Here is a 57,671-nt window from a genome sequence, read left to right on the forward strand (position 1 = left end):
AACCGTCTACCTGGGGGTCAAGGGGTCGCAGGTTCAAATCCTGTCAGCCCGACCGAGATGGAACACCCTCCCACCTGCTGGTGGGAGGGTGTTCTGCGTTCTGCACCTCTCCGCGTGCCCAGCCCCTCCAGGCACGGGCTCGTCAACCCTTCACGGGCCCCACCCAGACCTGCTGGGCATTGGTGAACTCGCGGATGCCGTGCGGGCCCAGCTCACGGCCGTAGCCGGAGCGCTTGATCCCGCCGGAGGGCAGCCGCGGATCAGATTTCACGATCCCGTTGACCGAGACCTGACCGGCGTCGATGCGGCGTGCCATCGCGACCCCGCGCTCGGTCTCGGTCCAGATCGCGGCGCCGAGACCGTAGGGGGTGTCGTTGGCCAGAGTGAGGGCGTGCTCCGCGTCCTCCGCCGCCATCACCACAGCGATCGGCCCGAAGGTCTCCTCGGTGCAGGCCGCCATCCCCGGCGCAACACCGGTCAGCAGAGTCACCGGGTAGAAGAAGCCCTCCCCCTCGGGCATCTCTCCGCCGAGCACGAGGATTGCGCCGGCCGCGACGCTCTCGGTGACCTGCCGGTGGAGGTTCTCTCGCAGCTCCTCCCGGGCGATGGGTCCCACCTTCGTCGCCTCGTCCCGGGGATCACCGACCACCAGGTCCCGCAGCTGGGCGGTGAGCAGCTCGACGAACTCGTCGTGCACGGAGCGTTCCACGATCACCCGCTTCGCGGCGATGCAGGACTGGCCGGCGTTGATGATCCGCGAGAGGGCTGAGACCTCTGCCGCCTTGGCGAGGTCCGCATCGGCCAGCACGATGCAGGGATCGGAACCGCCGAGCTCGAGTACTGCGGGCTTGATCTCGCTCGCGGCGATCGACGCGACCTTCGCCCCGGCCCGGTCCGAGCCGGTGAAGGAGACCGCCTGGACGCGGGGATCACGGATCGCCTGCTCGACGTCCTCGGTGGTGGCCAGCAGGGTCTGGAAGACCCCGTCGGGGGCGCCGGCGGCACGGAACACCTCCTCGAGCGCAGCGGCACAGCCCGGCACATGCGGATCGTGCTTCATGATGGCGGTGTTCCCGGCCATCAGCGCCGGGGCGCAGAAGCGGAAGGCCACCCAGAACGGGGCGTTCCAGGGCAGGATCCCGAGCACTGGGCCGAGCGGCAGGTACTGCACGTAGGAGGAGGTCGCGTCGGACTCCAGGTGCTCTTCGGCCAGGTACTCCGGGCCGAACTCGGCGTAGTGCTCGGCGGCCCACGCCGATTTCGCGACCTCTCCCCTGGCCTCGCCGATCGGCTTGCCCATCTCCTCGGTCATCAGCGGGGCGAGCTCGTCGGTGTGCTCGCGCAGGTAGGTGGCGACTCTCCGCAGCACCTCGGCGCGTTCGGCGAGGGTGGTGTCCTTCCAGGAGGTGTAGGCGGTCTGGGAGCGGTCGATGATCGCGGTGATCTCGGCAGGCGTCGCAGCGGGCACCTCGCGCACCACGGAACCGGTGGTGGGATCGATGGCGGTCAGCATGGTCATGGGTGCTGCTCCTCTCAGAAGCGGGGGGCGAGGACAGCACCGGTCGGGAACGACCGGGCCGAGCTCTCGTGGACGGTGAAGTCCTCGGGCAGGGTGAAGAACGACTCGCAGCCGTCCTCCGTGATGTGGACGGTGTCCGAGATGCCGACGGTCTTGTTCCCGTCCACTCCCCACATCCACGGCAGCAGATGGAAGGTCATTCCCTCCTCGAGCTGCCGCTCATCGCCCTCCAGCAGGGAGACGATGTATCCCTCGTCCCAGGATGGCGGGAAGGCGATCCCGATGGAGTAGCCGGCGCGGGTGACGAGCTGGGCGCCCACGTCGTTGCTCTCGATGCGGGAGCGGGTGAGCACCGCGATCTCGGAGACGGTCACCCCCGGCTTCATCAGTGCCCGCAGCTCCGCCAGGGTCTGCTTCATCAGCTCCTGCGCGGAGTGCATCGAGTCCGAGAGCGCCCCGTTGACCACGGTGCGCATCATCGCCGTGTGGTAGCGGCGGTAGCACCCGCCGACCTCGAGGAAAACGTGCTCGCCGGGACGGATCATGCGGCCCTCCCAGGTGGAGTGGCCGATCATCGAACGGGGTCCGGACGCGACATACGGCATCACCGCCGGGAACTCACCGCCTGCCCGGAACATCGCCGAGGTGATCGCGGCGGCCACATCGTTCTCAGTGGCTCCGGCCATCGCCGCCCCCAGCCCGGCGGCCATCCCCGCCTCCCCGGCATAGGCGGCGAGCTGCATCACGTCGATCTCGGCCTGCGACTTGCGGACCCGTCCCTCCTCGACGATGCCGAAGCAATCCACCAGCCCCTCTCCGAAGGCGTCGTGGAAGCGGTCCTGCTGGTAAGCGGGGAAGTAGTAGCTGTTGCGCTCGTAGCCCACCCGGGAGTCCCCCAGGCGCAGGTCGCGCAGGGTGCTGACGAGTTCGAGGATCGCGTCGCCGTCGTCGGGATAGGGCCGGGAATGCTCCACCCAGGTCCGGGCGATCACGTTGGACTCCTCGAGCGCGCGGGTGATCATCACCGAGTCCGCGCTCAGCGGGACGATCAGGGCCTGGAAGTAGGAGTAGCCGGTGGTCTGATAGTCGGTGAGGTACATGAGGTTCTCGGGGTCGGTGATGATCACCGCGTCCAGCTCCCGCTCCGTCATCCGCCGCCTCAGCTCCCCCAGTCGGCGTTCGTATTCCTCGGGCGCGAAAGTCATATCGGACCGGCGGCGCATCAGCGAGCCTTCGTCGCGGCGTCGATGGCCTGTGCCAGCAGGTCCAGTCCCTCGGTCAGATCGGCTGCGGGGATGGTCAGCGGCGGGATCAGCTTGATCACCCGTCCTCCGCTGCCGCAGGGGCCGATCAGCAGGCCGCGCTCGAAGCATTCCGTCTGGACCTGCTTGGCGAAGGCTCCGTCCCCGGTGTCCAGGGCCTGCATCATGCCCTTGCCGCGCACCTCCCACTCCTTGTCGGGATGGGCCGCGGCGATCGCCTCGAGCGCCTCGCGCATCTGTTCGCCCTTGGCGAGCACGTCGGCGAGGAACGACTCGTCGGTGAAGTAGTCCAGCGCGACGGTCCCCGCGACGAAGGAGAGCCCCTGTCCTCGGAAGGTGCCGGTGTGGGCACCGGGTGACCAGTTGTCGTCGACGGCGGGCTTGTTGAGGTTCATCGCGATCGGGGTGCCGAAGCCGCCGAGCCCTTTGGCGAGCGTGATGATGTCCGGGTCCAGGTCCATTCCGTCGAAGGAGAAGTAGCCTCCGGTGCGGCCCACGCCGGCCTGGATGTCGTCGATGATGAACAGCGCTCCGACCTCGCGGGCGAGGTCCTGGATCTCGTGCAGCCATTCCCTGCTGGCGATGTTGACGCCGCCCTCGGCCTGGACCGGCTCGACGAGGAATGCCGCAGGAGGGGTCAGGCCGCTGGAAGGGTCCCGCAGCGCGGCGGCGTAGTCGGAGACGCCGGTGCGGCCACCGGGCGCGGTCTCGAACTGCAGGCGCACGACGTCGGTGAGCGGAACCCCTGCCCACTGTCGGAATGCCTCATTCGCGGTCGCGGCGAGCGAGCCGAGGGTCATGCCGTGGAAGCCGTGGCTGAAGGCGACGATCTCGCGCCGACCGGTGGTGAGGCGAGCCAGTTTGAGCGCCGCCTCCACCGCATTGGACCCCGTGGGCCCCATGAACTGCATCCGATGGTCCATCCCCCGCGGCGCCAGGACCACCTCATGGAAACGGGCGATGAAGTCACGCTTGGTGGTCGTGTAGGTGTCCAGGCTGTGCGCCACGCCGTCCGCCTGGAGGAACTCGATCATCGCCTCCTTCATCCTCGGGTTGTTGTGCCCGAAGTTCAGGACTCCGGCCCCGGCGAAGAAGTCGATGTAGCTGGTGCCGTCCTCATCGACCTGGCGGGCGTTGGAGGCGGAGGCGAACACCGTCGGATACGCGCGGCAGTACCCGCGGATCTCGGACTCATGCTGCTCGAAGATGGTGGTGTCCATGAGGGACCTCCCGTCGCGATGCGGGGCAACCTCGCTCGTCACGCCCGGCCGCATAGCGAAGTTCGCCCCGTCTGACAAGTGGGTGCCGGTGTGCCGACCATCACTCACCCGGGGCGGTCCCGTCAAGCGGCCCAGCTCGAGAGGCCTGTCGTGACCTCTCTGCACCGGTGCGCCTGCGGGCAGGTCTCGAGTGGGCAGTCCCGCTCCCGGGGGCAGTCAGGCCCTTCAGCTGCCGCGAGCCTCTCCCCAGTCGACACCCTCCAGGGAGAGGTCAGCGGCCATGTCCTCGAGGAAGCGGATGACAAGACGACGTTCGGCGGAGCCGAGCTTCTTCGCTGCGTTGACGCGACGTGCTTGCTGAGCGCCGATCGTTCGCATCGCTGTCGCGCGGGTCGAGGGGTCGACGTGCACGACCAGCGCGCGACGGTCAGTGGGGTGGCGCACCCGCCGGATGTGCCCGGCGTTCTCGAGACGGTCCAAGAGCTTCGTGGTGGATGCGCTCGAGATTCCCAGCGTCCGCGCGATAGCCCCGGGGGTAGCCTCTGAGCCCATGTTCTCGCTCACGATGACGAAGTGCAGGGCTCGCATATCGGTCTCGCTGAGCTCCATGTACCTCAGGGAAGCTTCAGACAGGGCCTTCTCCGCGGCGCGGAGCCGCGAGAGCGCCTCCATCAGGGCGTCTATCTCCTGAACATCCTGCGCAGCCAGGCCGCTGTATTCGATCAGCTCCTCGTGCGGATCGCTTGCGGCCATCGAGAACAATGACGGCGTGGCGGGCTCGATCCCCTGCTGCGCCGCCTGCTCTCCTGACGTGTTCATGCCGACGAGCCTACTCCGCAGAAGGTGACGAAGTAGGTATCTTATCTAACTACTGATCTGTGAGACACTATCCCGGTCACGCAATTTCGAAGGGACGAACATGGCCTCCATCAACGATTCGACGGACGGCTCCGCAAAGCCGACACACCGTCGCAGCACGCGAGGGATCCCCCGAGCCCTGCGCGTTCTGATACCCGCGCTTCTGATCATCGCGTGGCTAGCGGCGGCAGCTGTGGGCGGGCCGTACTTCGGCCGAGTCGAGGAGGTCTCGTCCAATGACCGCACCGCTTATCTCCCCGAGACCGCCGACGCCACACAGGTCTCCCTCCTCTCCTCGAACTTCCTCGGATCGGATTCGCTGCCCGCGATCGTGGTCATCACCTCGAGCGATGAGATCGACGACCAGATGGCTGCCGAGCTCGATGAGACAAGCGCCGATCTCGCGCAGCTGGACGAGATCACCGGCGAGATCTCACCGGTGATCATTGCCGACGACGGCCTCGCCGCACAGCTGTTCATCCCGCTCGACCCGGACGCGGATATGGCAGAGCTGACCGCTGAGATCGATAACACGCTGGCAGCTGATCTGCCCGAAGGCCTCACCCCGTACGTGACCGGCCCAGCGGGATTCTCCGCCGATCTCGGCGCCGCCTTCGCGGGTATCGACGGGCTGCTGCTGGCCGTGGCGCTCGCAGCGGTGTTCGCGATCCTCATCGTCGTCTATCGCTCGGTGATACTTCCCGTGGTCGTCCTCGCCACGAGCGTCTTCGCACTGTGCGCCGCTCTGCTCACCATCTGGTATCTCGCTGCCGCGGATATCCTGCTCCTGTCCGGGCAGACCCAGGGGATCCTCTTCATCCTCGTGATCGGCGCCGCCACTGACTACTCCCTGCTGTACGTGGCCCGATATCGCGACGAGCTCCGCCACACCCGGCTCCGCGGGGCCGCGACGATGAAGGCTCTGCGCGGCACCATCGAACCGGTGCTCGCCTCGGGCGGCACCGTGATCGCCGGCCTCCTCTGCCTGCTGCTGTCGGATCTGAAGTCGAACAGCACGCTCGGCCCGGTGGCGGCCATCGGAATCCTCTTCGCCATGGCCGCGGCACTGACCTTCCTTCCGGCGGCGCTGTACGGCATGGGCCGAGTGGCGTTCTGGCCGCGCCGCCCCCGCTACGAGCCCGACGCCCCCGCCGCCGGGGCCGACCCGGCCGACCATGGCATCTGGGGACGCATCGCGCTCGCCGTCCGGCGCCGCCCCCGGCGCATCTGGATCATCACCGCTGTGGTCCTCGCGGTCGGCTGCCTCGGGGTGACCCAGCTGCGAGCTGACGGCGTTCCGCAATCCGACCTGGTGCTGGCAGAATCCTCCGCCCGCGAGGGTCAGATCGCTCTGGGCGAGCACTTCCCCGGAGGCTCAGGAACCCCCGCCCAGATCCTCGTCGACGACTCCGCCCTCCAGGACGTCACCGACATCCTGCTGGCTGCCGACGGTGTGGATTCCGTGACGGTCACCGCCGAGGACTCCCCCAGCGGCTCCGCTCCCGTCACCGAAGAAGGCGTCCAGCCCTTGGGCCCGCCCGGAACGCCAGCTCCGGAGCCCACCGTCATCGACGGCGACATCCTTCTCCAGGCGACCCTCTCCGACGCACCGGACTCCGCGGCAGCCGAGGACACGGTGCGCGAGCTCCGCACCGAGTTCGCCGCGCAGGACATCTCGGCGCTGGTCGGCGGACCCACCGCCATCTCGATCGACACCAATGACGCATCGGCTCATGACCGCGCGCTGATCATCCCGATAGTTCTCGTCGTGATCCTGCTGATCCTGATGCTCCTGCTCCGCTCGATCCTCGCTCCGATCCTCCTGATCGCCACCACGGTGCTGTCCTTCGGCACGGCGATGGGCGTGGCCGCGTTGGTGTTCAACAACCTGTTCGACTTCCCCGGCGCCGATCCGGCGGTCCCCCTGTACGGGTTCGTCTTCCTGGTCGCTCTCGGCATCGACTACAACATCTTCTTGATGACCCGGGTCCGGGAGGAGTCGCTGAAGCACGGGACCCGCGAGGGCGTGGTGCGCGGCCTCGCCGTCACCGGTGGGGTGATCACCTCGGCGGGCATGGTGCTCGCCGCGACCTTCGCGGCGCTCGGAGTGATCCCGATCCTGTTCCTCGCCCAGCTGGCGTTCATCGTCGCCTTCGGCGTGCTGCTGGACACCTTCGTGGTGCGCACCCTGCTGGTCCCCGCTCTCGCCCTGGACCTGGGCAAGATCATCTGGTGGCCCTCGAAGCTGTGGAGGTCGGGCCGGGCGTGACGTAGCCCGCAGGTTCTGGGGCCCGCGGCCTCAGAACCTGCGCGGCTTCCTAGACTGGCCGCATGAGCATGACCCCCTCCTCCCAGCCCCCGACCGAAGCCTCCACGGCGCTGAACGAGTTCGTCCTCACCGTGGTGTGTGCGGACGCTCCCGGCATCGTCCATGCCGTGACCGGCGCGATCGTGGAGATCGGCGGGAACATCACCGAGAGCCGTCAGTTCGAGAGCGGCACCACCCACCGGTTCTACCTGCGGCTCCAGGTGGTCACTGCGGCCACGCTCGAGCAGCTCGAGGCCGCGCTGTCTCCGGCGGTGGCGCGCTTCGAGCTCGAGCATCGCATCGATGTGGTGGGCCGCCCTCTGCGCACGCTGGTGCTCGGCTCCACCGCGAAGCACTGCGTGAACGATCTGCTCTTCCAGGTCGACTCCGGGAATCTGCCGATCACGATCCCCCTGATCCTCGCCAACCATCCCACCCTCGAGCCGCTAGCCAGCTTCTACGGGGTGCCCTTCGAGCACCTGCCCACCAAGGGCGCCGGCGCGAAGGCGGCCTTCGAGGACCGGGTGCGCGAGGCGATCATCGAGCACGACATCGAGCTGGTGGTGCTGGCACGCTATATGCAGATCCTCTCCCCTGAGCTGTGTGCTGAGCTCGCCGGGCGCTGCATCAACATCCACCACTCGTTCCTGCCCGGCTTCAAGGGCGCGAACCCCTACCGCCAGGCCTATGCGCGCGGGGTGAAGCAGATCGGCGCGACCGCGCACTTCGTCACCAGCGACCTCGACGAGGGGCCGATCATCGAGCAGGACGTGATCCGGGTCGACCACACCCGCTCCCCGCAGGAGCTGATGGCGATCGGGCAGGACGCCGAGGTACGGACGCTCCGCCAGGCCGTCACCTGGTTCGCACAGTCTCGCGTGCTGCTGGATGGACCCCGCACGATCATCTTCCGCTGAGGCGGCCCTCCCGCCTCAGAAGACGGGCCTGCCTCCGGTCACCCCGAGTACGGTGCCGGAGACGTAGCTCGCCTCCGAGGGGCTGGCTAGGAACACGAATGCTCCGGCCACCTCGGACGGCTGCCCGGCTCGACCCAGCGGAGTGTTCGCCCCGAACTCGACGTAGTCGTCGGACACGCGGGTCGCGACGTTGAGCGGGGTCCAGATCGGTCCCGGCGCGACCGCGTTGACCCTGATCCCGCGCGGGCCGAGGTCAGCAGCCAGGTTGACCGTCACGTTGTTGATCGCCGCCTTCGTCGCGGCGTAGTCCATCAGCGGGACTGAGGGGTCGTAGCTCTGGATCGAGGAGCAGTTGATGATGCTCGCCCCATCGCCGAGATGAGGGGCCGCCTCCTGGGTGATCCAGAAAAGAGCTTCCAGGTTCGTGGTGAGGGTGCGGTGCAGTCGCTCGGACGTCATGCCCTCGAGCCCCTTGGGCTCCGCGCGGCCCCATTGGAACGCCGCATTGTTCACCAGAATGTCGAGACGGCCGTGCTCCTCGACGGTGCGGGTCACGAGCGACCGGGCCAGCTGCTCATCGCGGATGTCTCCGGGCAGCAGCAGTGCGCGCCGGCCCGCTTCTTCGATCCAGTGCCGGGTCTGCTCGGCGTCCTCCTGCTCCTCGGGCAGGTACGAGATCGCCACATCAGCGCCTTCGCGCGCGTAGGCGCTCGCGACCGCACGCCCGATCCCGGAGTCCCCTCCGGTGATCAGTGCGGACAGGCCCTGCAGGCGGCCGTGGCCCACGTAGCTGCTCTCGCCGTGATCGGGGATCGGCTGCATGGGGGCAGTGAGCCCGGGCGGCTGCTGATCCTGGGCGGGGAATGAGGGCTCTCCGTCGCGGGTGGACAGGGCGCGGGCTCGTTCCGCGATCTCGGAGGGCAAGGGATCGGTGTGCTCGGTCATCGGTGCTCCTTCGTCGGTGACGGCTGTGTGCTCACGCTAGTGCGCGACGGCAGGGACCGCACCGAACGACCGGTCGGGCGCGTCGTCTGTGGGTCCTGCTGCTGGTACGTCCGGTTCCGGCGGGATGCTCAGCCCTTGACCCCGCCCGCGGCGGCGAAGCCCTGGCCCAGGCTGCGACCGAGGAACAGGTACAACACCACCACCGGCAGCGAGTAGAAGATCGAGAACGCGGCCAGCTGGCCGTAGGCGACCTGGCCGTACTGCGAGGAGAAGGTGTACAGGGTGACCGCGGCGGGAAGGTTCTCGGGGCTCAGCAGCAGCATGAACGGCACGAAGAAGTTGCCCCACATCATCACGAAGGTGAAGATCGTGGCGACCGACAACCCGGAGCGCATCAGCGGCAGCACCACCGACCACAGCGCCCGATAGACGCCCGCGCCCTCGGTCCAGGCGGACTCCTCGATCTCGATCGGCACGCCGTCCATGAACCCCTTGGTCAGGAAGATGGCGTACGGCAGGGAGCTGGCACCGAGGAACAGGATCGCCCCGCCCATCGAGTCGATCAGGTTCACCTGCACGAACAGCGAGTAGACCGGGATCATGATCGCCGTGATCGGCAGCCCGGTCGAGAAGATGATCGTCAGCAGCAGGGGCCGCTTGGCGCGGAAGCGGAACCTCGACATCGGGTAGGCGCACAGCACCGCCGCGACCATCGTCACGATGGTCGCCCCGCCGCACAGCATCAGCGAGTTCGCCAGCGGGCGGAACGTGGTCTCCGTGTTCCAGATCGCCGCGAAGTTGCCCAGCGACCAGCTCTCCGGCCAGGAGACCGACAGGGTTGCCTCGGTGTTGAAGGAGGCCAGCACCACCCACAGCAGGGGCACCAGGAAGGCCGCTCCGATCACGATCATCACGACGGTGCTGGCGATCGTGCTGCTGCGCTCCCTCGACCCGGTGCCGGAGCGGCGGGGGCGTAAGCCGGTCCCGCTCCGTGAGGCGGGGGCAGACTCACGGGTGGCGGTGTCGTCGGTCGTGGTCATCGCTTATCCTCCTCGGGCAGCAGACGCAGGTACGCGAGTGAGGCCAGAGCCCCGATCAGCAGCAGCAGGAGGGCCACGGCGGTGCCGTAGCCGAGCTGCCCGTAGGAGAACGCCTGCTCGTACATGTACAGCGGCAGGGTCTGGCTCTGCCGGGCTGGGCCGCCGCCGGTCATGATGAATATCAGACCGAACACCGACAGGGTCTGCAGCGTGGTCAGCATCAGGTTGGTGGCGATCCCCGGTCGCATCAGCGGCAGCGTCACGGACCGGAAGCGGCGCACCGGGCCGGCGCCGTCCAGCGAGGCCGACTCGTAGACGTCGGCGGGGACAGCGCTCAGCGCCGCGGAGTACACCAGCATCGAGAAAGCGGTGCCGCGCCAGATGTTCGCGAAGGACACCGCGATGATCGGAGCGCTGAACAGCAGGTCCTGCGGCGGCAGACCGATGGCCGAGATGATCACGTTCAGGGAGCCGTCGGGCGCGAAGAAGGTGTAGAGCAGGTAGCCGGCCACGACCTCCGGGAGGATCCAGGCGGCGACCACGACTGCGGTCACCACGAAGGTGACGATCCGGTGGGATCTCTCCATGAGCAGCGCCAGCAGCATGCCGAGCACGTTCTGTCCGATGATCGCAGAGACCACCGTGAAGATCAGCGTCAGCACCACGGAGTTCCAGAAGTCGCCGTCGGTGAATGCATCGGTGAAGTTCTGGAGGCCGACGAAGCTGGTCTCCTCCGCGCCCTCCCCGCGGATCGCGCTGTCGGTGAAGGCGAGGTAGATCGAGTACACGATCGGCCCCAGCATGAAGCCGATCAGCAGCAGGAAGGCCGGGACCATGGGCACTGCACGGGCGGGGGTCAGGCGGTTGCCGAGCCGGCTCGACCTGCGGTGTGGGGGCGGGGTCGGGGACCCGTCGCTCGGCCTCGGGGTCCGCTCGGCGGCGCGGGCATCGGTGGTCATGCGGTGGCCTCCTGCACGTTGTCCTCGCCGACGATGTCGGTGACGGTGGCGTCGTACGCCGCGGCAGCGGCCTCGGGGGTGCTGCCCGTCATCACGGCCTCCATCGCCTCCTGGATGGCGGAGGAGACCTCCGGGTAGGCAGGCAGTGCGGGCCGGTAGTAGGCGGTCTCCAGCAGGTCGGTGAAGTACTCCACGGCCGGGGAGTAGCTGAGGTAGCGCTCGTCGGCGGCGACGTCCTCGCGCACGGTGATGTGGTTGTCGGCGATGGCGTAGTTGATCAGGGTCTCGGTGGACACGAGCTTCTCGAGGAAGCGGAAGGCGATGTCACGGTCGGTGACGTGCTGCGGGATCGACAGCCCCCAGCCGCCGGCCAGGGTCACGGTGCCTGCACCGCCGCCGTCCTGGGTGGGCATGTCCGCCAGGCCCACCACGTCGGGCCATTCGGGCCAGGGACGCGGAGCGGTCTCCGTCCAGTTCTGGGAGATCCAGGAGCCGTCGATGAGCATGCCGAGCTTCTTCTCGGGCAGCAGGCTGGTGTAGATCGACTCGGAGATGTTGGGGTCCAGGTGCTGGCCGAGCGGGAGTGTCAGCTCCTCCTCGAAGAGCGTCTTGAGGAAGGCGAGCGAGTCGATGAACCCCGACGAGCCGATGATCCACTTCTCGCTCTCCTTGTCGTAGAGCCAGCCCTCCTCGGCGGTGCCGTACAGCAGCATCTCGAAGCCCTGCATCGAGGCCTTCTCGCCCTGCGGGGTGCCGGCGAACATGAAGAAGGGCGTCGCCTCGCTCCCGGAGTCACGGATGGTGCGGGCGGCCTCGAGGATGTCCTCCCAGCTGCCCGGCTGCCAGTCCTCCGGGAGCCCGGCCTCGGCGAACACCTCCTTGTGGAACCAGATGGCCCGGGTATCGGTGGTGATCGGGACGCCGTAGATCCTGGCGTCCTCCCCGGTGACGGCCTCCTTCGAGGCCTCGGCGATGTCGTCCCAGTGCGCGAATGTCTCAACCAGGTCGGTGATCGGCTGCAGGTACCCCGCTCCCACGTCGGAGAGCAGGATGAAGGAGTCCTCGTACACCAGGTCGGGGCTGGTGCGGGGGGAGCTCATGAGGAGCTCGTTCTTGGTGAAGTAGTCGTTCTCGGAGGCGACGATCGGGACCAGTTCGACCGTCAGCTCGGGATTTTCGGCGGAGAACTCCTCAGCGGCGGTAGTGATCCACTCCTGCTTGATGGTGCCGGAGCCGAACTGCTGGAAGGCGATGCGGAGGACTTGCGGGTCGCGACCGCCGCCGGTGCATCCGGCGAGGGCGGTCAGCGGGAGCAGCGCGGCCGCTCCCGCGGTGAAGCGCAAGAAGCTGCGACGGTCCGGCACGAGCCGGTGCGGGGGGTCGGGGGCCACGGATGCCTCCTCGTCGAGGGCTACGGACGTTCGACACTAGCCTGTGACGTACGTCTCGCAAAGACCCCGCTCGGCGCGCCGTCGTCCGGGCGGGACGAGCGGCTCAGGCGCGGGGCCGAGCCCGGCCGACGCCCTGAGCGTGTTCGGCGTCGGCGTAGCGCATCCCGGGTGGGACCTGGGCGAGCTCGAACCAGGAAGCGGCCCGCGGCAGCAGCCGCACGTCCTGCCAGGGGACCTCGAAGGCGGGATCACGCCACAGGGTCAACCCGATCTCCTCACGGCGCCCGGCGGCGATCAGCGTGAGCCGACGCAGGCGGGACAGCGGGTGGGGATCTGCCCGGGAGGCCGCGGGGATCGCCACCACGCCACCGAGGTCCAGCGGCCAGACCGTCTCTCCCCAGTGCAGGCTCGCCTGCTCAGGGGAACCGCTGATCACGGCAGGCGGCCGCAGATCCGCGGCTGTCACCGGGGTGGGGGCGAGCGGAGTGCCGCGTTCGAGCACCTCGTGCTGGACCCACGTGCCGGGCAGGAGGGCCGTCCCCCCGACCGAGACGTCCACCAGGATCGATTCGGCGAAGGGCTGCAACGGAACGCTGAGCTGGCCGCCTCGCGTCATGTCACGCCGGGGCACTGCGATGACCCTCACCACGGCAGTGTCGCCGGGTTGGTCGGTCAGCGAGATCCTCACCCGGGTGCCGGGCAGCGGGTCGAGGCGCCTCACCGGCGGAACCGCGCTTCGGGACGGTCCTCGAGCGCCCATCGGAGCTGCTCGGTGAAGCGTGCGTTCATCGGCGGTGCGGCATCCACGGGGAACCAGCGCGCCTCGGTGTTCTCACCATCAGCGGGGTACGGCCTGGAGTCACGGTCGGCCTCGCACAGGAAGCACAGGTCCAGGTACTGGGCCTGGTCGCCATTGCCATAGGTGATGGGTGGCAGGGTGCGCACGTCGAGCAGTCGCCGCGCGGTGGAGGGGATGCCCGCCTCCTCGGCGACCTCGCGCACCGCCGCGCGGGCCGGCTCCTCGCCGGGGTCGATGATCCCGGTGACAGGGGTCCAGGCGCCGTCATCCGCGCGCCGCACGGCGAGCAGCGAGGTCCGTTCACGATCGAGCACCAGGGCGGTGACGCCGGGCATCCACAGCAGCTCGTGCCCGACCCGCTCGCGCAGGGACAGGACGAAGTCCGGGGTCGCGATGGCAGCTCCTCCCAGGAAACTGGCGGCGTCAGCCGCCCATCAGGATCGGCAGCGTGGCCACGCCCATGATGAGCACCATGAACACCACGTACACGATGAAGAACAGGATGATCAGCACCAGCATCACCCAGAACAGGATCCACCCGACCTTGTTCATCTTCTGAGCGGAGTACGGATCACTGTCCATCTGCACCAGGGCGATGATCCCGAAGATCGCCGGAATCGTGCCTCCGCAGAGGAAGCCGACGATGATCAGGATGATCGCGCTGGACTGGATCTTGCTGCGGTCCGGCAACGGGCCCTGGGGGTGGTAACTCATAGCTCGCGGATCCTTGTCGCTCAGGCGTGGGGACGGGCGGGCCGTCCTTCAGCAGGTTCGGTCCAGCAGCTCAGTCCTTCAGCGGGCGACCGTGGGCGTCACGCTCGAAGGTCGGGGACTTCGCGAGCACCATGATGCCCTCGATGAGCCCCCACCAGGCGCCGATGCCGCAGGTGAAGACGGTGACCGCGATCTGGATGATGCCGATCGTGGTGTACCCCAGCAGGAAGCGGTGGACCCCGAATCCGCCGAGGAAGATGCCGAGCAGGCCCACCACCAGGCGGCTCTGAGGCTCACCCTGGGGTGCTGCGCCACCGGCGGCGGGAGCCTGGCCGGCGCTGGGCTGGCCGTAGCCGGCGCCGCCCTGCGCGTAGGGATCGGAGGCGGAGGGGCCGGAGCCCGCCGCCGGCGACCAGTTCTGCTGCGGCTGCCCGTACGGATCGGAGGCGGAGCCGGCAGACGGCTGGGCGTACGGGTCCTGCCCGGCAGCGGGCTGCTGGCCGAACGGGTCCTGCCCCGCAGCAGGCTGCTGGGCGTACGGATCCTGCCCGGCGGCAGGCTGCTGGGCGTACGGGTCCTGCCCGGCGGCAGGCTGCTGGCCATAGGGATCCGAGGCGGAGGGGACCGGCTGGCCGTAGGGGTCCTGCTGTCCGTACTGCTGCGCGCCCGGCGTCTGCTGACCGAAGGAATCCTGCTGGGCTGCAGGCTCCGCAGGCGGCTGCGCCCACGGATCCTGCTGCGGCTGCGCGTAGGGGTCCTGCGGCTGCTGCGCGTAGGGATCCTGCTGCGGCTGGCCATAGGGATCCTGGCCACCCTGCTGCGCATCGAAGTCGTTCCCCTGGGTGTTCCAGGAGCCGTTGTCACCGGGATTGCTCATGGCGGACACGATACGTGGTGCAGCCGTGGTGATGCACCTCGGCTGGACCCGGCTGTCAGCGGCGGCGCTTCTCGCGGATCCGCACGCCGATCACGATCGGTGAGCCCGTGAACTCGAAGTCCTCGCGCAGACGGCGCTCGATGAAGCGGCGATAGCCGTGCTCGAGGAAGCCGCTGGCGAAGATGACGAAGCGCGGCGGCCTGGTTCGTGCCTGCGTCGCGAACAGGATGCGGGACTGCTTGCCGCTGCGCACCGGGTGGGGATGCGCGGCCACCAGCTGGCCCAGGAAGGCGTTGAGCCGGCCGGTGGCGATGCGCCGGTCCCAGGACTCCAGCGCAGCTTCGAGCGCGGGCACCAGGCGGTCGGCGTGGCGGCCCGTCTCGGCGGAGATGTTCACCCGAGGAGCCCAGGAGACGTGTGCGAGATCACGCTCGATCTCCCGCTCCAGCGTCTTGTGACGCTCCTCGTCCAACAGGTCCCACTTGTTGAAGGCGAGCACCAGGGCGCGCCCGGACTCCAGGACCATGTCGATGATCTTCAAGTCCTGAGCAGAGATCGGTTCGGAGGCCTCCAGCAGCACCACCGCGACCTCGGCCCGGTCCAGGGCGGAGCGGGTGCGCAGCGAGGCGTAGTAGTCGGCGCCCTGGGACTGGAGCACCCGGCGCCGAATACCGGCGGTGTCCACGAAGGTCCACTCCTTGCCACCGAGCGTGATCTTCTCGTCCACCGGGTCCCGAGTGGTGCCGGCGACATCGTCGACCACGACGCGCTGCTCCTTGGCGAGCCGGTTCAGCAGCGAGGACTTGCCGACGTTCGGACGACCCACCAGGGCCACCCGGCGGGGACCGCGGTCGGCGGGCGTCCCACGGCCTTCCTCGGGCATCGCGGCGAGCACGGCGTCCAGCAGGTCGCCGGATCCGCGCCCGTGCAGGGCGGAGACCGCATGCGGCTCCCCCAGGCCCAGGTTCCACAGCCCGGCGGCCTCGATCTCGCCGCGCTGGTCATCGACCTTGTTGGCCACCAGCACCAGCGGCACCTTGGCCTTGCGGAGCACCTTGAGCAGCTGCTCATCGGTGGTGGTCACACCGACATTCGCATCGACGATGAACATCACGACGTCGGCGAGGGAGACGGCCACCTCGGCCTGCTCGGCGACCCTGTAGGCGATGCCCTGGACCCGGTCCTCCCAGCCGCCGGTGTCGACCAGCCAGAAGTCCTTGCCCGCCCACTCAGCCTCATAGAAGACCCTGTCGCGGGTCACCCCGGGGCGGTCCTCGACGATCGCCTCGCGGCGGCCGAGGATGCGGTTGACCAGGGTGGACTTGCCCACGTTGGGACGGCCCACCACCGCCACCACCGGAAGGTTCCGCTGGATCTCGGGCATCAGTTCCTCGGACTCGTCCCCCGTCAGCAGGGCCAGGTCCTCGTCATCGAGCTCGTAGTCGGACAGGCCGGCGCGCAGCGCGTTCTCGATGTCCGCATCGGTGGGACCGTCGGCCGACGCGCCCTCCGAGGTGGTCGTCCGACGCCGGACGGGCTCGGGCTTGCCGTGCTCGGCCTCCTCCTGCGCGGTCTCGGCCGCGGCGACGAGCATCAGCACCCGCTCGACGACGTCTGCGATGTCGAGGCCCGTGGTGTCGAGGGTCTCGACCCCCTCGGCGGCGGTGAGGAACTCCGAGACGGTGGAGTCGTCCCGGTCCCGGCGCAGCACCTGATCGGCCATCCGGGCGCGGGTGTCCTCGTTGTCCTCGAGGTCGAGCTCGGCGGCGCGGCGGCGCATCCGCTCTTCGTCGGAGGCGATCAGCAGCACGCGCACCTGGGCGTCGGGGGCGACCACGGTGGTGATGTCGCGGCCCTCGGCGACGCAGAAGCCGCGCTCGTCGGCGGTGGCGTAGAGCAGCTCGCGCTGACGCTGCTGGAGGATCGCGCGCACCAGGGTGTTGGTGGCGACGTCGCTGACGCGCTGGGAGATCCGCTCGCTGCGGATCTCGGCGGTGATGTCGGTGCCTCGCACCACGACGGTCGCGCCCTCGGGATCAGTGCCGAGCTCGAGCTCGAGCTCCTCGGCGGCCTGGGCGACAGCCTCACGATCGGTGAGGTCGATGTCGCGGTCCAGGCAGTCCCAGGCCACGGCGCGGTACATCGCGCCGGTGTCGAGGATGCCGCCCTCGAGCGCATCGGCGACATAGCGGGAGACCGTGGACTTGCCGGAGCCGGCCGGTCCGTCGATCGCGATGGCGATGCCGCGGGCGGGGCCGGTGTTCGCGAGGGAGGAAGGGTCGTGCGGCGCGCTGGTGTGCATCCGGCAAGGATACGGGGCGTTCAGGACTCCGCGACGGTCCAACCGCGTGCGGAGAGCTCTCGGGTGAGCAGCTCCTCACGGGAGGCGTCCACGGAGAGGTGTCCGAGGCCCACCTGGCGCCCGTAGTTGTGCTCGAGGTGGAAGTCCTCGAGGTTGACCCCGATCTCCCCCATCTCGGTGAACAGCCGACCGAGCTCGCCGGGACGGTCCGGCACCAGCACCGTCACGGTCGAGAAGGAGTCGGAGGCTCCGCCGTGCTTGCCGGGGATGCGCCGCACCCCGCGATTCCCGTCGGCGATGAGCTCTGCGAGGGCGCGGCGGGAGCCGACGGCGGGGTCCGGGTCCCCGGTCATCGTGGCGAGGGCGGCCAGGATCTCGTCCAGCCGGCCGCGCACCCCGTCGAGCACCTCGCTGACCGCCTCAGCGTTGGCGCCGAGGATCTCGACCCACAGCCTCGGGTCGGAGTCGGCGATGCGAGTGGAGTCGCGCAGACCCTGCCCGGACAGTCCCAGGGCCGTCTCCCCCGGTTCCAGCAGCGTGGTCGCCAGCAGGCTCGAGAGCACCTGCGGCACATGCGAGACGTGAGCCACTGCGGTGTCGTGCTCGTCGGCGCCCATCACCACCGGCACCGAGCCGATTGCGGTGGCGATGCCCTGGAGGAGGCTGATCGCTTCGGGGCGGGTGCTCGGGTGGGGCACGACCACGAAGGGTCGCCCGCGGAACAGATCGCCACGGGCCGAGATCACGCCGGAGACTTCACGTCCGGCCATCGGATGGGCCCCGATGTATCGGGTGAGCTCCTCGGGCTCGACCGCCTGGGTGATGCCCTCGAGGACGATCCCCTTGACGCTGGCCACATCGGTGACCAGTGCCTGCGGCCAGGTGCGCAGGGCCTGGACGACCAGCTGGGCGGTCGCGTCGGGTGGGGCTGCGATGACCACGAGCCGCGGGTCGGGCCCGGCGGGGTCGGCGACATGCCCCACCCCCAGCTCGACCGCGAGCGCCGTGGTGCCCGGGGAGACGTCCTCGACCTGCACGCTGGCTCCCGCGGCGCCGAGCGCCATGCCCAGCGAGCCGCCGATCAGCCCGGTGCCGATGATCCGGACCGGAGAGGGCACCAGCGACATCACAGCCCGACCTCGGCCATCAGGGTGCCGAGTTCACGGCCCGTCAGCTCCCGGGTGCTGCCCGAGTCGAGATCGCCGAGCAGCACCGGGCCGATCCGGGTGCGGACCAGCGCGGTCAGCTCGAATCCCAGCGCGGCGAACATGCGCCGCACGATGCGGTTGCGCCCCTCATGCAGGGTCACCTCGACCACCGCTTCATGACCGTCCTGGGCGAGCACCCGGGCCCGGTCGGCACGGGCCGGACCGTCCTCGAGCTCGATTCCCTCGCGCAGGGACTTCACCAGGCCCCGGGGAGCGCCGCCCGGTGCCTCGAAGCGGCACACGTAGGTCTTCTCGACCTCGAAGCTGGGGTGGGTCAGGCGGTGGGCGAGCTCGCCGTCATTGGTCAGCAGCAGCAGGCCCTCGGTCTCGTAATCGAGCCGGCCCACGTGATAGAGCCGCTGGGAGTGGCCGGCGGTGAACTCGGCGAGGTTGCGCCGGCCTTCCGGATCGCTCATCGCGGAGACCACGTGGCGCGGCTTGTTCAGCACCAGCGTCAGCTTCGTCTGGTCCAGCTGGAGCCGGCGACCGTCGACATGCACCACCTGGGTGGTGGGATCGATCCGCACTCCCTGTTCCTGGACGATGACCCCGTCGATCCGCACGCGACCGGTGGAGATCAGGGTCTCGCAGGCCCGGCGGGAGCCGAAACCGGCTCGGGCCAGGACCTTCTGCAGCCTCTCGCCCTCTTCGCGATGGGGCTCGGGGGCGAGGCCGTCCGGATCCTTGGCCGGCGCCACCGGGGTGCCCGCCTCGTCGCGCAGCCGCACCCGCTTGGGCGGCGTGAAGGCGCTGCGACGTCGCTGAGGCTGGCTGCTGGAGCGGCCCGAGGAACCGGGGCGCTGCCCGCCGCGCCGATCGGCGGCCATCAGGCCGCCGAACCGCGGGAGATGAGCTCCCTGGCGAGCTGGCGGTACGCGTCAGCGCCCTTGGTGGAGGAGGCGAAGGAGATGATCGGCTCGGCCGCCACCGAGGCGTCGGGGAACTTCACGGTGCGGTTGATCGTGGTGTGGAAGACCTTGTCCGGGAAGGCGCCGACCACCCGCTGGCACACCTCGCGTGAATGAAGGGTGCGGGGGTCGAACATGGTGATCAGGATGCCGTCGAGCTCGAGCCGGGGGTTGATCCGGTCCTGCACCTTCTCGATCGTCTCCACCAGCAGGGCCACGCCGCGCAGGGCGAAGTACTCCGCCTCGAGCGGGATGATCACGCCATGGCTCGCCGCCAGTGCGTTCACGGTCAGCAGGCCCAGCGACGGCTGGCAGTCGATGATGATGACGTCGTACTCATCCGCCACCGGGCGCAGCACGCGTGCCAGGGCCATCTCGCGGGCCACCTCGTTGACCAGGGTGACCTCGGCGGCGGAGAGGTCGATGTTGGCCGGGAGCACGTCGAGGTTCTCGGTCGAGGTCTCCTGGATCACGTCGTGCACGTCATGGCCACGCTCCATCAGCAGGTTGTACACGGTCACGTCGAGGTCGTAGGGGTTCACCCCGGTACCGGCGCTGAGCGCACCCTGCGGGTCCAGGTCCACCAGGAGCACCTTGCGCCCGAGCTCGGCCAGGGCCGCCCCGAGGTTGATCACGCTGGTGGTCTTCCCCACCCCACCCTTCTGATTCACCATCGAGATGATGCGTGCCGGCCCATGGGAGTCGAGCGGGGCCGGCTCCGGGAGCTCCGGCATCGGTCGGCCGGTCGGGCCGAGATCGATGTCCAGCTGCTGGGAGGAGGTCGGGCTCACGTCGGTGTCCTGTCGTCGGCGTCGTGGTCTGGTGGTGCGGAACGATCCGTGACCGTTCGGAACTGATCCGAGCGTGGTCCGGGGAACGACGGCTGCACCATGCCGTCCGCGTCCCGCACAGGTCGTCCCCGAGGGATCGGGCCCGGCAGGGACGTCGCGCCGGACAAGTCTAAGCCCCTCACTGAGCCCGGGGGTGGGCGGAGGCGTGGGTCTCGCGCAGGGTGTCGACGGTGACCTGCGTGTACAGCTGCGTGGTGGTGACGGAGGCATGTCCCAGCAGCTCCTGCACGCTGCGCACATCTGCGCCGCCGTGCAGCAGGTGGGTGGCATACGAATGGCGCAGGGTGTGAGGGCTGATCGGCTCCGCCAGATCCATCAGCTCGGCCTCCTCCGCCGCGCGCCGCACCACCTGCCAGGCGGCCTGCCGGGTGAGCCGGGTCCCACGGGAGCCCAGGAACACCGCCGGGGAGCCGCTCCCCCGCGCCGCGAGCGTGGGACGGCCGCGGGTCAGGTACGCCTCGAGCGCCGCCAGCGCGAAACGGCCCACCGGGAGCACCCGGTGCTTGTCGCCCTTGCCGCGCAGCACCGCGGCCCGTTCCTGGGGATCGATGTCGTCCACATCCAGTCCGGTCGCCTCTGAGATCCGGGCACCCAGCCCGTAGAGCACCTCGAGCAGCGCGCGATCGCGCAGCGCCCGCTCGGTGGCGTCCCGCCCGGTGCCGGGGCGGCCGGCGGCATCGATGAGCGTTTCGACCTGGTCGATGCTGAGCGGGTGCGGAAGCCGTTTGGGCAGCGTCGGAGACGGGACCAGGCGCGAGGGATCGCCGGTGGTGGAGACGCGTTCGGCGTCGAGGAACGAGTGCAGCCCTCTGACCGCGGCCAGGGAACGGGCAGCGGAGGCGGCGGAGAGCGGGCTTCCGCCGTCGGCACCGGTGCGCACGGACTGCAGCCAGGCCCCCAACTGCTGCGGATCCGCGGCCGTGGGATCCACGTCCCGCCGGGCCAGGTCGGCCAGATAGCGGGTGAGGTCGCGGCGGTAGGCGTCCAGGGTGTTCGAGGAGAGCCCGCGCTCGATGCGCAGGTGGCTCAGATACTGCTCGAGGGTCCGACGGTCAGCGGGACGCAGGATCTGCTCGCCGGCGGGTTCCGGCTCGCCAGCGGGTTCCGGCTCCCCGTCGGGTCCCGGACCGCCGGTGGTCACAGGGTGACGAAGGGATCGATCGCGAGGGCGACGAAGAGCACGGTGAGATAGGTGATCGAGCCGTGGAAGACGGTCATCGGGCTCAGGGCCTTGCCGGTGAGACCACGGCGCACGCGCAGTGCGTAGCGGATCACGAGGTAGCCGAACCACAGTCCGGAGGCGACCGCGGCGACGCCGTACACCCAGCCGGTCGATCCCAGCGGGATGATCGCAAGGCTCGAGGCGATCATCAGAGCGGTGTGCATGATCATCTGACGGGCCACGGTCGTCTTCGAGGCGACCACCGGGAGCATCGGCACGCCGGCATTGGCGTAGTCCGCGGCGAACTTCTCCGCCAGCGGCCAGTAGTGCGGCGGGGTCCAGAAGAAGATCACCAGGAACAGCAGCACTGCGGTCCAGGACACCGTGCCGGTCACGGCGGCCCAGCCGATCAGCACCGGCATGCACCCGGCGATCCCGCCCCAGACGATGTTCTGGCTGGTGCGGCGCTTGAGGATCATCGTGTAGAAGACGACGTAGAGCAGGATCGCACCGACCGCGAGCGCGGCCGAGGCCCAGTTCACGAGCAGGCCCAGCCAGAGCGCGGAGACGATCGAGATCGTGATGCCGAAGATCAGGGCGGCGCGCGGCGAGACTGCGCCGGACGGGATCGGTCGGTTGCGGGTGCGCTTCATCTTCGCGTCGATGTCGCGCTCGAGGTACATGTTCAGAGCGTTGGCCCCGCCCGCAGCGAGGTACCCGCCGATCATGGTGTTCAGGATCAGCCACGGCGAGGGGAACCCGCCTGCGGCGAGGAACATCGTGGGGATCGTGGTGATCAGCAGCAGCTCGATGATGCGCGGCTTGGTCAGCGCCACATAGCTGCGGATCACGGAGCGCGCGGACTGCGGGGCCCGTCCACCTCCCCGGCGTGCATGCTGGACCGAAGCTCCCTGGGTGGCGGTCACCGCCCACCGTCCTTCCTCTGAGCGCGGCAAGGCAGCCGCGTGAACCCCCACAGTCTAGGCGGTGGCCCCTCCGGGCGGCACCAGTGCCAGAGGTGAGAACCCGCACCGTGTCGCCCGGTCCGCCGTGCGCCCCGGCCGGGAGGCGCGACCGCGACCGCGGAGGATCGTGTGCGAAGCCGCTGGGACACGCTCGGCAACAGGCTGGACGGACGAGCGTCATGGACCCCGCCCGACTAAGCTGGACGCTGTCGCCTCGCACAGGGAACCCGCACGTCGCAGGACGTGCTGCCGGGACCGCCCGCCGAGGCCTGTCGATCCACGCGGCCGAGCGGCTGCACACCGGCGAAAGGAAGCACCCGATAATGACGGAGAACTTCAAGGCCCCCGAGGGCTGGACCGAACTCGACAAGCGTGCGGTCGACACCGCGCGCGTCCTCGCCGCTGATGCGGTCGAGAAGGTCGGCAATGGGCACCCGGGCACCGCTGTGAGCCTCGCTCCGGCCGCCTACCTGCTCTACCAGGACGTGATGCGGCACGATCCGAAGGATCCGTCGTGGCTGGGCCGCGACCGCTTCGTGCTCTCGGCCGGTCACTCCAGCCTCACGCAGTACATCCAGCTCTTCCTCGGCGGCTTCGGCCTCGAGAAGAAGGACCTCGAGGAGCTGCGCACCTGGGGCTCGAAGACCCCGGGCCACCCGGAGAACTTCGTCACCTCAGGCGTGGAGATCACCACCGGTCCGCTGGGCCAGGGCATCTCCTCGGCGGTCGGCTTCGCGATGGCGCAGCGCCGCGAGCGCGGCCTGCTGGACCCCGAGGCCGCTGAGGGCACCAGCCCCTTCGACCACTTCACCTATGTGATCGCCTCCGACGGCGACCTCCAGGAAGGTGTCAGCAGCGAGGCCAGCTCCATCGCCGGCACCCAGCAGCTCGGCAACCTCATCGTCCTGTGGGACGACAACGAGATCTCCATCGAGGGTGACACCTCGATCGCCTTCACCGAGGACACCGCCGCGCGCTACGAGGCCTACGGCTGGGACGTGCGGACCGTGGACTGGACCCAGGGCGGAACCGAGTACCTCGAAGACGTCGCGGCCCTGAAGGCCGAGATCCTCGAAGCTCAGAAGGTCACCGACAAGCCGACCTTCCTCCGACTGCGCACCGTCATCGGCTGGCCGATCCCCGAGCTGGCCGGCAGCCACTCGGTGCATGGCGCGAAGCTCGGCGCCGAGGGCGTCGCAGGCCTGAAGAAGGCCGTGGGCCTGGACCCGGAGCAGCAGTTCCAGGTCGACGAGGATGTCCTCGCCCACACCCGCGCCCTCGCTGAGCGCGCGGTCTCTGCGAAGGCAGAGTGGGACAAGGGCTACCAGGCGTGGCGCTCCGCGAACGCGGAGAAGGCCGCTCTGCTGGACCGGCTCCAGGCACGTGAGCTGCCCGAGGGCTTCGCCGAGGCGTTCCCGAGCTTCGAGGCCGACGCCAAGGGCCTCGCCACCCGCGCCGCCTCCGGCAAGGTCCTCGAGGCCCTCGCACCGGTCATGCCTGAGCTGTGGGGCGGCTCCGCCGACCTCGCCGGCTCGAACAACACCACGATGAAGGGCGAGCCGTCCTTCCTCCCCGAGGAGCTCAGCTCCTCCGAGTTCGCCGGTGACAAGTACGGCCGCACGCTGCACTTCGGCATCCGCGAGCACGGGATGGGCGCGATCCTCTCGGGGATCTCGCTGCACGGGCTCACCCGCCCGTACGGCGGCACCTTCTTCCAGTTCTCCGACTACATGCGCGGCGCGGTGCGCCTCGCCTCGCTCATGAAGGTCCCCGCGACGTACGTGTGGACCCATGACTCCATCGGTCTGGGCGAGGACGGCCCCACCCACCAGCCGGTCGAGCACCTGGCCGCGTACCGCGCGATCCCGAACCTGTCGATCGTGCGCCCCGCGGATGCGAATGAGACCGCGCAGGCCTGGAAGGCGCTGCTCGAGCGGGATCACGGCCCCGTCGGCCTGATCCTCTCCCGGCAGGCGATGCCGACCTTCGACCGCAGCGAGTACGCGGGCGCGGAGAACCTCGTCAAGGGCGGCTACATCATGAAGGAGGCCTCGGCGGAGCCGCAGGTGATCCTCATCGGCACCGGCTCCGAGCTGCAGTACGCCGCGGAGGCGCAGACCCAGCTCGAGGCGGCGGGCATCCCCGCCCGTCTGGTCTCGATGCCGTCCGTCGAGTGGTTCGACGAGCAGGACGAGGAGTACAAGGAGTCTGTGCTCCCGGCGTCGGTCACCGCACGCGTGAGCGTCGAGGCCGGCATCGCGATGCCCTGGTACCGCTTCCTGGGCACCCATGGGCGTGCAGTCTCGCTCGAGCACTACGGTGCATCGGCCGATGCGGGCACTCTCTTCAAGGAGTTCGGCTTCACCGCCGAGGCCGTGGTCGCAGCGGCGAAGGACTCCCTCGCCGCAGCCGGGGCCTGATCCTCCGCGGGGCGGGGCCTCCGGGTCCCGCCCCGCTCCTCTTCCCCTCCCCTCCCCTCCCCATCCTCTTTCCTCCTCTCCTCTCCCCTCTCTCCCTCCGCCCGTCCCGCCGCCGACCGCGGACCCAGAGGTTCCCTCCCTCACCTCGGGGAAGGATCCGGCGCTTGAGACCGTTGCACCGGGCGACACCAGTTCGACACAGGGCGCACAGCGCCCGGAAGGAACACCATGGCTCAGAACACCAACACCCAGGCCCTCTCCGATGCCGGAGTCTCGATCTGGCTCGACGATCTCTCGCGTCAGCGGATGTCCTCCGGGAACCTCCAGGAGCTCATCGACAGCCGCAACATCGTCGGCGTGACCACGAACCCGTCGATCTTCCAGGCTGCGATCTCCGGCCGCTCGGAGTACGACGCAGACATCGCCCGCCTCGCGGCGGAGGGCAAGGACGTCGACGCCATCGTCGAGGTGCTCACCACCGATGACGTGCGCAGCGCCGCCGATCTCTTCGCCGACATCTACGCGTCCTCGCACGGCTTCGACGGCCGCGTGAGCATCGAGGTCGATCCCCGCCTCGCCCACGAGACCGAGAAGACGATCGAGCAGGCCAAGCACCTCTTCGAGGTCGTCGGCCGCGAGAACGTGATGATCAAGATCCCCGCCACCGAGGCCGGCCTGCCGGCCATCACCGCAGTGATCGCCGAGGGCATCAGCGTCAACGTCACCCTGATCTTCTCTGTCGAGCGCTATCAGGCCGTGATCGAGGCCTACCTCACCGGTCTCGAGCAGGCCGCGGCAGCGGGCAAGGATCTCGCGAAGATCCACTCTGTCGCCTCCTTCTTCGTCTCCCGCGTGGACTCGGAGATCGACGCGCGGCTCGAGGCCCTGGGAACCGAGGAGGCGACCGCTCTGCGCGGCCAGGCCGGCGTCGCGAACGCACAGGCCGCCTTCGGCACCTACCTCGAAGCCTTCGGCTCTGAGCGCTTCACCGCGCTCAAGGGTGCGAACGTCCAGCGGGCGCTGTGGGCATCCACCGGCGTGAAGAACCCCGACTACGCCGATACCCTGTACGTCGACAACCTGGTCGCGGATCCCTCCGTCAACACCATGCCGGAGAAGACCCTCGAGGCCGCCGCGGACCATTCGGAGCTGAAGGCTCCGCTGTCCGCCGAGGCCGCTGTCGCGGGCGTCGCGACGCTCGAGCGCGTCGCCGGCGCCGGGGTCGACCTGGTCGAGGTCTTCGCACTGCTCGAGCGCGAGGGCGTCGAGAAGTTCGAGAAGGCCTGGAACGAGCTCCTGGCCACGGTGTCCGCCTCCGTCGAGTCCGCCCGCGCCTGACTCTTCGAGGAGCACGGTCCCGCATCATGGGCGGGCCGTGCTCCTCTGCTCCGTGTCCTAGAAAGGACGAACGTGACCGACTCCTCCACTCCCCCTGCCGGGGCTGACGCGCCGAATCCGCTGCGCGATCCCCGCGACCGCCGTCTCCCGCTCATCGCCGGGCCCAGTTCGATGGTGATGTTCGGCGTCACCGGCGACCTCGCCCGCAAGAAGCTGCTGCCCGCCATCTATGACCTCACCCATCGTGGCCTGCTGCCGCCCAGCTTCGGGCTGGTCGGCTTCGGTCGTCGGGAGTGGTCCGATGACGACTTCGCCGACTACGTCCGCAAGAGCGTCTCCGAGCACTCCCGCACCGGCTTCGACGAGAGCGTCTTCGAGCAGCTCCGCGGCGGGCTCCGCTTCGTCACCGGCACCTTCGATGACAGCGCCGCCTTCGAGAAGCTGACCGAGGTGGTCGGCGAGCTCGATCGCACTCGCGGCACCGGCGGTAACCACGCCTTCTACCTCTCGATCCCGCCGGACGCCTTCCCGCAGGTCTGCGGCCAGCTCGCGGACTCGGGGCTCAACACCCCCCGCGACGGTTCCTGGCGCCGAGTCGTCATCGAGAAGCCCTTCGGGCACGACCTCGCCTCCGCCCGCGAGCTCAACGACGTGGTGGAGAAGGCGTTCCGTCCCGAGGACGTCTTCCGCATCGATCACTACCTGGGCAAGGAGACGGTCCAGAACATCCTGGCGCTGCGCTTCGCGAACCAGATGTTCGAGCCGATCTGGAACGCGAATTATGTCGACCACGTGCAGATCACGATGGCCGAGGACATCGGCATCGGTTCCCGTGCCGGGTACTACGACGGCATCGGCACCGCCCGAGACGTGATCCAGAACCACCTGCTGCAGCTGCTCGCGCTGACGGCGATGGAGGAGCCCGTCACCTTCCGCGCCTCCGATCTGCGTGCCGAGAAGGAGAAGGTCCTCGCCGCCGTCGAGCTGCCGGAGGATCTGGCGGCGCACACCGCTCGCGGCCAGTACGTGGGCGGCTGGCAGGGAGGCGAGCAGGTGCGTCCCTATCTCGAGGAGGACGGCATCCCCGCCGATTCCACCACCGAGACCTTCGCCGCGATGCGCCTGGACATCGCCACCCGCCGCTGGGCCGGTGTCCCCTTCTACCTCCGTGCAGGCAAACGGCTGGGCCGCCGCGTCACCGAGATCGCAGTCGTCTTCAAGCGTGCCCCGTTCCTGCCGTTCCGCTCCACGGACACCGCGGATCTGGGTCAGAACGCGATCGTCATCAGGGTCCAGCCCGATGAGGGCGTCACCATGCGCTTCGGCTCGAAGGTCCCCGGCACCCAGATGGAGGTGCGGGACGTGACCATGGACTTCGCCTACGGCATGAACTTCACCGAGGAGTCACCGGAGGCGTACGAGCGGCTGATCCTGGACATGCTGCTCGGGGACCCGCCGCTGTTCCCGCGGCAGAAGGAGGTCGAGCTCTCCTGGAAGATCCTCGACCCCATCACCGAGTTCTGGGCCCAGAACCTCGACCCCGCTCCTTACCGCCCCGGCACCTGGGGCCCCGATACCGCGCACGAGATGCTCGCCCTCGACGGGCGTACCTGGAGGCGACCGTGATCACCACCCTGACCGACACCACCGCATCGGCGATCAACAAGCAGATGATCGAGATGCGGGAGACGTTCGGCGCGAACACCATCGGCCGGGTCCTCACCCTGATCATCGTCGCCACCGGCGATGTCGAGGAGCCGCTCGAGGCGGCCATCGCCGCCAGCCACGAGCATCCTGCCCGGGTGATCGTGGTCGATGCGGAGCCGGAGGCTGAGAACTCCGGCCTGGACGCGGAGATCCGGGTGGGCCGTGACGCCGGCGCCGGGGAGATCGTGATCCTGCGTGCCCGCGGGGACGTGCTGTGGTCGCTGGACACCCTGGTGATGGCGCTGCTGCTCCCCGATGCCCCGATCGTGACCTGGTGGCCGGAGAATGCTCCCTCCTCCCCCATCCATGACGTGCTGGGTTCGATGTCCCAGCGTCGCATCACCGACTCCGCCGCCTGCCAGGACCCGCTGGGGACCCTCAAGCGGCTGCGCCGCGGCTACGCCAGCGGCGACTCCGACTTCGCCTGGGCGCGGCTGACCCGCTGGCGCGGACTGGTCGCGAGCGCCTACGAGGTCCCGCCGATCTCGACCCCCACCAAGGTGGAGGTCGCCGGCACGGTCGACAACCCCTCGGTGGTGCTCATGGCCGGCTGGCTCGAGCACGCCCTCGGGGTCGAGGCGGAGGTGCTGCCCCCCAACGGCGGCGACGTCGACTATGCGGGTGTGCACAGCGTCCGTCTGGTCCGCCAGGACGGCACCATCGACCTCACCCGGGTCGATGACGCCTCGATCGTGATGAAGCTCCCCGGTGACGACACCGGACAGCACGTCACCATGCCGCGCCGCACGCTCGCTGAGCTCATCACCGAGGAGCTGCGCCGACTGGACCCCGACGAGGTCTACGGCGAGGTGCTCGCCACCACGTACAGCAGCATCGATGACACCGCCACCTTCGCCGGGGGCAAGCCCGATCCCGTCGACCAGGTGCTGCCCGACGCGGACGGGGTCGCGGCCGCTGCCGCAGAGCACACCGCGAAGCAGCTCGCAGCCGCCCTCGAGGAGCGTCCGCTCGCGCACCTGGTGCTCACCGGCGGGACGGTCGGCACCAAGACCGCCGCTGCGCTGCCCGCAGCGCTGGACGCCGCAGGGGTCGATGCGAGCCGCCTGCACCTGTGGTGGGGCGACGAACGCTTCGTGGCCTCGGACTCCGAGGATCGCAACGAGATGGCGGTGCGTGACTCGCTGCTCGCGCCGCTCCAGGCCGAGTCCGGGCTTCCGGCCCGCAACATCCATGTGATGCCCTCCCCCGCGGACGGCATGTCACTGGACGACGCCGCCGCCTGGTACGGGCAGCAGCTGGACCAGATGGGCGGCGATCAGCCGTTCCGCACCCGCGGCCGGGCGTTCTTCGATGTGGTGATGCTGGGCGTGGGACCTGACGGTCATATCGCCTCGCTGTTCCCCGAGCATCCGGATCAGCGACAGGTGGCAGCGAGCGCGATCGGGGTCACCGACTCGCCGAAGCCGCCCTCGGAGCGGATCTCGCTGACGTGGCCGGTGCTGAACTCCTCCCGCCATGTGGCACTGCTGGTCGCCGGCGAGGAGAAGGCCGGCGCGGTGCGCGACGGTCACCAGGACATCAACCCCTGGGAAGTCCCTGCCTCGGCAGTGCGCGGCCTGGAGTCGACGACCTGGTTCCTCGACGCCGCCGCCGCCGGGCAGCTGCCGCAATGAGCAGTCCCACGGGACGCTGAGAACGCGAGAAGGGCCGGTCACCACCATGGTGACCGGCCCTTCTCATACGACTCAGCGGCCTTTAAGAGACCGGAGGCGAAGGCTCAGAGCAGCTTCTCCACGATGCCCAGGCCGACTGCGCACACGCCCCAGCTGACCGCGACACCCACCGTGAGGCGGTTGAGATTGCGCTCGGCCACCCCAGAGGCGCTCGCATTGGAGGAGACACCGCCGCCGAACATATCGGAGAGCCCGCCGCCACGTCCCTTATGCAGCAGGACGAACATGATCGTGAGCAGACCGAGGACGGCCAGCATGACCTGAAGGATGAGCTTCAGCAGGGGCAGATCCACGAGTGCAGGCACCTTCCACGGGGTACGACGGACTGATCCAGCATACGGCACGGGCCGGACCCATACTGGGTCCGGCCCGCGTGGCAAGGCTCTCGCCTGCTGAGCTTCTACCGCTCGCAAGCTCGCAGTACGTCGCTCAGCCTGCGCTGAACCTGCTGAGCTTCTACCGCTCGCAAGCTCGCAGTACGTCGCTCAGCCCTGGAAGCCCGCGATCTTGGCGAACTCCTCGGCCTTGAGCGAGGCTCCGCCGACGAGGGCGCCATCGACATCGGCCTTGCCCATCAGCTCGACCACGTTGGACGACTTCACGCTGCCGCCGTAGAGGACGCGGACCGCGTCGGCGACGACATCGCCGTGCAGCTCGCGCAGCGCCTCGCGGATCGCCTGGCAGACCTCCTGCGCGTCGTCTGCACTGGCCACCTCGCCGGTGCCGATCGCCCACACGGGCTCATAGGCGATGACGATCTTCGCCGCCTGCTCGGCGGTCAGACCCTCGATGCCGCCCGTGAGCTGCGCGAGGGTGAACGGGACATGGTTCCCGGCCTTGCGCTCCTCGAGCGGCTCTCCGACGCACAGGATCGGGGTGAGCCCCGCGGCGAAGGCTGCCCGAACCTTAGCGTTCGTGACCTGCTCGTCCTCGCCGTGGTACTGGCGACGCTCCGAGTGGCCGACGGCGACATAGGTGCAGCCCAGGGTCTTCAGCATCTGCCCCGAGACCTCGCCGGTGTAGGCACCGGACTCGTGCTCGGAGATGTCCTGCGCGCCGTAGGCGATCGGCAGCTTGCCGGCGTCCACGGCGACCTGCACGGTGCGCAGGTCCACGAACGGGGGGAGCACGACGGTCTCGACGACCGAGGTGTCGAGACCCTTGAGCTGTTCTCCCAGCTCCTCGACCAGGGACAGGCCCTGCTTCCAGTCGAGATTCATCTTCCAGTTGCCCGCCATCAGCGGGGTACGGGTCGTCACTTGGAGTCCTCCTCGAGGATTGAGATGCCCGGCAGGTCCTTGCCCTCGATGAGCTCGAGGCTCGCGCCGCCGCCGGTGGAGATGTGCGAGTAGAGGGATTCGTCGAATCCGAGGATGCGGACCGCGGCGGCGGAGTCGCCACCGCCGACCACGGTATAGCCGGGAGCCTTCGAGAGCACATCCGCGACGCTCGAGGTGCCCTTGGCGAAGCTCTCGAACTCGAAGACACCCATCGGGCCGTTCCAGAACACGGTCGCTGCATCGGCGATCTTCTCGCCGAACAGCTTCGCCGTCTCCGGGCCGATGTCCATGCCCTCCTGATCCGAGGGGATCTCGGAGGAGGGGACCACCGTCGCGGGCGCGTCGGCGGAGAACTCGGGTGCCACCACCGTGTCGACGGGCAGGACCAGCTCGACACCGTTCTTCTCGGCGCGCTCGAGGTACTCGCGCACCACGTCGAGCTTGCTCTCGTCGAGCAGCGACTTGCCGACCTCGTAGCCCTGCGCCTTCTGGAAGGTGTAGGCCATGCCGCCGCCGATCAGGATGCGATCGGCCTTGCCCAGCAGGCTGTCGATGACTCCGAGCTTGTCGGCGATCTTCGCACCGCCGAGCACCACCACGAAGGGGCGCTCCGGAGAATCGGTGACCTTGCGCAGGGACTCCACCTCACGCAGCACCAGCTCACCGGCGGCCGAGGGCAGCAGGGTGGCGAGCTCGTACACGGAGGCCTGCTTGCGGTGGACGACGCCGAAGCCGTCGGAGACGAAGGCATCACCGAGGGCGGCGAGCTGCTCGGCGAAGGCGAGCCGCTCCGACTCGTCCTTCGAGGTCTCCCCCGGGTTGAACCGCAGGTTTTCGAGCACGGCCACCTGGCCATCCTCAAGCCCGGCCACGACCTCCTGCGCGGAGCTGCCGACGGTGTCCGTCGCGAAGGCGACGTCCTGGCCCAGCAGCTCGCCGAGACGGCCCACGACCGGCTTCAGGGAGTACTTGTCCTCCGGTGCGCCTTTGGGGCGGCCGAGGTGGGAGATCACGGCGACCCGTGCACCGGCTTCGACCAGCCGGGTGAGGGTGGGCAGGGCGGCGCGGATGCGACCGTCATCGGTGATGGTGGTCCCGTCCAGCGGGACGTTCAGATCAGCCCGGACGAGCACGCGCTTGCCGCGCAGCTCTCCGAGCGAGTCGATGGTCTTCAGCACGATGGTGCTCCTTCAGGTTCGGGCGAACGCGCCATCGCTCGGCGCGGACTCGTGAGACGACCGGAGCCCACCGGCCACCGACCCTTCGGGGTGGTGACCGGTGGGCTCCGGGGTGATCCGGGTCGTCAGTACGACGACCGGTGGATCAGAGGGACTTGCCCACGAGCTGCGAGAGCTCGACGAGGCGGTTGGAGAAGCCCCACTCGTTGTCGTACCAGGTGAAGACCTTCACCAGGTTGCCGTTCACCTTGGTGAGCTGGCTGTCGAAGATCGAGGAGTGCGGATCGCCCTCGATGTCCTTGGAGACGATCGGATCCTCGGTGTAGCGCAGGATCCCCTTCAGCGGGCCCTCTGCAGCCTTCTTGATGGCGGCGTTGATCTCCTCGACGGAGACCTCGCGCGATGCCTCGAAGGTGAGGTCGGTGATCGAGCCGGTGGGGACCGGAACGCGCAGCGAGTAGCCGTCCAGCTTGCCCTTGAGCTCCGGCAGCACCAGCGCCACGGCCTTGGCCGCACCGGTGGTGGTCGGGACGATGTTCAGCGCGGCCGCACGTGCACGGCGGGGGTCCGAGTGGGGGCCGTCCTGCAGCACCTGGTCCGAGGTGTAGGCGTGGACGGTGGTCATCAGACCCTTGACGATCCCGAACTCGTCGTTCAGCACCTTGGCCACGGGGGCGAGGCTGTTGGTCGTGCAGGACGCGTTGGAGATGATGTGGTGGTTCGCGGGGTCGTAGTCGCCCTCGTTCACACCGATGACGAAGGTGCCGTCCTCGTTCTTGCCGGGGGCCGAGATGATGACCTTCTTGGCGCCGGCCTCGATGTGGGCCTTGGCCTTCTCGGCGTCGGTGAAGATGCCGGTGGACTCGATGACGACGTCCGCACCGATCTCGCCCCACGGGATGTTCTTGGGATCGCGCTCGGCGAACGCCTTGATGGTGTTCTCCCCGACGGTGATCGAGTCGTCGTCGTACGAGACGTCGTAGGGCAGCACGCCACCGATCGAGTCGTACTTGATGAGATTCGCGAGCGCGGCGTTGTTAGTGAGGTCGTTCACACCGACGATCTGGATGTCGGCCTTCTGCTCGAGTGCGGCGCGCAGGAAGTTACGGCCGATGCGGCCGAATCCGTTGATTCCAACCTTGATGGTCAAGGGTTCCTCCTAGATTCGCAGAGAACTGCGAAATTCCGGTACTGACATGGTGCGCACGCCCTTGTACGCTCGGACGGCGCCGGAAGTGACCGACGACCACGACGATCTTATCAACGTCCTGGGTCCGGTGACGGGGGTAATCGGTCCTCGTCCACTCCGTGGTCGGTTCCGGGCATGCCCAGATCCTCCGCGCGCTTGTCCGCAGTGGCGAGCAGGCGCCGGATCCGCCCGGCCACGGCGTCCTTGGTGAGGGGCGGATCCGCCAGACGGCCGAGCTCCTCGAGGCTCGCCTGACGGTGCTCGAGGCGAAGCTGGCCCGCCGCCTGCAGATGCTCGGGGACCTCATCACCGAGGATCTCCAGCGCCCGCTGCACCCGCTGCCCGGCAGCGACCGCCGCGCGGGCGGAGCGGCGCAGATTCGCGTCGTCGAAGTTCGCCAGTCGATGCGCGGTCGCCTTGACCTCTCGCTTGGTGCGGCGCTCCTCCCAGCTCTTGACGGTCTCGTGCGCCCCCATGCGGGTCAGCAGCATGGAGATCGCGTCTCCGTCCCGCAGCACCACGCGATCGGTCCCTCGTGCCTCGCGCGCCTTGGAGGCGACGCCCAGCCGGCGGGCGGCCCCGACCATCGCGAGCGCGACCTCGGGGCCCGGGCAGGACAGCTCCAGCGCTGAGGAGCGTCCCGGCTCGGTGAGCATCCCCCGGGCCAGGAAGGCTCCGCGCCAGGCGGCCTCCGCGTCGACCGTCGCCCCGCCGACCACGAAGGGGGGCATCCCCCGCACCGGTCGGCCGCGGGCATCGAGCAGGCCGGTCTGCCGCGCGAGCATGCCGCCCTCGCGTTCGACCCGCACGATGTAGCGAGTGGTGCGGCGGATGCCGGAGGGGGCCAGGACCGCGAGCTCGGCCCGGTGGCCGTACATGTCGGCGATGATCCCGTGCAGACGCCGGGCGACCGCGGCGGAATCCAGCTCCGCCTCGACCACCACCTTCCCGGCAACCAGGTGCAATCCGCCGGCGAAGCGGAGCATCGCTGCAGCCTCTGCCTTGCGGGCGGAGGGCCGGCTCACCTCGAGGTGGCTCAGCTCCTCCTTCGCCTCACCCGTCAGAGCCATGCAAGTCCTCCTCGATGGTGGGGGGCTGTGCCCCCGTGATGCGGTGCTCGGTGCCCTCATGGTCGGGCTCGACATCGCCGTAGGCGTCGTCGAAGAGATCACGGTACGCGGCGGCGAGCCGCACCGGGTCATGGTGCGGTGTACCGTCCCCCACGCTCACCTGGCGCAGCAGGGTGCGGATCCCGCGGGCCTGGGCCGCCTCCGCCAGCTCGAGGGCGTCCTCGAGGGTAGTGGGATCCGCCAGCAGCGCATCGAAGCGGCACCCCTGGGCTCGTTCCAGGAGCACATCGAGCATGTCCAGGCTGGTCATGCCCTCTGCCTCCTGCGACCCCACCGAGAGGTTGGTGGTGATGCAGCGCCGGGCGGGGCTGGTGCGGATCGCCTCGGCGATCTCGGGGATCATCAGATGAGGCAGCACGGAGGTGTACCAGGAGCCGGGGCCGACGACGATCCAGTCTGCGCGGCCCAGCGCGTCGATCACGTCCTGCGGGACCCGTGGCCGCTCGGGGATCAGCCGGATGTCCTCGACCCTTCCCTCCGCGGTCGCGACCTGCCACTGACCGGAGACCGTGCGCAGAGTGCCGTCGGCGCCGCGCACCTGGGCCTCGATATCGAGGGGGTCCAGGGCCATCGGCAGCACCCGTCCTCTGGCGCCGAGCAGCTCTGCCATCTGATCGAGCGCCTCGACCGGGTCCTCGAGGATCTGCCACAGCGCGACGATCAGGAGGTTGCCCAGGGCGTGCCCGTCGAGCTCGCCATCGGTCGCGAAGCGGTGCTGGATCACATCGCCCCAGATGGAGCCCCAGTCGGAGTCCTCGCAGAGCGCCGCGAGCGCCATCCGCAGGTCCCCGGGGGGCAGCACCGGCATCTCGGTCCGGATCCGTCCGGAGGAGCCGCCGTTGTCGGCGACGGTCACCACGGCGGTGATGTCATCGGCCAACAGCCGCAGGGCGCGCAGGTTCGCGGCCAGGCCGTGACCGCCGCCGAGAGCGACCACCCGCAACGGGCGCTGCGGATCGCCGCGCCGACCCCGCCGCGCACTGGCGGAGCGATCCGCGCCCCGGAGGCGAGATCCCCGGGCGCGCGGTGCGATGCTCATTCGCGCCCCAGATCGCGGTGGCGGATCCGTACGGCGTGGCCGCTGCGGCGCAGCTCCTCGCCGATCTTCTCCGAGACCGCGACCGAGCGGTGCTTGCCGCCGGTGCAGCCGATCGCGAGCGTGGTGAAGTGCTTGTTCTCGGCGCCGTAGCCACGCAGCACCGGACGGATCATCTCGAGGTAGCGGTCCACGAACTCCTGCGCGTTGGCGTCCTTCAGGACGAAATCCGCCACCTCGGGGTCGGTGCCCCGCTTCGGTCGGAGCTCAGGGACCCAGTAGGGGTTGGGGATGAACCGGACGTCGCTGACGTGATCGGCTTCGAGCGGGATCCCGTACTTGAAGCCGAAGGAGAGCATCGTCACGGTGAGCTGCTGCTCCTCGCTGGTGCCGAAGACGGTGCGCATCTTCATCGTGAGCTGGTGCACGTTCAGGGGGGAGGTGTCGATGACCAGGTCTGCCATCCGCCGGTAGGGGGCGAGCATCTCGCGCTCCCGGCGGATTCCCTCCAGCACGCCCTCCTCCCCCTGCAGCGGGTGGGGACGGCGCACCGAGTCGAAGCGACGCACGAGCGTGGATTCGTCGGCGGTGAGGAACACCAGGCGCAGGCGCAGATCGGCCTTGCGCAGATCGGCGACCACATCGGAGAGCTCGCTGAAGAAGGGGCCGGAGCGGGGGTCGACGACCACGGCGAAGCGGTTCTCGCGGCCCACGGCGGTGGCGCGCAGCTCATATAGCGTCCCGATCAGCTGCGGCGCGATGTTGTAGACGACGTACCAGCCCATGTCCTCCAGGGCGTGGGCGGCGGTCTCCCTCCCGGCACCGGCGAGGCCGGTGATGATGACGACGTCACCCCGGGTGTCAGTGGTGGGGGTCAGTACGGGCTCCTCGGTCACGAGCGCTCCTTCCGGGGTCGGGGACAGGGGGTGGGTGCAGCTGGTCAGCGGTCGAGGATCTCGCCGGTCGCCATGTCCACGGTGACAGCGAGCTCGCCGTCCTCGAGGACTGCCTGCGCCTGGTCCCCCTGGTCGGATCGTAGCGCGAGCGCGATCTGCGCGGCCAACGCGGGTCCGATCCCGTTGACCCGAGCCAGCTCCTCCTCGCTCGCCGCACGGATCGCGGAGACGGTCACGAAGCGATCCAGGAGCGCCCGTCGACGGGCGGGGCCGAGCCCGGGGATGCCGTCCAGGGCGCTGGCCTGCATGGCGCGACCGCGCTTGGATCGGTGGTAGGTGATCGCGAAGCGGTGCGCCTCGTCACGCAGGCGCTGGACCAGGAAGAGCGCTTCGCTGGTGCGCGGCAGGATCACCGGGTAGTCGTCCCCGGGCAGCCAGATCTCTTCGAGCCGCTTGGCGATGCCGGCCAGGGCGATGTCGGTGATGCCGAGGTCGTCGAAGGCACGCTGGGCGGCGGCGACCTGGGGCGGGCCGCCGTCGACCAGGATCAGCGAGGGCGGGTAGGCGAAGCGCCGGTACCGTCCCTGCTCCTCCTCTGCCGGCTCGGGCGGGTCCAGGTGGTGCTTGAGCCGCCGGGAGATGACGTCGTACATGGAGGCGGTGTCGTCGCGGGCTGCCTCGCCGCTGACGGCGTAGCGGCGGTACTCGCTCTTCTTGGGCAGGCCGTCCTCGAAGACCACCTGGGACCCGACCACGTTGGTGCCATGGGAATGGGAGATGTCAAAGCACTCGATCCGCAGCGGCGGCTCGGCGAGGTCGAGCGCCTCCCCCAGGTCCTCGAGCGCCTTGGTGCGGGCGGTGAGATCGCCGGTGCGCTTCAGACGGTGCAGCCGCAGCGCCTCGGTCGCGTTCTCGCCGACGGTGAGCAGCAGGTCCTTCTTCTCGCCGCGCTGCGGGACCCGCAGGTCAGTTCGCGGGCCCATCAGCTCGAGCACCTGCTCGCGGTTCCGGGGCAGGATCGGGACCAGCACCTCCTTGGGTGCCGGGCTCTCGGCGTACAGGGTGGTCAGCGCGCGCTCGATGAGGTCGGGCCCGGTGGATTCGTCGAGAATCTCCGCGGTCCAGCCGCGCTGGCCGCGGATCCTGCCGCCGCGCACATGGAAGACCTGCACGGAGGCTTCGAGCTCGTCCTGCGCGAGGCCCACGAGGTCCGCGTCGGTGGCGTCGGAGAGCACCACGGAGTTCTTCTCCATGACCTTGTTCAGCGCCTTGAGGTCGTCGCGCAGGCTCGCGGCGGTCTCATAGTCCATCGCCGCGGCGGCGCCCTTCATCTGCTGCTCGATGCGGCGGGTGTACTTCGAGGTGTTGCCGGCCATGAAGTCCGCGAACTGCTCGGCGAGGCGGCGGTGCTCGTCCTCGGAGATGTCTCCGACGCAGGGGGCGGCGCATTTGCCGATGAAGCCCAGCAGGCAGGGCCGCCCGGCGCGCTCGGCGCGGCGATACACCCCTGCGGTGCAGGACCGGATCGGGAAGACCCGCAGCATCAGGTCGAGGGTCTCGCGGATCGCGCCCACCTGCGGGTAGGGCCCGAAGGTGCGGTCACCCTTGGCGCGGGGCCGACGGGTGATGTGCACCCGGGGCACCTGCTCCCCCATCGTGATCACCAGGTACGGGTAGGACTTGTCGTCGCGGAACTTGACGTTGAAACGCGGGTCGAACTCCTTGATCCAGGTGTACTCGAGGGTGAGCGCCTCCACCTCGGTGCCCACCACGGTCCATTCGACGCTCGCGGCGGTGGTGACCATCCGCCGGGTGCGTTCGTGGAGGACCGCGAGATCCTGGAAGTAGTTGACCAGGCGCTGGCGGAGGTTCTTCGCCTTGCCCACATAGATGACCCGGCCGTGCTCGTCCCGGAAGCGGTACACCCCGGGCCGGGTCGGGATGGTCCCGGTGGCGGGACGGTAGGTCGCCGGATCTGCCACGGTGTGCTCAGCGCTCGGTGCTTCTCGGGGTGCGGCCTGCTCGTCCCGTGGCGAGCATCGGGGCGAGGAAGTGCCCGGTGTAGGAGCCCGGGGTCTCCGCCACCTGCTCGGGGGTGCCGGTGGCGACGATGCGGCCGCCGCCCGAACCGCCCTCGGGGCCGAGGTCGATGACGTGGTCGGCGGTCTTGATGACGTCGAGGTTGTGCTCGATGACGATCACCGAGTTGCCCTTGTCGACCAGGCCGTTCAGCACCTCGAGGAGCTTGCGGACGTCCTCGAAGTGCAGGCCCGTGGTGGGTTCGTCCAGCACGTAGATGGTGCGTCCGTTGGAGCGTTTGTGCAGCTCGGAGGAGAGCTTCACCCGCTGCGCCTCGCCGCCCGAGAGGGTGGTCGCGGACTGGCCGAGCTTGACGTAGCCCAGGCCCACGTCGACGAGGGTCTGCATCTGGCGGCGGATCGCGGGGACCGCGTCGAAGAACTCGAGCGACTCGGCGATGGACATGCCCAGCACCTCGGCGACGTTCTTGTCCTTGAACTTCACCTCGAGGGTCTCGCGGTTGTAGCGCTGGCCCTTGCAGACCTCGCACTGGACGTAGACGTCCGGCAGGAAGTTCATCTCGATCTTCAACGTGCCATCGCCGGAGCAGGCCTCGCAACGGCCTCCCTTGACGTTGAAGGAGAAGCGCCCGGCGGTGTACCCGCGGATCTTCGCCTCGTTGGTCTGGGCGAACAGGGTGCGCACCCGGTCCCAGACCCCGGTGTAGGTGGCGGGGTTCGAGCGCGGGGTGCGGCCGATCGGCGACTGGTCCACGTGCACGACCTTGTCGAGGTGCTCGAGGCCGGCGACCCGCTTGTGGCGGCCGGGGACGATCCGGGCGCGGTTCAGCTCCTTGGCGAGCACCGCGTAGAGGATGTCGTTGACCAGTGACGACTTTCCGGAGCCGGAGACGCCGGTGACGGCGGTGAGCACGCCGAGGGGGAAGGAGACGTCCTGCCCGACGAGGTTATTGGCGCGTGGGGCGACGACCTTGAGCATCCGCTCCTTGTCGATCTCTCGGCGGGACTCCGGCAGCGGGATCTCGAGCGCTCCGGAGAGGTACCGGCCGGTGAGGCTGGTCTCGTGCTGCTTGAGCCCTTCCACCAGGCCGGAGTAGACGACCTCGCCGCCGTGCTCGCCGGCCAGCGGGCCGATGTCCACCACCCAGTCCGCGGCGTTGAGGGTGTCCTCGTCATGCTCGACCACGATCAGGGTGTTGCCCAGATCGCGCAGCCGCTCGAGGGTGACGATGAGCCGCTCGTTGTCGCGCTGGTGCAGGCCGATCGACGGCTCGTCGAGCACATACAGCACGCCCACCAGGCCGGAACCGATCTGGGTGGCCAGGCGGATGCGCTGGGCCTCACCGCCGGAGAGGGTGCCGGCGGCACGGGCGAGGGAGAGATAGTCCAGGCCCACGTCGAGCAGGAAGCCGAGCCGGGAGCGGATCTCGCGCAGCACCTCGTCGGCGATCTGCGCCTCCCGCACCCCGAGCTCGAGGCTGTCATGGAAGGCGTGCGCCTCACGGATCGACATCTCGGTGACCTCGGCGATGGAGCGCCCGCCGACGGTCACGGCGAGCACCTCGGGTCGCAGCCGGGCACCCTTGCAGGCCGGGCACGGGACCTCGCGCATGAACTGCTCGTAGCGGTCCTTGGCCCAGTTCGACTCGGTGTCGGAGTGGCGCCGCTCGAGGAAGTGCATCACACCCTCGAAGCCGGTCGAATAGGTGCGCTCGCGGCCGAAGCGGTTGCGGTACTTCACGTGGACCTTGTGGTCCTTGCCGTGCAGCAGCGCTTCCTGCGCCCGCTCGGGCAGGGCACGCCAGGGGGTGTCCATCGAGAAGCTCAGCTCCTCGGCGAGGCCGGCCATCACCTCGAGGTGACGGTCGGTGGAGCCCATCGTCCAGGGCGCGATCGCGCCCTCGGCGAGGGTGAGGTCCTCATCCGGGATCACGAGCTCGGGGTCGACCTCGAGCCGCTGGCCGAGCCCGGTGCACTCGGGGCAGGCGCCGTAGGGCGCGTTGAACGAGAAGGTGCGCGGCTCGATGTCGTCGATCGCGAGCGGGTGGTCGTTGGGGCAGGCGCGCTTCTCGGAGAAGCGGCGGATCCGGTCCGGATCCTTCTCGTCCAGGTCCACGAAGTCGACGGACAGGATCCCCTCGGCGAGCCGCAGCGCGGTCTCGACGGAGTCGGTGAGGCGGCGGCGGGAGTCCGGCTTCGCGGCGAGGCGGTCCACCACCACCTCGATGGTGTGCTTGAACTTCTTGTCGAGGGTGATCTCCTCGTCGAGCCGGCGGTTCTCCCCGTCGATGCGGGCGCGGGCGAAACCCTGGGAGCGCAGCGAGCTGAGGAGGTCCACGTGCTCGCCCTTGCGGCCCTGGACCACGGGGGCCAGCAGCTGGAACCGGGTGCCGGGCTCCTCGCCGAGGAGGATGTCCACGATCTGCTCCGCGGAGGAGGAGCTGACCTTCTCACCGCAGACGGGGCAGTGCTGCTCGCCGGTGCGGGAGAACAGCAGACGCAGGTAGTCGTAGATCTCGGTGATGGTGCCGACCGTCGAGCGGGGGTTGCGGTTGGTCGACTTCTGATCGATCGACACCGCAGGGGACAGCCCCTCGATGAGGTCGACGGACGGCTTGTCCATCTGACCCAGGAACTGCCGGGCATAAGCGGAGAGCGACTCCACGTAGCGGCGCTGTCCCTCGGCGAAGATGGTGTCGAAGGCCAGGGAGCTCTTGCCCGACCCGGACAGGCCGGAGAACACCACCAGCTTGTTGCGGGGGATGTCGATGTCGATGTTCTTGAGGTTGTGCTCGCGCGCACCACGGACGACCAGAGATTCAGTCACCGGACCATTCTAGAGGCGAACACCCACCTTCGAACAGTTGTTCGGAGGAGAGGTGGACGACATACTGGGCCCATGAGCGATCACGAGTACACCGGACACGTTGAACCCGGAGGCGAGCCGATGGTGCGCGACCTCCGCCACCTGCAGATCCGCAAGCTCTCCGTGGGCCCGATGAACAACAACGCCTACCTGCTGACCTGTCGGGCCTCGGGAGCTCAGCTGCTGATCGACGCCGCTGCGGATCCCGACGCGCTGCGCCGCATGGTCGCCGCCGGTGGGGAGCACAACGTGCTGGACCTCATCGTGACCACGCACAGCCATCACGACCATGTGGGGGCGCTCGCGGAGATGATGGGCGCCACCGGTGCCCGCACGGCCGCCGGGGAGGCGGATGCCAAGGAGATCACGGAACGGATCGACCTCCCCCTCGCCCACGGTGACGTGCTCCGATTCGGGCAGCAGCAGGTCGAGATCATCCACCTGCGGGGCCACACCCCGGGCTCGGTCGCGGTGCTGCTGCGCGCCGGGGATGAGGGCGATCACCTCTTCACCGGAGATTCTCTGTTCCCGGGCGGGGTGGGCAACACGGAGCAGGATCCGCAGCGCTTCGCGCAGCTCATGGACGACGTCGAGGAGCGGATCTTCGACCGACTCGGGGACGAGACGTGGGTGTACCCGGGCCACGGGGATGACACCACGCTCGGCGCCGAGCGCCCCTCGCTGCCGGCCTGGCGTGAGCGGGGCTGGTGACCCCTCCCTCGTCACCGGCGTCTGTGCCCTCTTCCCTGCCTGCCGTCCCGCCCACGTGGTGCGTCCTCGGTCGCGGCGCTGGCGGGCGCACACGGCTCGTGGCACTCGATGGGCAAGGCAGGCCGCTCGGGGTGGAGGAGGTGGCGGCCGACGGGCTGACTGCGCTGGTCACCCGGTACGAGGCGGAGCATGCCCCGCGCTGGGTCTGGAGCGACGCGGCAGCCTGGTATCCACGACTGCTCGCCGCTGGGGTGACCCTCGAGCGATGTCATGACCTGCGGCTGATCCACCGGATCCTCTGTCACTCGGAGCTCGTCCAATTCGCGCAGGCGCTGCGCGCTGCGACGGGCTGGGACACGCCGCTGGACCCCCACGAGCCGGTGAAGGCTCAGGGCGCCACCCTTTTCGAGCTCGATGTCGCCTCTCCGCGCTCCGGCGGCGTCCCCTCCGACGCGGAGGAGACGCTGGCCGAGTTCGTCCGTCAGCGCACCGCGATCGACACCGCGAGCGATCCGGCACGGCTGCGTCTGCTGATCGCCGCGGAGTCGGCCGGGGCGCTGATCGCCGCCGAGCTGCAGGCCGCTGGGATTCCCTGGGACGTGGCCCATCACGACCGGATCCTCACCGCCGCCCTCGGGCCACGCCCCTCCCCCGGCACGCCGCCAGCGCAGATGGTGCAGACCGGGGCCGAGGTGCGGGCCGCTCTCGGTGACCCGCTGGTGCCGCTGGACTCCCCGCCGAAGCTGCTGCGGGCCTTGCACCGGGCTGGGATCGATGTGCCCTCCACCTCGCAGTGGGAGCTGCAGCAGCATGAGCACCCGGCCATCGAGCCGCTGCTGCGGTACAAGAAGATGTCCCGCCTGCTCACCGCCAACGGCTGGACCTGGCTCGATGAATGGGTGCATGAGGGTCGATATCGCCCCGTCTATGTGCCCGGCGGGGTGGTCACCGGGCGCTGGGCCTCCAGCGGCGGTGGTGCCCTGCAGATCCCGCGCCAGCTGCGCCCGGCGCTCCGCGCCGATCCGGGCTGGCGTCTGGTGAGCGCGGATGTCGCCCAGCTGGAGCCGCGGGTGCTCGCCGCGATGTCCGGGGATCGGGCGATGATCGCTGCGGGGGCCGGCAAGGATCTTTACTCCGGGATCGTGGACGCCGGGATTGTCACCACGCGGCAGGAGGCGAAGATCGGCGTGCTCGGAGCGCTCTACGGGGGCACCACCGGGGACAGCGGAAGGGTGGTGCCGCGGCTGCGGCGGAACTTCCCTGACGCGATGGCGCTGGTCGACGGCGCGGCCGCGACCGGAGAGCGCGGCGGGACGGTCACCACCTGGCTGGGACGCTCCTCCCCCGCACCTGAGGAGGCCTGGTCGCAGGCGCAGCGCGCCGCGAACCAGGTCGATGCGGGGGTCGGTCAGCAGGAGGCGGCGCGGCGCTCCGCCCGGGACCGCGGCCGGTTCACCCGGAACTTCGTTGTCCAGGGCACCGCCGCAGAGTGGGCGCTGTCCTGGATGGCGGCGCTGCGGCTCCAGCTCGCGGCGCTCCCGGAGGTGGCGGAGTCCCAGGCGGCCGCGCCCTCCGGCCCGGTGTTCGCACGAAGGGCGCACCTGGCGTTCTTCCTGCACGACGAGGTGATCGTGCACGCCCCGGCCGAGCAGGCGGAGGCCGCCGCCGAAGCGATCCGGGAATCCGCGAATGCCGCCGGCAGGTTGCTGTTCCCCGGCAGTCCGATCGATTTCCCGCTGGACCTGACGATCAGCGAGCGTTCGGCGGAGAAGTGAGCTCGTGCTCAGTGCGCGTCGAGAGCTTCGAGGTAGTCGAGGCAGGTCTGCAGGATCGCGCGGATCCGACGCTCGAGGACCTCGGCCGGTTCCCGCCGCCCCCAGGGCGAGTCACCCTCGGTGTACTCGGTGAGCAGGGGCCGGATCATGGACATCTCCGTTGCGGTGATCTCGTAGTCGGTGCTGATCACCTGGAGCGTGTCGCGCAGATCTGAGCGCCCGGGCCCTGCGGTGGTGCGGAGCACGTCGATGGCGCCTTCAAGCCAGCCGAGATCGTCCTTGCCATCCTCGGTCACCGACTCCTCCATCTCGGTGGTGACGAGATCGAACAGCATCATGTGTGCGGCGAGATATCCGGGATCCGCATCCTCGTGGTCGTCGTGGGGAAGGCGCGCGGCGCGGCCGATGAGTCGCGCGGCACGTCCCTCGTCACCGTCGGCCAGCGCGAGCAGCGCTTTACGGAGCAGCTGCCTCGCGCCCTCGGCCGCAGCGATGCTGAAGGGCTGCAGGGTGCGCCCGGAGGTGCCCTCGGTGTTCCCGAAGCCGGTGTCGTCGAGGGCCAGAAGGTGCTGTTCGAGGTCGCCGATCTGTTCGCCGCGCATGGCGTCGAGCCTACGCGGGCCGGGCCCTATGCGCTCTCGTCAGAGCTCCGGTCGGATCGTCAGCTGGCGTTCTCGTCCTCCGGGCTCGAGGGCACGCGGTCCCCGAGCGCATTCACTCCCAGCATCAGTGCCCCGGAGGCGAGCCCCATCATCACGCGGGGAGCGGGCACACCCCGTCGGCGCAGCAGGTTCTCGATCCCGCGGTCCAGGCAGATGCTCGCTGCCCCGGCTCCGGCCACCACGCCGCCGAAGGCCAGGGACAGGGCGCACTGGGAGACGGTCGACATGCTCGACCCGCGAGACGGCTCGTCAGTGATCCTGTCCGCACGTCGGGCCAAGGATGAGCGGGATGCATAGTGCTGGAACGCGAGCAGCATGATGGCCGATGTGGCGGCGGCGGGGACCACGATGTAGCCGGTCTGCACCGGGCGTGGCAAGCGGTGCAGCGGGATCATTCCGACGCCGATCGTCACGGCGGTGCTGACGGCGTGGGTCAGGATCCGAGAACCTGGGGGCTTGGACATGGGCATTCTCCTCGATCACGTGAAGGTGGCGCGACGTGCTCGGTGCGGGAGGGCAGGCCGCGCCGTCGACTCGCGCCGTCGACGTGGTCACGACGCTACCGGCGGACACCGCCTTCCGCCGCCGACGATCGTCGGCGCGGTGGATGACCTTCGACGGGTCAGGCGCAGGCGCACCATCCATGCGAGACGATGGGTGCATGCGTCTGTGGTCACTGCACCCCCGCCACCTCGATCGCCAGGGCCTCACCGGCTGCTGGCGGGAATCGTTGCTGGCCCAAGCGGTGCTCGCTGGACGGACACGGGGCTACCGCGCGCACCCGCAGCTGGAGCGGTTCCGGGCGCATTCCGAGCCGGTCGCCGCCGTCGGCGCCTATCTCGCAGCCGTCGCGCAGGAAGCGACCGAGCGGGGCTACCGCTTCGATCTCACGCGCATCGATCTCCCGCCGGGAGCGGGCGTGCAACCAGCTCCTATTCCGGTGACGGACGGCCAGCTCGCGCTCGAGTGGACGCATCTGCTCGCGAAGCTCGAGCGCCGAAGCCCTGTGTTGTGGGAGCAGGAACGTCAGCTCCATCAGCCCGAGGTGCATCCGCTGTTCGAGGTCATTCCAGGACTTGTCGAGTCATGGGAGCGTGAGCCCGAACGTCGCGAGCGTTGACTGCGGGGTCGCTCGAGGCACCTCGGCTGTACATCAGAAGCACTCTTCGGATCTGGTGAGATCTGCCGTGCCGCAACCAGACGAGAGCCCCTCCTCTGCGCACTTCGGAAGCATCCTTCCGATAGGACGCTCAGTGTGGGATAGCGGCACCCATCAGCCACCGTTTCGGAAGGATCTCTCCGGTATGGCACGCACCGCGTCTCTCAGGAGCGCTGCACCGCCCGCAGCTCCTTCTTGAGCTCCTGCACCTCATCCCGCAGCCGGCCCGCGACCTCGAACTGGAGGTTCTCCGCCGCCTGGTGCATCTGGGCGGTCATCTCATCGATCATGCCGGTCAGCGCGCCCACCGGATCATCGCCGAGGTCCACGCTGCGTCCCTTGACCGCGTCGACGGCGTTGGCCCGGGCGCGATCCCGGGCCACTCGCTCCTTGCCGGAGCGGTAGTCGGTGGACATCAGGGTGTCGGTGTCGATGTCCTCGCGGGCGAGCATGTCCGTGACATCCGCGATGCGCTTGCGCAGCGGGGTGGGGTCGATGCCGTGCTCGAGGTTGTAGGCGACCTGCTTCTCGCGGCGCCGGTTGGTCTCTTCGATCGCGGACTCCATCGAGTCGGTGATCCGGTCCGCGTACATATGCACCTGGCCGGAGACGTTGCGGGCGGCGCGGCCGATCGTCTGGATGAGTGAGGTGCGGGAGCGCAGGAAGCCCTCCTTGTCCGCGTCGAGGATCGCGACCAGCGACACCTCGGGCAGGTCCAGGCCCTCGCGCAGCAGGTTGATGCCCACCAGCACGTCGTACTCCCCCAGCCGCAGGGAGCGCAGCAGCTCGATCCGGCGCAGGGTGTCGACGTCCGAGTGCAGGTACTGCACCCGCACGCCGTTCTCCAGCAAGAAGTCGGTGAGATCCTCCGCCATGCGCTTGGTGAGCGTGGTGACCAGCACCCGCTCATCGCGCTGGACCCGCTTCTCGATCTCCTCGCGCAGGTCGTCGATCTGGCCCTTGACGGGCTTGACGATCACCTCCGGGTCGACCAGGCCCGTCGGCCGGATGATCTGCTCGACCACGCCGTCGGACTTCCCGAGCTCATAGGCGGCGGGAGTGGCGGAGAGGTAGACCGTCTGACCGGTGCGCTTGGTGAACTCGGAGAAGGTGAGCGGCCGGTTATCGAGCGCCGAGGGCAGGCGGAAGCCGAAGTCGACCAGGGTGCGCTTGCGGGAGCGGTCCCCCTCGTACATCGCGCCGATCTGCGGGACGGTCACATGGGACTCGTCGATCACCAGCAGGAAGTCCTCGGGGAAGTAGTCCATGAGGGTGTTCGGGGCCGTGCCGGGCGCACGGCCGTCGAGGTGGCGGGAGTAGTTCTCCACCCCGTTGGTGGAGCCCATCTGGCGCAGCATCTCGAGGTCGTGGGTGGTGCGCATGCGCAGCCGCTGCGCCTCGAGCAGCTTGTTCTGATGCTCGAGCTCCTCGAGCCGTTCGGCGAGCTCGATCTCGATGGTGCCGATCGCACGGGAGAGCCGTTCAGGTCCGGCGACGTAGTGGGAGGCGGGGAAGATGTGGATGTGGTCCTCCTGGCGGATCACCTCTCCCGTCATCGGATGCAGGGTATAGATCGCGTCGATCTCGTCCCCGAAGAACTCGATGCGGATCGCGAGCTCCTCGTACATCGGAATGATCTCCACGGTGTCGCCGCGCACCCGGAAGGTCCCGCGCTCGAAGGCGATGTCGTTGCGGTCGTACTGCATGTCCACGAAGCGGGTCAGCAGCTCGTCCCGGTCCAGCTCCTGACCGACCTTCAGCTGCACCATCCGGTCCACATACTCCTGCGGGGTGCCCAGGCCGTAGATGCAGGAGACGGAGGAGACCACGACCACGTCGCGCCGGGTGAGCAGGGAGTTGGTGGCGCTGTGGCGCAGCCGCTCCACCTCGGCGTTGATCGAGGAGTCCTTCTCGATGTAGGTGTCCGACTGGGGGACGTACGCCTCGGGCTGGTAGTAGTCGTAGTACGAGACGAAGTACTCCACCGCGTTGTGCGGGAGCAGCTCACGGAACTCGCTCGCGAGCTGGGCGGCGAGGGTCTTGTTGTGCGCCATGATCAGGGTGGGCCGCTGCACCTGCTCGATCAGCCAGGCCGTGGTCGCGGACTTGCCGGTGCCGGTCGCGCCCAGCAGCACCACATCCTGCTCGCCATCGTTGATGCGGCGGGTGAGGTCGGCGATCGCGGTCGGCTGATCACCCGAGGGCGTGTACTCGGAGACGACTTCGAAGGGATGCTCGGAGCGGACCAGATCGGTGACGGGACGCATTCCCCGAGCCTACGACTCAGGGCCGACGGACGACATGCCCGCCCGGCGGCGTCAGCGCAGGGCGGAATCCTCGAGCTCGGCGAGGACCGTCTGCAGGGCGTGCAGGGCGCGGACCGAGAGGGTCTCCCGCTCCGCGGTGTTCAGCACCAGACGATCGGCGCGACGGATCCGTTCGAGGTCGGTGACCTGCGCGGTCATGATCGCCTCGACATAGGCGCGATCCTTCCCGCGGTCACGCATCACCCGGGAGATGCGGTCCTCGCGCCGGGCGAGCACCACGACGACCGAGCGGTAGTCCGCGTCGTGGTGCATCTCGAGCAGAAGAGGGCTGTCGTGGATGACGAGCCGCTCCCCCGCCCGGGCCGCCTCCTGCTCCTCCCGGGCCACCGCCTCATCGACCCGGGATAGCACGATGTGCTCGAGATCTACCCGGGCGGCGGCGTCGGCGAACACCAGGCGCGCCATCGCCGCCCGGTCGATCGTGCCGCTCTCGGTGCGGAACTCCTCGCCGAAACGGGCGATCGCCTCCTCCACGCCGTCGCCGGGCACGTCCAGCACGGCGCGGGAGTGGGCATCGAGGTCGATCACCCGGTGGCCGGCCTCGCCCCAGATCGCGGCGACAGTCGACTTGCCGGAGCCGATGCCGCCGGTGAGCCCCAGGCGCAGCGGGGTGGTGAGCGTGGTCATGACCAGATCGTACGGTCCGCCGCTCCTGCCCGGCGCGTACTACCGTCGAACCTGTGGACCCTCTCGAGCTGCTCGTGACCAACGACTTCCTGCGCATCCTGGATCTGGTGGGGGTCTTCGTGATGGGCGTTGCCGCCGGGGCGCTGGCCTCCCGGCTGAACTTCGATGCGGTGGGCTTCGCGATTATCGGAATTGCCGCCGGGCTCGGCGGCGGCATCGTGCGCGACCTGATCCTCGATCTCGGCGTCCCGGCCGCCTTCTCGGGCCCCTGGTATCTGACCTGCGCCCTGGCAGGGGCGGGCTTCTCCTTCTTCATCTCCACCGACGGACCCTGGTGGCGGCGCACAGTGACGGTGCTGGACATCGCCGCGATGGGGCTGTGGGCGGCGACCGGCACCGCGAAGTCGCTCGCCTACGGTCTGGACGTGCTGCCCGCGATCCTGCTGGGCGTCACGAGCGCCGTGGGCGGCGGGGTGATCCGCGACGTGCTGGTGGGACGGATCCCGGCGATCTTCGGCGGCGGTCCGCTGTATGCCACTGGAGCCCTGGTCACCGCGGTGCTGACCTGGGGCGTCTTCGCGCTCGGCCTGCCCTCGGGGACGGTGCTGGTGGCGGTGACGATCGGGTCCCTGCTCGCCGGGGTCGCCGCCTGGCGCCGCTGGACGCTGCCCGGCCACAGCGAATGGCAGGTGACGATGTCCGCGTCCCAGCTCAAGCAGCTGGTGCGTCGAACGCGCAAGAGCGAGCGGGAGCGTGTCGCGCACGAGACCGGGACGATCCCGGTGGTCGATGCAGGCACCGATGATCTGGCCGAGGACTCCTTCGCGGACGACCTCGACGCCGGCGGCTACGAGGACCGCATCTTCCCCCACGCCGACGTCGAGGAGCTGCCGGGGACGGCCGAGCACGAGCGCCGCGCACGCGACGACGACGGCCCCGAGGGCCCGGAACGACTCTGAGGAGCTCTGCTCAGGGACGCAGCAGCTCGAGCATCCGGGAGACATCCTCCGCGGCGAGCTGCCCGGGGGCCGAGCCGGCGCCGACGGTCGCGAACGTCGCGGCGCTGCCGAAGGTCTCGGCCGCGACGCGGCTGCTCGCACCCAGCGGTCCCATGCTGATCGCGATGTGCGGGCCCGAGAGGTCCTCGGCAACGGTGAGGCTCGCCGAGAGCAGAGTGAGGACGTCCCGCGGGCTGCGCGGGGTGACGGCGATCTTCGGGACGTCGGCCCCGAGCCGGCGCTGGGAGCGCAGGATCTCCACCAGCGTCTCCTCCGACGGGGTCGAGTCCATGTCGTGGAACGAGCCGACGACCACGGTGCCGTGACGGTGCGCGGCGGAGATCACCCGGGAGACGGTCCCCGGATCGCGTGAGGTCTCGATGTCCACCAGGTCGACCGCGGCCTGGGTGCCCGCGCGGCGGCCGCCGATCAGGCTCTCGAGCAGGATTCCCAGGTCACGGTCCGAAAGTGCCCTGGCTCCGCCCTCAGCTGCGGTGCGGAAGGTGACCAGCAGCGCCTTGTCCGGCCCCAGCTGTCCCCGCAGGCGGGGCAGAGCGGCCAGCACCGCATCGCGATGGTCCGAGACGTCCTCGAGGTCCGGCCGGAAGCGGTCCAGGCGCCATTCCACGATCCGGGCCCGGGTGCCCACGGCAGCCGCGGCCTGTTCCAGCAGCGTCTCCTCGTCGGGCTCGACCAGGGGCACGATGATCTCCGGCCGTGCGCGGCCCAGCTCGATGCCGCGCACCGTGGCGGTGCGGCGACGCACGTCGGTCCCCGGCGCGGTGACGCTGTCGGGGCTGGAGCTCTCACTCTCGGGCGTGGTCTCGTGGTTCATCTCGGTCCTCACTCCTCGGTGATGGCGGCGTAGGCGGACAGCAGCAGGGCCGGGTCGGGTCCCTCGATCCGGGAGACCACCCCGATCCGGTCGAGCACCACGAAGCGCAGCAGCCCGGCACGGGTCTTCTTGTCCCGCTTCATGGCGTCCTCGAGCTTCGGCCACTGGCGGTCGCGATAGGTGGTGGGCAACCCCAGCGAGGTGAGGATCGTGCGGTGACGATCCACATCGGCTTCGGACAGCTTCCCGGCGAGGTGGGAGAGCTCGGCCACGAACATCATCCCCACGCTCACCGCGGCTCCATGGCGCCACAGGTAGCGCTCATTGCGCTCGATCGCATGGGCGAGCGTATGCCCGTAGTTGAGGATCTCGCGTTCACCGGACTCCCGCAGATCCGCGGAGACGACTCGCGCCTTGACCCGGATGGCACGCTCGATCACCTCGCGGAACGCATCGCTGGACACATCGAGGACCGCCGCCGGATCTGCCTCGACGATCTCCAGGATCCGCTCGTCCGCGATGAATCCGGCCTTCACCGTCTCCGCGAGGCCGGCCGCGACGTCGTTGGCTGCGAGAGCGGCGAGCACATCGAGGTCGGCGAGCACTGCGATCGGCGGGTGGAAGGCACCGACCAGGTTCTTGCCCTCGGAGGTGTTGATGCCGGTCTTGCCTCCCACGGCGGCATCCACCATCGCGGACACCGTGGTGGGGACCTGGAGCACGTCGATGCCCCGCAGCCAGGTCGCGGCGACGAAGCCCGCCAGATCGGTGGCGGCGCCTCCGCCCAGGCCGATCACCAGGTCTCCCCGGCCGATCTCCGCCTGTCCGCACACGCCCCAGAGGAACCCGGCGACCTGCGCCGTCTTGGCCTCCTCAGCATCGGGAACCTCGGCGGCGAAGGCCTTTCGTCCGGTCTCGGCGACGATCGATCGGACCTGCTCCGCCACCTCGCGCAGGCTCGGCTGGTGGATGATCACGACCCTGCGCGCACGCTCGGGCAGCACAGCGGGCAGCTCGGCCAGCAGGCCGCGGCCGACGTGCACGTCATAGCCGCCGGTCGGGGTGGTCACCGGGATGACGGTGGTGCTCATGCGGTCTCCTTCTCAGGGTCGGTCGGCAGGGGAAGCTGCAGGGTGCGGATGATCGTGCGGGCCACGCGCGCAGGGCTGCCGTGACCGGAATCGATGCGGTGCGCCGCCACATCGCGATAGTTGCCGCCGCGCTCCTCAGCGAGCTCTCGCCAGCGCACCATGGGGTCTTTGCCCGCGAGCATCGGTCGGCCCGCGCCGTAGGAGAGGCGCCGGGCCGCGATGTGCTCCTCGACCTCGAGCAGCACGACCGGCCGGCCCCGCAGCAGCTCAGCAGAGGCCGGATGCACGGGGGCGCCGCCGCCCAGGGAGAGCACCCCGTCGCATTCGGTGAGCGCGCGGGCGAGGGTCCGGGACTCGAGCTCGCGGAAGGCGGGCTCGCCCTCCTCCGCGAAGAGTGTGGGGATGCTGCGGCCCGCGGCCTCGACGATCAGCGCGTCCAGATCGGCGAAGTCGACACCCAGCCGGGAGGCGAGAGCGCGACCCACGCTGGTCTTGCCCGCTGCCATCGGACCGATGAGGATGACGAGCGGGCCCGTCACGAGGCGGGGCCCGGTCGGCGGTCAGTCAGTGCCGACTGCAGAGCGTTCGTCCCCTCCAGGTGGGCGCGGATCTCGGCGACGGAGTCACCACCGGTCTTCTCGAGCAGCGCGTCCGCCAGGGCGAGCGCCACCATCGCCTCGGCGATCACTGCGGCGGGCGCCACCGCGCAGGTGTCGGAGCGCTGATGGTTCGCGGTGGTCTGCTCGCCGGTGGAGACGTCGACCGTGCGCAGTGCACGGGGAACGGTGGAGATCGGCTTCAGAGCGCCGCGCACGCGGATCACCTGGCCGTTGCTCATGCCACCCTCGAGACCGCCGGCGCGGTTGGTCACGCGGGGGAACGTCCTCGATGCGCCGGAGTCGGAATCGCCGGTGGCGAGGATCTCGTCATGCGCCTCGGAGCCGCGCCGACCGGCGGTGGCGAACCCGTCACCGATCTCCACGCCCTTCATCGCCTGGATGGACATCATCGCCTGGGCCAGCCGGCCGTCGAGGCGGCGATCCCACTGCGTGTGGGAGCCGAGGCCGACGGGCACTCCGTAGGCCAGCACCTCGACCACGCCGCCGAGGGTGTCACCGTCGGCCTTGGCCGCGTCGACCTCCGCGATCATCGCCGCGGACGAACCGCGATCGAAGCAGCGCAGCGGATCGGCGTCCAGAGCAGCGAGATCGTCCGGGGTGGGCAGCGGCGCCTCATCGGGGACTCGCACGCTCCCCACCTGCAGGGTGTGGGACACCAGCCGGATCCCGGCAGCCTGTTCGAGCAGCGCGGCGGCGACGCGACCCGCCACCACTCGGGCAGCGGTCTCGCGTGCGCTGGCACGTTCGAGGATCGGGCGGGCCTCATCGAAGCCGTACTTCAGCATCCCGGAGAGATCGGCGTGCCCGGGGCGCGGCCGCGAGAGCGGACGGTTGCGCGCGATCTCGCGCTCGTCCCCGGTGCCGGCATCGACCAGGAGGTCCTCACGGGCCACCGGGTCGGCGCTCATGACCTTCTCCCACTTCGGCCACTCCGAGTTCGCGACCTCGATCGCGAGCGGGGAGCCGAGGGTCAGTCCGTGACGCAGCCCGCCGTGGATGGTGAGCACATCCTGTTCGAACTTCTGGCGGCTGCCACGGCCGTGTCCGAGCCGACGACGCGCGAGCGCGTCCTTCAGGTCGTCACTGGTCAGCTCGATACCGGCGGGGACGCCGTCGAGCAGGGAGATCAGGGAGGGGCCGTGGGATTCCCCGGCGGTGAACCAGCGCAACATGGCGTTCATTCTGTCATGACGCGCTGGCACGAAGGGTCCATGTCCGTGCGGTGGGAGCGCAGGCGAGGAATGACCCGCGACGCACCGGCCCCGGCCGCTCTCTGCTCACATCGGCCCTGGCCCATCCCGTCCGTGCCGGTGCGGTGCGTTCAGTCCTCGCCCAGCTCCACGGACTCCATCGGGGTGAGCCTTCCGACCAGTGGAACCACGTCCGCGATGCCGTCGAGCACCGCAGTGGGCCGGTACGGATACCGGATGATCTCGTCCGCCTGCGTCGATCCCGAGAGCACCAGCAACGAGCGCATCCCGGCCTCGAGACCGGACTTCACATCCGTGTCCATCCGGTCCCCGATCATGATCGAGGTCTCCGAATGGGCGCCGATCCGGTTCAGAGCGGTGCGCATCATCAGCGGGTTGGGCTTGCCGACGTAGTACGGCTGGATCCCGGTGGCGGCGGTGATCATCGCCGCGACCGAGCCGGTGGCCGGCAGCGGCCCCTCAGCGCTGGGTCCGGTGACGTCCGGATTGGTGGCGATGAACTTCGCCCCTCGCGCGATCAGGCGGATCGCGCGGGTGATCGCCTCGAAGGAGTAGGTGCGGGTCTCCCCCAGCACCACGAAGTCGACATCGGAGTCGGCGAGGATGAACCCCTCCTCGTGCATGGCGCTGGTCAGGCCCGCTTCGCCGATCACATAGGCGGCCGCGCCCGGCTGCTGCTCCGCGAGGAAGCGAGCGGTGGCCAGGGCGCTGGTCCAGATCGCGGCTTCAGGGATGTCGATGCCGCTGCGAGAGAGCCGCGCCCGCAGATCCCGCGGGGTGAAGATCGAGTTGTTGGTCAGCACCAGGAACGGGCGGCCGTACTGCTGCAGCGCAGCGATGAAGTCAGCTGCCCCGGGCAGTGCGGCATCCTCGTGGACGAGCACGCCGTCCATGTCGGTGAGCCAGGAGTGGATCGGGTGGTCATCGAGCGCGGTGGTCATGGCACCAGTCTGCCGTACCACCGCCACCGGGCGCGACGTGGCCCGAGACGCGACGACGGGCGCCACCCGAAGGTGACGCCCGTCGTCGATGTCGATCGCTGATCAGCCGATCAGCAACGGATCAGTTGCCGGTGAGCTTGGCGCGCAGGGCGGCCAGGGCCTCGTCGGAGGCGAGGGTGCCCTCGTCCGAGGAGCTCGACTGGTAGGAGGACTGCGACGCGGGGGCCGCGGACTCCGTGGAGGAGGAGGAGGACGAGGTGGAGGCGGCCGCCGGAGCGTTCGCGGACTCCTCGTCAGCCTTGATTGCCTCGACGACCTGCGCCTTGTGAGCGGTCCAGCGCTCGTAGGCGGCCGCGTACTGGCCTTCCCACACCTCGCGCTGGGCGTCGTAGCCCTCGAGCCACTCGTTGGTCTCCGGGTCGAAGCCCTCGGGGTACTTGTACTCGCCGTTGGCGTCGTACTCCGCAGCCATGCCGTAGAGCGCCGGATCGAAGGTCGAGTCGTCGCCCTCGGGGTCGACGCCCTCGTTCGCCTGCTTGAGCGACAGCGAGATGCGGCGACGCTCGAGGTCGATGTCGATGACCTTGACGAAAACGTCCTGGTCGACGGTGACGACCTGCTCGGGCAGATCCACGTGGCGCTGAGCCAGCTCGGAGATGTGCACGAGGCCCTCGATGCCGTCCTCGACGCGCACGAACGCACCGAAGGGAACCAGCTTGGTGACCTTGCCCGGGACGACCTCGCCGATGGCGTGGGTGCGGGCGAAGAGCTGCCACGGGTCCTCCTGGGTCGCCTTCAGCGACAGGGAGACGCGCTCGCGGTCCATGTCCACGTCGAGCACCTCGACGGAGACCTTCTGGCCGACCTCGACAACCTCGGAGGGGTGGTCGATGTGCTTCCAGGACAGCTCGGAGACGTGCACCAGGCCGTCGACGCCACCGAGATCGACGAAGGCGCCGAAGTTGACGATGGAGGACACAGCGCCCTCGCGGACCTGGCCCTTCTGGAGGGTCTGGAGGAAGTCCGAGCGGACCGCGGACTGGGTCTCCTCGAGGTAGGCACGGCGTGACAGGACCACGTTGTTGCGGTTCTTGTCGAGCTCGATGATCTTCGCCTCGATCTCCTGGCCGACGTAGGGCTGCAGGTCGCGGACGCGACGCATCTCGACGAGGGAGGCGGGGAGGAAGCCGCGCAGGCCGATGTCGACGATGAGGCCGCCCTTGACGACCTCGATGACGCGGCCGGTGACGACGCCCTCGTCTTCCTTGATCTGCTCGATCGTGCCCCAGGCGCGCTCGTACTGGGCGCGCTTCTTGGACAGGATCAGACGGCCTTCCTTGTCCTCCTTCTGGAGAACCAGGGCCTCGATCTCGTCTCCGACCTCGACGACCTCACCGGGGTCGACGTCGTGCTTGATGGACAGCTCGCGCGAGGGGATGACGCCCTCGGTCTTGTAGCCGATGTCCAGGAGGACCTCGTCGTGATCGACCTTCACCACAGTGCCTTCGACGATGTCGCCATCGTTGAAGTACTTGATGGTCGCATCGATGGCTGCCATGAGTTCGTCGGCGCCGCCGATGTCGTTGATGGCGATCTGGGGGGTCGTGGTGTCGGTCATGTAGGTAAGGACTCCGTCGGGACAGGAAATGAGTAGGGTCGATGGACGTGCAAGCCCTCCGGAGAGGACCTGTCGGTGCCCGTGCCGTGCTCGACGTGGTGAACACGACGGTGACGGCTCGGCCACAGACCTTCGAAAGCCTAACAGCCCGGACGATGAACCGCGAGGGCAGGACGGTCCGGAACGCGAGTGGCGGATGTGAGTTCCGTCCTGCTCCTCTCCCCGCTTCTCCCGCCGCGCCTCTCGCCGCTGCTTTCGCAGTTGCCGGTCAGGTCCTGATTCCTCAGTGTGCTGCCTCGCGCCAGGTGCGGCCGATGCCGATCCCGACCTCGAGCGGCACCGACAGCTCATACGCCGAGTCCATGCCGTCCTCGACGATCTCCCGGACCCTGTCGAGCTCGCCGGGAGCGACCTCGACCACCAGCTCGTCATGGACCTGGAGCAGCATCCGGGAGGAGAGCTCGGCCTCACGCATCCGGCGCTCGACGGCGAGCATGGCGAGCTTGATGATGTCTGCGGCGCTGCCCTGGATCGGCGAGTTCAGGGCCACGCGCTCGGCGTTCTCGCGACGCTGGCGATTGTCCGAGGTGAGGTCGGGGAGATAGCGGCGGCGTCCGAGGATGGTCTCGGTGTAGCCGGTGGTCCGAGCCGTCTCGACACTCTGCTGGAGGTAATCGCGCACACCGCCGAACCGTTCGAAGTATCCGTCGCGCAGAGCCGTCGCCTCTGCGCGGGAGACCCGCAGCTGGCGGGACAGGCCGAAGGCGGAGAGCCCGTAGGCCAAGCCGTAGCTGACCGCCTTCGTCTTCGAGCGCATCGCCGGATCCACCGCATCGGGACTCACCCCGAACACCCGTGAGGCGACGAAGTTGTGCAGGTCCTCCCCGGAGTTGAACGCCTCGATCAGGCCCTCGTCCTCGGAGAGGTGCGCCATGATGCGCATCTCGATCTGTGAATAGTCCGCGGTCAGCAGGGTCTCGAAGCCGTCCCCGGCGACGAAGACGTCGCGGATCCGCTGCCCTTCGGAGGTGCGCACCGGGATGTTCTGCAGATTCGGCTCGGTGGAGGCGAGACGCCCGGTCGCCGCGGCGGTCTGCTGGAAGGTGGTGTGCACCCGGGAGCTGCTGTCCACCGCCTTGTCCAGGCCCACCAGGTAGCCGGTCAGCTTGCTCATCTCGCGGAAGCGCAGCAGCCAGGAGAGGAAGCGATGCCCTGCGGAGTCCGGATCCAGGGTCTCGGAGAGATCGGTCAGAGATTCAGCATCGGTCGAGTGACCCGAGGAGATCTTCCGCGTGGTGGGCAGGGAGAGCGTCTCGAACAGCACCACCTGCAGCTGCTTGGGAGAGGCGAGGTTGACCTCCTCCCCCACGATCTCGCCGGCTTCGCGCTTGGCCTGGGCGACGAAGCCCTCGAACTCCTGGCGCAAGGTGGCCACCGCCGGGCCGTCGAGAGCGATCCCACGCTCATGCATGGTCTCCAGCACCGCCTGCAGGGGGCGCTCGAGCTCATCGAGGATGCGCAGCGCCCAGGGTTCCTGCGCCAGGTTCTCCCCGAGCACCTCAGCCGCCGGGTGGAGCGCGGCAGCGGCTCCCGCGAGGCGGGCCGCCGCGCGGGCGACGTGCTCGGCGCGGACCTCCGGGGCCTCCTTGGCGAGAGTCGAGGGGGCGGGCTTGCGCGGACGCGGCTCGAAGCTCACGCCTGCGAACTCGGTGCCGAGCGCTTCCGCGTCATAGGTGCGGGCGCCGGGACGCAGCACGAAGGATGCCAGGGAGAGATCGTGCAGCTGTGCCTGGGGACGGTAGCCGCGCTCACCCAGCCACGAGCGGACCGCAGGAGCGTCGGCGACCAGAATCTCCGTGGCGCGATCAAGGGCGGAGGCGAGCAGGGAGGAGGCCTCCGAGTCCAACCGCTCCAGCTGCACAGCGCCGCGCGCATCCGGTGTGGCCAGGCCCAGCAACGCGCCGCCGCGGACGTCTTCGACCACATCGAGGGCGAGGATGTCGCCGCCGGTGTCCAGCAGCTCCTGCAGCCCCGCGACGTCCTCGATCATGAGGACCTCCGAGACCTGCTGCTCCTCCTCTGCCGCTGCGACCGAGACCGACTCTCCGAGCAGCGAGG

The 57,671-nt window shown here is 69.3% G+C and carries 48 protein-coding genes (1 of these 48 running past the window's edge); 10 read left to right on the top strand and 38 right to left on the bottom strand.

Annotated features, from left to right (window positions below; translation table 11 throughout):
* Positions 1-142 precede the first annotated feature (142 nt).
* The 4 genes from ACTH43_RS06035 to ACTH43_RS06050 all read right to left on the bottom strand — a co-directional run bounded on the left by ACTH43_RS06035 (position 143) and on the right by ACTH43_RS06050 (position 4,820).
* Positions 143-1,519: an NAD-dependent succinate-semialdehyde dehydrogenase gene (locus tag ACTH43_RS06035; protein WP_441444023.1), complete on the bottom strand. Its 1,377-nt coding sequence runs from the start codon at positions 1,517-1,519 to the stop codon at positions 143-145.
* A 14-nt stretch (positions 1,520-1,533) separates the two neighbouring features.
* A complete protein-coding gene (gene doeA / locus ACTH43_RS06040) occupies positions 1,534-2,742 on the bottom strand; it encodes an ectoine hydrolase (protein WP_441444024.1) in 1,209 nt (402 codons plus the stop codon).
* Positions 2,742-4,001: an aspartate aminotransferase family protein gene (locus tag ACTH43_RS06045; protein ID WP_441444025.1), complete on the bottom strand. Its 1,260-nt coding sequence runs from the start codon at positions 3,999-4,001 to the stop codon at positions 2,742-2,744. The genes doeA and ACTH43_RS06045 overlap by 1 nt, the downstream gene beginning before the upstream one ends.
* Before the next feature lie 225 nt (positions 4,002-4,226).
* The gene (locus ACTH43_RS06050; RefSeq protein WP_441444026.1) at positions 4,227-4,820 is read right to left on the bottom strand and encodes a MarR family winged helix-turn-helix transcriptional regulator; all 594 of its coding nucleotides are present in this window, start codon (positions 4,818-4,820) and stop codon (positions 4,227-4,229) included.
* A 100-nt stretch (positions 4,821-4,920) separates the two neighbouring features.
* On the opposite strand from ACTH43_RS06050, the gene ACTH43_RS06055 reads away from it, so the two are divergent.
* Together ACTH43_RS06055 and ACTH43_RS06060 are read left to right on the top strand one after the other, a co-directional pair.
* Positions 4,921-7,128 (top strand): MMPL family transporter, encoded by a 2,208-nt coding sequence (locus ACTH43_RS06055; protein WP_441444027.1) that lies wholly within the window; start codon positions 4,921-4,923, stop codon positions 7,126-7,128.
* A gap of 68 nt (positions 7,129-7,196) precedes the next feature.
* Positions 7,197-8,084, top strand: a complete 888-nt coding sequence (locus ACTH43_RS06060; RefSeq protein ID WP_441444114.1) for a formyltetrahydrofolate deformylase — start codon at positions 7,197-7,199, stop codon at positions 8,082-8,084.
* Between the two features lie 15 nt (positions 8,085-8,099).
* Here the strand turns inward: ACTH43_RS06060 and ACTH43_RS06065 are convergent, their stop codons facing one another.
* From ACTH43_RS06065 to ACTH43_RS06130, 14 genes are all read right to left on the bottom strand, one after another.
* Positions 8,100-9,029 (bottom strand): SDR family oxidoreductase, encoded by a 930-nt coding sequence (locus ACTH43_RS06065; RefSeq protein WP_441444028.1) that lies wholly within the window; start codon positions 9,027-9,029, stop codon positions 8,100-8,102.
* A gap of 128 nt (positions 9,030-9,157) precedes the next feature.
* A complete protein-coding gene (locus ACTH43_RS06070) occupies positions 9,158-10,069 on the bottom strand; it encodes a carbohydrate ABC transporter permease (RefSeq protein WP_441444029.1) in 912 nt (303 codons plus the stop codon).
* Positions 10,066-11,028: a carbohydrate ABC transporter permease gene (locus ACTH43_RS06075; RefSeq protein ID WP_441444030.1), complete on the bottom strand. Its 963-nt coding sequence runs from the start codon at positions 11,026-11,028 to the stop codon at positions 10,066-10,068. The genes ACTH43_RS06070 and ACTH43_RS06075 overlap by 4 nt, the downstream gene beginning before the upstream one ends.
* Positions 11,025-12,419 (bottom strand): extracellular solute-binding protein, encoded by a 1,395-nt coding sequence (locus ACTH43_RS06080; protein ID WP_441444031.1) that lies wholly within the window; start codon positions 12,417-12,419, stop codon positions 11,025-11,027. Before ACTH43_RS06080 ends, ACTH43_RS06075 begins: the two co-directional genes overlap by 4 nt.
* Before the next feature lie 103 nt (positions 12,420-12,522).
* A complete protein-coding gene (locus tag ACTH43_RS06085) occupies positions 12,523-13,140 on the bottom strand; it encodes a hypothetical protein (protein WP_441444032.1) in 618 nt (205 codons plus the stop codon).
* The gene (locus tag ACTH43_RS06090) at positions 13,137-13,553 is read right to left on the bottom strand and encodes an NUDIX domain-containing protein (RefSeq protein WP_441444033.1); all 417 of its coding nucleotides are present in this window, start codon (positions 13,551-13,553) and stop codon (positions 13,137-13,139) included. Before ACTH43_RS06090 ends, ACTH43_RS06085 begins: the two co-directional genes overlap by 4 nt.
* Positions 13,554-13,641: 88 nt before the next feature.
* Positions 13,642-13,932 carry a hypothetical protein gene (locus ACTH43_RS06095; protein WP_441444034.1) on the bottom strand — a complete coding sequence of 97 codons (291 nt, stop codon included), beginning with the start codon at positions 13,930-13,932 and terminating at the stop codon, positions 13,642-13,644.
* A gap of 70 nt (positions 13,933-14,002) precedes the next feature.
* Entirely contained in the window at positions 14,003-14,809 is an 807-nt protein-coding gene (locus ACTH43_RS06100) for an NINE protein (RefSeq protein WP_441444035.1), read from the bottom strand.
* 55 nt (positions 14,810-14,864) lie between these two features.
* The gene (der, locus tag ACTH43_RS06105) at positions 14,865-17,111 is read right to left on the bottom strand and encodes a bifunctional cytidylate kinase/GTPase Der (protein WP_441444036.1); all 2,247 of its coding nucleotides are present in this window, start codon (positions 17,109-17,111) and stop codon (positions 14,865-14,867) included.
* A gap of 20 nt (positions 17,112-17,131) precedes the next feature.
* The gene (locus ACTH43_RS06110; RefSeq protein WP_441444037.1) at positions 17,132-18,238 is read right to left on the bottom strand and encodes a prephenate dehydrogenase; all 1,107 of its coding nucleotides are present in this window, start codon (positions 18,236-18,238) and stop codon (positions 17,132-17,134) included.
* Positions 18,238-19,146 (bottom strand): pseudouridine synthase, encoded by a 909-nt coding sequence (locus ACTH43_RS06115; RefSeq protein ID WP_441444038.1) that lies wholly within the window; start codon positions 19,144-19,146, stop codon positions 18,238-18,240. Before ACTH43_RS06115 ends, ACTH43_RS06110 begins: the two co-directional genes overlap by 1 nt.
* Positions 19,146-20,018, bottom strand: coding sequence for a ParA family protein (locus ACTH43_RS06120; RefSeq protein WP_441444039.1), 873 nt, complete (start codon positions 20,016-20,018; stop codon positions 19,146-19,148). The genes ACTH43_RS06115 and ACTH43_RS06120 overlap by 1 nt, the downstream gene beginning before the upstream one ends.
* 178 nt (positions 20,019-20,196) lie before the next feature.
* The gene (locus ACTH43_RS06125) at positions 20,197-21,219 is read right to left on the bottom strand and encodes a site-specific tyrosine recombinase XerD (protein ID WP_441444040.1); all 1,023 of its coding nucleotides are present in this window, start codon (positions 21,217-21,219) and stop codon (positions 20,197-20,199) included.
* The gene (locus tag ACTH43_RS06130) at positions 21,216-22,166 is read right to left on the bottom strand and encodes a heme o synthase (RefSeq protein WP_441444041.1); all 951 of its coding nucleotides are present in this window, start codon (positions 22,164-22,166) and stop codon (positions 21,216-21,218) included. Before ACTH43_RS06130 ends, ACTH43_RS06125 begins: the two co-directional genes overlap by 4 nt.
* A 362-nt stretch (positions 22,167-22,528) precedes the next feature.
* Between ACTH43_RS06130 and tkt the strand changes: the two genes are divergently transcribed.
* From tkt to pgl, 4 genes are all read left to right on the top strand, one after another.
* A complete protein-coding gene (gene tkt, locus ACTH43_RS06135) occupies positions 22,529-24,625 on the top strand; it encodes a transketolase (protein ID WP_441444042.1) in 2,097 nt (698 codons plus the stop codon).
* Positions 24,626-24,853: 228 nt separating this feature from the next.
* Complete coding sequence (tal, locus tag ACTH43_RS06140) at positions 24,854-25,963, top strand: transaldolase (protein ID WP_441444043.1); 1,110 nt, start codon at positions 24,854-24,856, stop codon at positions 25,961-25,963.
* Between the two features lie 72 nt (positions 25,964-26,035).
* Positions 26,036-27,589, top strand: a complete 1,554-nt coding sequence (gene zwf / locus ACTH43_RS06145; RefSeq protein WP_441444044.1) for a glucose-6-phosphate dehydrogenase — start codon at positions 26,036-26,038, stop codon at positions 27,587-27,589.
* Positions 27,586-29,304 carry a 6-phosphogluconolactonase gene (gene pgl / locus ACTH43_RS06150; RefSeq protein WP_441444045.1) on the top strand — a complete coding sequence of 573 codons (1,719 nt, stop codon included), beginning with the start codon at positions 27,586-27,588 and terminating at the stop codon, positions 29,302-29,304. The genes zwf and pgl overlap by 4 nt, the downstream gene beginning before the upstream one ends.
* Before the next feature lie 104 nt (positions 29,305-29,408).
* Here pgl and secG read toward each other — a convergent pair whose 3' ends face one another.
* The 9 genes from secG to uvrA form a co-directional block, all read right to left on the bottom strand.
* Positions 29,409-29,651, bottom strand: coding sequence for a preprotein translocase subunit SecG (gene secG / locus ACTH43_RS06155; RefSeq protein ID WP_441444115.1), 243 nt, complete (start codon positions 29,649-29,651; stop codon positions 29,409-29,411).
* A 198-nt stretch (positions 29,652-29,849) separates the two neighbouring features.
* The gene (tpiA, locus tag ACTH43_RS06160) at positions 29,850-30,623 is read right to left on the bottom strand and encodes a triose-phosphate isomerase (RefSeq protein WP_441444046.1); all 774 of its coding nucleotides are present in this window, start codon (positions 30,621-30,623) and stop codon (positions 29,850-29,852) included.
* On the bottom strand, positions 30,620-31,822 hold the full coding sequence (locus ACTH43_RS06165) for a phosphoglycerate kinase (protein ID WP_441444047.1): 1,203 nt from the start codon (positions 31,820-31,822) through the stop codon (positions 30,620-30,622). Before ACTH43_RS06165 ends, tpiA begins: the two co-directional genes overlap by 4 nt.
* Before the next feature lie 145 nt (positions 31,823-31,967).
* On the bottom strand, positions 31,968-32,972 hold the full coding sequence (gene gap / locus ACTH43_RS06170; protein WP_299303401.1) for a type I glyceraldehyde-3-phosphate dehydrogenase: 1,005 nt from the start codon (positions 32,970-32,972) through the stop codon (positions 31,968-31,970).
* 110 nt (positions 32,973-33,082) lie between these two features.
* Positions 33,083-34,081: a DNA-binding protein WhiA gene (gene whiA, locus ACTH43_RS06175; RefSeq protein ID WP_441444048.1), complete on the bottom strand. Its 999-nt coding sequence runs from the start codon at positions 34,079-34,081 to the stop codon at positions 33,083-33,085.
* Positions 34,065-35,180: a gluconeogenesis factor YvcK family protein gene (locus tag ACTH43_RS06180; RefSeq protein ID WP_441444049.1), complete on the bottom strand. Its 1,116-nt coding sequence runs from the start codon at positions 35,178-35,180 to the stop codon at positions 34,065-34,067. Before ACTH43_RS06180 ends, whiA begins: the two co-directional genes overlap by 17 nt.
* Entirely contained in the window at positions 35,177-36,073 is an 897-nt protein-coding gene (gene rapZ, locus ACTH43_RS06185) for an RNase adapter RapZ (RefSeq protein WP_441444050.1), read from the bottom strand. The genes ACTH43_RS06180 and rapZ overlap by 4 nt, the downstream gene beginning before the upstream one ends.
* Positions 36,074-36,117: 44 nt before the next feature.
* On the bottom strand, positions 36,118-38,055 hold the full coding sequence (gene uvrC / locus ACTH43_RS06190) for an excinuclease ABC subunit UvrC (RefSeq protein WP_441444051.1): 1,938 nt from the start codon (positions 38,053-38,055) through the stop codon (positions 36,118-36,120).
* A gap of 7 nt (positions 38,056-38,062) precedes the next feature.
* Entirely contained in the window at positions 38,063-40,939 is a 2,877-nt protein-coding gene (uvrA, locus tag ACTH43_RS06195; protein ID WP_441444052.1) for an excinuclease ABC subunit UvrA, read from the bottom strand.
* A gap of 72 nt (positions 40,940-41,011) precedes the next feature.
* Here uvrA and ACTH43_RS06200 point away from each other — a divergent pair, with 72 nt between their 5' ends.
* Positions 41,012-41,689 (top strand): MBL fold metallo-hydrolase, encoded by a 678-nt coding sequence (locus tag ACTH43_RS06200; protein WP_441444053.1) that lies wholly within the window; start codon positions 41,012-41,014, stop codon positions 41,687-41,689.
* Between the two features lie 23 nt (positions 41,690-41,712).
* Positions 41,713-43,464 carry a bifunctional 3'-5' exonuclease/DNA polymerase gene (locus tag ACTH43_RS06205; protein WP_441444054.1) on the top strand — a complete coding sequence of 584 codons (1,752 nt, stop codon included), beginning with the start codon at positions 41,713-41,715 and terminating at the stop codon, positions 43,462-43,464.
* Positions 43,465-43,472: 8 nt separating this feature from the next.
* On the opposite strand, the gene ACTH43_RS06210 is transcribed toward ACTH43_RS06205, so the two are convergent.
* Both ACTH43_RS06210 and ACTH43_RS06215 read right to left on the bottom strand, forming a co-directional pair.
* Positions 43,473-44,066 carry a hypothetical protein gene (locus ACTH43_RS06210; RefSeq protein WP_441444055.1) on the bottom strand — a complete coding sequence of 198 codons (594 nt, stop codon included), beginning with the start codon at positions 44,064-44,066 and terminating at the stop codon, positions 43,473-43,475.
* Positions 44,067-44,125: 59 nt separating this feature from the next.
* Positions 44,126-44,590: a hypothetical protein gene (locus tag ACTH43_RS06215; RefSeq protein WP_441444056.1), complete on the bottom strand. Its 465-nt coding sequence runs from the start codon at positions 44,588-44,590 to the stop codon at positions 44,126-44,128.
* Between the two features lie 197 nt (positions 44,591-44,787).
* Here ACTH43_RS06215 and ACTH43_RS06220 point away from each other — a divergent pair, with 197 nt between their 5' ends.
* The gene (locus ACTH43_RS06220) at positions 44,788-45,246 is read left to right on the top strand and encodes a pyrimidine dimer DNA glycosylase/endonuclease V (RefSeq protein ID WP_441444116.1); all 459 of its coding nucleotides are present in this window, start codon (positions 44,788-44,790) and stop codon (positions 45,244-45,246) included.
* A 203-nt stretch (positions 45,247-45,449) separates the two neighbouring features.
* Here the strand turns inward: ACTH43_RS06220 and uvrB are convergent, their stop codons facing one another.
* Positions 45,450-47,552 carry an excinuclease ABC subunit UvrB gene (gene uvrB, locus ACTH43_RS06225; RefSeq protein WP_441444057.1) on the bottom strand — a complete coding sequence of 701 codons (2,103 nt, stop codon included), beginning with the start codon at positions 47,550-47,552 and terminating at the stop codon, positions 45,450-45,452.
* 51 nt (positions 47,553-47,603) lie between these two features.
* Positions 47,604-48,239 (bottom strand): dephospho-CoA kinase, encoded by a 636-nt coding sequence (gene coaE, locus ACTH43_RS06230; protein ID WP_441444058.1) that lies wholly within the window; start codon positions 48,237-48,239, stop codon positions 47,604-47,606.
* 53 nt (positions 48,240-48,292) lie between these two features.
* On the opposite strand from coaE, the gene ACTH43_RS06235 reads away from it, so the two are divergent.
* Positions 48,293-49,198 (top strand): trimeric intracellular cation channel family protein, encoded by a 906-nt coding sequence (locus tag ACTH43_RS06235; protein WP_441444059.1) that lies wholly within the window; start codon positions 48,293-48,295, stop codon positions 49,196-49,198.
* Positions 49,199-49,208: 10 nt separating this feature from the next.
* Here ACTH43_RS06235 and aroD read toward each other — a convergent pair whose 3' ends face one another.
* The 7 genes from aroD to polA all read right to left on the bottom strand — a co-directional run.
* Positions 49,209-50,072, bottom strand: coding sequence for a type I 3-dehydroquinate dehydratase (gene aroD, locus ACTH43_RS06240; protein WP_441444060.1), 864 nt, complete (start codon positions 50,070-50,072; stop codon positions 49,209-49,211).
* An 8-nt stretch (positions 50,073-50,080) separates the two neighbouring features.
* Complete coding sequence (gene aroB / locus ACTH43_RS06245; protein WP_441444061.1) at positions 50,081-51,163, bottom strand: 3-dehydroquinate synthase; 1,083 nt, start codon at positions 51,161-51,163, stop codon at positions 50,081-50,083.
* Positions 51,160-51,669: a shikimate kinase gene (locus tag ACTH43_RS06250; protein WP_441444062.1), complete on the bottom strand. Its 510-nt coding sequence runs from the start codon at positions 51,667-51,669 to the stop codon at positions 51,160-51,162. Before ACTH43_RS06250 ends, aroB begins: the two co-directional genes overlap by 4 nt.
* 29 nt (positions 51,670-51,698) lie before the next feature.
* Positions 51,699-52,955, bottom strand: a complete 1,257-nt coding sequence (aroC, locus tag ACTH43_RS06255; protein WP_441444063.1) for a chorismate synthase — start codon at positions 52,953-52,955, stop codon at positions 51,699-51,701.
* Positions 52,956-53,104: 149 nt separating this feature from the next.
* Positions 53,105-53,935 carry an HAD-IIA family hydrolase gene (locus ACTH43_RS06260; RefSeq protein WP_441444064.1) on the bottom strand — a complete coding sequence of 277 codons (831 nt, stop codon included), beginning with the start codon at positions 53,933-53,935 and terminating at the stop codon, positions 53,105-53,107.
* A gap of 121 nt (positions 53,936-54,056) precedes the next feature.
* The gene (gene rpsA / locus ACTH43_RS06265) at positions 54,057-55,553 is read right to left on the bottom strand and encodes a 30S ribosomal protein S1 (protein WP_441444065.1); all 1,497 of its coding nucleotides are present in this window, start codon (positions 55,551-55,553) and stop codon (positions 54,057-54,059) included.
* Between the two features lie 283 nt (positions 55,554-55,836).
* A protein-coding gene (gene polA / locus ACTH43_RS06270; protein WP_441444066.1) for a DNA polymerase I crosses the window boundary here: on the bottom strand, positions 55,837-57,671 show its 3' portion. It continues 883 nt past the right edge of the window; 1,835 of the gene's 2,718 nt are visible here — the last part of the coding sequence; the start codon falls outside the window, past its right edge — the gene reads right to left on this strand; it ends in the stop codon at positions 55,837-55,839.

Source organism: Brachybacterium sp., assembly GCF_052095815.1.
Classification (GTDB): Bacteria; Actinomycetota; Actinomycetes; order Actinomycetales; family Dermabacteraceae; genus Brachybacterium.

Bases quoted from the DNA above. Each gene is read 5' to 3' on its own strand.
- uvrB (WP_441444057.1), bottom strand. From the start codon at position 47,552: ATGCGTCCCGTCACCGATCTGGTCCGCTCCGAGCATCCCTTCGAAGTC.
- ACTH43_RS06260 (WP_441444064.1), bottom strand. From the start codon at position 53,935: ATGACCACCGCGCTCGATGACCACCCGATCCACTCCTGGCTCACCGAC.
- tkt (WP_441444042.1), top strand. From the start codon at position 22,529: ATGACGGAGAACTTCAAGGCCCCCGAGGGCTGGACCGAACTCGACAAG.
- ACTH43_RS06065 (WP_441444028.1), bottom strand. From the start codon at position 9,029: ATGACCGAGCACACCGATCCCTTGCCCTCCGAGATCGCGGAACGAGCC.
- ACTH43_RS06035 (WP_441444023.1), bottom strand. From the start codon at position 1,519: ATGACCATGCTGACCGCCATCGATCCCACCACCGGTTCCGTGGTGCGC.
- ACTH43_RS06070 (WP_441444029.1), bottom strand. From the start codon at position 10,069: ATGACCACGACCGACGACACCGCCACCCGTGAGTCTGCCCCCGCCTCA.
- ACTH43_RS06045 (WP_441444025.1), bottom strand. From the start codon at position 4,001: ATGGACACCACCATCTTCGAGCAGCATGAGTCCGAGATCCGCGGGTAC.
- aroB (WP_441444061.1), bottom strand. From the start codon at position 51,163: ATGAGCACCACCGTCATCCCGGTGACCACCCCGACCGGCGGCTATGAC.
- ACTH43_RS06180 (WP_441444049.1), bottom strand. From the start codon at position 35,180: ATGAGCATCGCACCGCGCGCCCGGGGATCTCGCCTCCGGGGCGCGGAT.
- ACTH43_RS06250 (WP_441444062.1), bottom strand. From the start codon at position 51,669: ATGGCAGCGGGCAAGACCAGCGTGGGTCGCGCTCTCGCCTCCCGGCTG.
- rpsA (WP_441444065.1), bottom strand. From the start codon at position 55,553: ATGACCGACACCACGACCCCCCAGATCGCCATCAACGACATCGGCGGC.
- ACTH43_RS06220 (WP_441444116.1), top strand. From the start codon at position 44,788: ATGCGTCTGTGGTCACTGCACCCCCGCCACCTCGATCGCCAGGGCCTC.
- ACTH43_RS06215 (WP_441444056.1), bottom strand. From the start codon at position 44,590: ATGTCCAAGCCCCCAGGTTCTCGGATCCTGACCCACGCCGTCAGCACC.
- doeA (WP_441444024.1), bottom strand. From the start codon at position 2,742: ATGCGCCGCCGGTCCGATATGACTTTCGCGCCCGAGGAATACGAACGC.
- ACTH43_RS06200 (WP_441444053.1), top strand. From the start codon at position 41,012: ATGAGCGATCACGAGTACACCGGACACGTTGAACCCGGAGGCGAGCCG.
- aroC (WP_441444063.1), bottom strand. From the start codon at position 52,955: ATGTTGCGCTGGTTCACCGCCGGGGAATCCCACGGCCCCTCCCTGATC.
- ACTH43_RS06110 (WP_441444037.1), bottom strand. From the start codon at position 18,238: ATGTCGCTGGTGCCCTCTCCGGTCCGGATCATCGGCACCGGGCTGATC.
- ACTH43_RS06210 (WP_441444055.1), bottom strand. From the start codon at position 44,066: ATGCGCGGCGAACAGATCGGCGACCTCGAACAGCACCTTCTGGCCCTC.
- ACTH43_RS06075 (WP_441444030.1), bottom strand. From the start codon at position 11,028: ATGACCACCGATGCCCGCGCCGCCGAGCGGACCCCGAGGCCGAGCGAC.
- tal (WP_441444043.1), top strand. From the start codon at position 24,854: ATGGCTCAGAACACCAACACCCAGGCCCTCTCCGATGCCGGAGTCTCG.
- coaE (WP_441444058.1), bottom strand. From the start codon at position 48,239: ATGACCACGCTCACCACCCCGCTGCGCCTGGGGCTCACCGGCGGCATC.
- aroD (WP_441444060.1), bottom strand. From the start codon at position 50,072: ATGAACCACGAGACCACGCCCGAGAGTGAGAGCTCCAGCCCCGACAGC.
- ACTH43_RS06060 (WP_441444114.1), top strand. From the start codon at position 7,197: ATGACCCCCTCCTCCCAGCCCCCGACCGAAGCCTCCACGGCGCTGAAC.
- ACTH43_RS06090 (WP_441444033.1), bottom strand. From the start codon at position 13,553: ATGCCCGGCGTCACCGCCCTGGTGCTCGATCGTGAACGGACCTCGCTG.
- der (WP_441444036.1), bottom strand. From the start codon at position 17,111: ATGCACACCAGCGCGCCGCACGACCCTTCCTCCCTCGCGAACACCGGC.
- ACTH43_RS06050 (WP_441444026.1), bottom strand. From the start codon at position 4,820: ATGAACACGTCAGGAGAGCAGGCGGCGCAGCAGGGGATCGAGCCCGCC.
- ACTH43_RS06100 (WP_441444035.1), bottom strand. From the start codon at position 14,809: ATGAGCAATCCCGGTGACAACGGCTCCTGGAACACCCAGGGGAACGAC.
- ACTH43_RS06095 (WP_441444034.1), bottom strand. From the start codon at position 13,932: ATGAGTTACCACCCCCAGGGCCCGTTGCCGGACCGCAGCAAGATCCAG.
- ACTH43_RS06115 (WP_441444038.1), bottom strand. From the start codon at position 19,146: ATGGCCGCCGATCGGCGCGGCGGGCAGCGCCCCGGTTCCTCGGGCCGC.
- whiA (WP_441444048.1), bottom strand. From the start codon at position 34,081: ATGGCTCTGACGGGTGAGGCGAAGGAGGAGCTGAGCCACCTCGAGGTG.
- ACTH43_RS06055 (WP_441444027.1), top strand. From the start codon at position 4,921: ATGGCCTCCATCAACGATTCGACGGACGGCTCCGCAAAGCCGACACAC.